Below are 52,910 nucleotides of genomic sequence, written 5' to 3' on the forward strand. Positions count from 1 at the left end.
CTCAAAAAGCTAGCAAACTGGACATGGAAAGGACCATGTCCAGCGTAAGACAACTGATAAATTTTATCAAAATAAGTGAAAACCCCACTTTTACTTGAAGTAAAGGTGGGGTTTGTCTACGGTCTGAGATGTCTTAAAACAGACATCTTTTTGGCTCTTTTTTAAGCGAGATATTTCCTATGAACACCTTTTCCATCGTATGAAAACATCAGTTCTTTTCCTTCAAGAACTGATTCGATATGCACACTTCTTCCCCACAACTGATACAGATACGGGAGCACTTTTTCTAAGTATTTCAGGTCGAGCTCAATGCCTTCATACCAATGCTTAATATAAAGTTCATTGTTTTTTAAGTAGTCGCCATCTATCACTGTCAAATAAGGAAAACCGCCATTGACTCTCATGCTTACAAGCTGATCACGAACTGCCTTCCATTCTTTATCAATGACTTTATAATCTCTCCCCTGCTTTTGAAACAAGTACAAGTCTTCTCTCATCACAAGGTCTTTCGTTAAGTAGTTACGAATAAAGGAAATGTCCGATTCAATTTCCCGTACTTCAAACATTTTGCCGCAGCCTGACCCTTCGGTCACACCTGCTTTTTTTAATTCTTCACATGGATTGTCATAACGCTCTTCAATATCTTCAAAAATCTTTAGCCCTAAATAGTAAGGGTTGATACCCGTCTTAGATGGTTGGACCACTCCAGCATTTAATTTGGCAAACTCAATCGATTCACTTGTATCTAAATCAAGCTCACGCATAATCCGCTGGTGCCAATACGATGCCCAGCCTTCATTCATGATCTTCGTTTCAAGTTGCGGCCAAAAGTACAACATTTCCTCTCTAAGTATGGTCAGTATATCACGCTGCCACGGTTCCAGATCCCGGGAGTGTGCCTCAATAAAGAGCAAAATATCTTTTTCTGGCTTTGGCGGAAATTGCTTAACGGTTTTCTTTTTCTTACTCGTCTTCGATTCATCCATCCCCCACAAATCATCATACGGCGTATGACGTTTTGGCTTATCTTCTTCTGGCTCTTCTTCATCGTCTACATTCCAGCTTAATTTTGAACGAACAAGTGACGGATCAATATGCTCTTGCAGAGCCAATACCGCATCTAAAAAGGATTCGACTTCTTTTGTTCCATGGATATGCTCATACTCTTTAATCCGTTCTGCCGCCGCTGCCATGCTTTCCACCATATCTCGTTTTGTGTTTTGGAAACGACAATTATTTTTGAAGAAATCACAGTGCGCCAGTACATGTGACACAATTAATTTATTTTGAACAAGCGTATTGTTATCAAGTAGAAAGGCGTAGCAAGGATTTGAATTGATCACCAGCTCATAAATTTTGCTTAATCCTAAATCATAATGAAGCTTCATTTTATGAAATTGCTTTCCAAAGCTCCAGTGACTAAAACGTGTTGGCATTCCGTATGCACCGAACGTATAAATAATTTCCGCGGGACAGATTTCATACCTCATCGGATAAAAATCTAGACCAAATCCTTCTGCAATTTCTGTAATTTCATCAATGGCTCTTTGTAAAAGACGTTTTTCAGATACGCTCAAGGAAACCATCCCTCCTCATCGGACTTATCCCTACTATATGAACGCACCTAAAAAAACATGATGTTCAACCTTTCGTTTATATAACTTCGATCTCTTTGATGGATTGCCCGCCGAATGCTTCGAAATGAATATTCTGCTTTGGAATTCCAAGCTCTTTTAGAATTTGAATCATGTCCTGTGTAAACACCGGGGAACCGCATAGATAAAATTGTCCTTTCCCTTCTCCAATCACTGATTGAAGGAATGGACGGTCAATACGGGAAGCTGCTTTCTCAACAAGCTCACCTTTACTAGGTTGTGCAAATTGTTCATTACATAAGATGATGCGTCCATGAGAAGCTGAAGCTAGAACGTTTTCAAATTCATTTCCAAAAGCGGTTACATCCTCTAATCGATCTGCATGAATCATCGTAAAAGGCTGCCTGTTTTGAGCAGCTGTTTTCATTAACCCGATCATGGGTGTGACCCCAGAGCCAGCACTAATGAAATAAACAGGCTCTTTTGTGTCTTGTACCAAACAGAACATCCCCTGAGGCATACTTACTTGAAGGACGTCTACTTCTCCCATTTCATCATGTAAAAATGTAGACACATGCCCATCGCGCTTCACTGTAATACGATAATAAGATGGATGATGCTGATCTGATAAACTGTATTGTCTGCTGCACATATAGGCTTCTCCTGGCATATCTGCCTGTACTGTAATGTACTGGCCTGCTTCATACATTGGCAGTTTTGATTCATCTTCTGGTACTAAGTAAAAGGAGATCAGCGATGGAGATTCCTGTACCTTTTTCTTAATCACAAACGGTTTCATATCTTCCCATCCGCCTGTTTTCTTTACATTCTCTTCCATCATTTCTGCTTCAATGGTGATGAAAATATTTGCAATGATGTCATATGCGGCCTTCCATGCTAATAATGTGTCATCCTCCTCTGTTAATTCAAACACTTCTTTCAGCGCTTCAATGAGGTGATATCCGACGATTGGATATTGTTCTTTTTTGACCATGACACTGACATGTTTATGGGCAATTTGTTTGACAGCAGGAAGCAATTCTTCTAATCGGTCAATGTGCAATGCAGCTTGATAGAGTGTCGCAGCAAGCGCTTCAGGCTGACTTCCGTTCATGAGATTTGTTTTATTAAATTGATTGAGTAGCTCCGGGTGCTGTCTGATCATATTTTGATAAAAAACAGTCACAAGTTTGGTTCCCTCGGCTTTTAATATAGAGGCTGATTGTTTAATAGCGTTCATTTGATCTGTGGATAACATGGTCATTCCTTCTTTCAAAAGATGTATTTTAAATACATCTTTATCGTAATGGATGACAGCTTATCATAGCAATATTTATAATAGATGTTTTAAATGTTGTCACATTTAAAACTTTCTCCAACAGTTCTTGTCTAAAATGTGTTACGATGATACAAAACTCTATTAGGTTTAGAGGTCAAAATGAAACTTACGAATTATACAGATTTCTCTTTAAGAGTACTCATTTATTTAGCGTCAAGAGAAAACAATGAACTGTCAAATATTCAGCAGATTGCCGATATTTATGGCATTTCTAAAAATCATCTGACGAAGGTGATTTATCATCTTGGAAAATGCGGATATGTGGAAACGATCCGCGGGAGAAATGGTGGGATTAGACTGGGGAAAAGCCCAGAAAGTATCAATATTGGAGAGGTTGTCCGCTATACAGAGGATGATTTGGTCATGGTAGAATGCTTTGATCCAAAGAAAAACAGCTGTATCATCTCCCCGATTTGTTCATTAAAACACGTACTTCATGAAGCACTCACTGCTTATTTACACGTTCTTGACCAATACACATTAAAAGATTTAACACAAAACAAAGATGCTCTAAGAGAGCTCCTGCTTTAGACGAAAGAATTCCCTTTCTTTCGTCCTTTTACCTCCTTGTAATAATATTTATTTATAATCATTATAAATAAATATTAAATATCATGTTTGATTAAATATAATTAGGGTAAATAGATTGCTAGAAACCATTTTTTTGTTTACAGGAGGAGAAAAGAATGACAAATTCAAATCATAAAAATTTGACGACGAATCAAGGCGTGCCTGTTGGCGATAACCAAAACTCAAGAACAGCTAGTCATCGCGGACCTTCATTTCTTGATGATTATCATTTGATTGAAAAGCTTGCACACTTTGACCGTGAACGTATCCCAGAGCGTGTCGTTCATGCAAGAGGAGCCGGTGCTTATGGTGTGTTTGAAGTAGAAAATAGCATGGAGAAACATACAAGAGCAGCCTTCTTAAGTGAAGAAGGAAAACAGACAGACGTTTTTGTCCGCTTCTCAACAGTTATTCATCCTAAAGGCTCACCTGAAACTTTGCGTGACCCACGCGGGTTTTCTGTCAAATTTTACACAGAAGAAGGTAACTATGATTTAGTTGGTAACAACTTGCCGATCTTCTTTATTCGTGATGCATTGAAATTCCCAGATATGGTTCACTCTCTCAAGCCAGATCCTGTCACCAATATCCAAGATCCTGACCGTTATTGGGATTTTATGACCTTAACACCTGAGTCTACTCACATGCTCACATGGCTTTTCTCTGACGAAGGAATCCCTGCGAACTTCGCAGAAATGCGCGGTTCTGGTGTTCATACGTTTAGATGGGTAAACAAATTTGGAGAAACCAAATATGTGAAATATCACTGGAGACCTTCAGAGGGTATTCGCAATTTATCCATGGAAGAAGCAGCAAAAATTCAAGCGAACGATTTCCAGCATGCGACAAGAGATCTATATGATCGCATTGAAAAAGGCAACTATCCAGCGTGGGACTTATATGTTCAGCTTATGCCGCTTAGCGATTATGATGAACTTGATTTTGATCCATGTGATCCAACGAAGACGTGGTGCGAGGAAGATTATCCACTTCAAAAAGTGGGCCGCATGACACTTAACCGCAATCCAGAAAATTTCTTTGCTGAAACAGAACAATCTGCTTTCACGCCAAGTGCACTTGTTCCAGGAATTGAAGCATCTGAGGATAAACTGCTTCAAGGTCGTCTGTTCTCATATCCTGACACGCAGCGTCATCGGCTTGGTGCGAACTACATGTGCATTCCAGTCAACTGCCCTTATGCGCCTGTACACAATAACCAGCAAGATGGCTTTATGACAACAAATCGTCCAAGCGGACATATTAACTATGAGCCAAACCGTTATGACGATCAGCCAAAAGAAAACCCTTACTACAAAGAAAGTGAACCTGTTCTTCATGGTGACCGTATGGTGAGACAAAAAATCGAAAAACCGAACGATTTCAAACAAGCTGGGGAAAAATATCGAAGCTACTCTGAGGAAGAGAAACAAGCATTGATTAAAAACCTAACCGCTGACCTCAAAGATGTAAATGAAAAAACGAAATTACTTGCGATCTGTAACTTCTATCGTGCAGATGAAGATTACGGACAGCGATTAGCGGATTCACTCAGTGTGGATATTCGCTCATACCTTCAAGGAAGCATGAAGTAATTGAATTTGTGCTGGCACCTCTTCCAAAAGAGGTGCTTTTTTAAAGCCGAAATACATTGATACTAATCAAATGGCCGGTCACCGGGTGAAAATAAATTTCGGCGTGCGCTGCAAAAAGTGTTGAACCTTCCTTCACGGTAACGCGAAACACATCTTTTGTCTGCTCATCATTCACTTGTGTACGTCCAATGTAATGGTAATCGTTTAAAGCGGCACCTTCATATTCGTCTTGCAAGGCTGTATAAGCAAGTCTTTCCCAATTTTCAAAGGGCTGTACCGCTGCTTTTGATGCAGGGTGAATCAGACTGCCGAGCAAAAGCATTCCTGCTACAATAAGCATCCACAATTTCGGCTGCATGATATCATTGTTCTCTCTTTCATGTATATTTTGATTAGGTTTAGCTATACGACTCTCTTTCATACATGGAGCATTTATTCAGCCTATAATTACCGGTACGCTGTTTATGCGGACACCAACTTTTCCCCTGAAAAAGTTTAAATGGTCCGTGCAAACTAATGAGGACTTCTCAAGGGAAAGGAGAAGGTTTAATGGATGTGGCGGATTATGATAAGGCCCTTTATTATACGCATCGTTCGCAGTGGGATAATTTACTTATTCTTATGGTACGTACGAAAGATGACTTGCTCTCGAAACATATTGAGCATTTCTTACATGCGTATCAATTTAACCGGAACGATGCAGATGTTGAAAAATGTTTATACTGGCTTCTGCAATATATTGACCATGCTTCAGAGGCTGCTTCTAAGGTTTATTCAGAACCGGTGTACTCATAAAGAAAAAGGCTGATTTTCGGCCTTTTTACATAAGTTGGTACGTTCAATGATGATCTTCTGTCATAGCAGCTCTTTCGGCTGATTTTTTTGATATTCCACTGCTTGTGTTCGATCTGCCAGCTCTAACTTTGATAAGTTGACCGTCTTTTCAGAAATAAACAGCGAAGAGGCGATTTCTTTGTTGCTTTTGCCCTGTGCAATTTCAAATAGGACATCTCGTTCTCTATTGGTCAGCTCGTTCATCATTGCCCATTTTTGCTCTTTTGGTTCTGTCAGATGCTGCACAAGAAAGGTCGTGATATGACCATCTAATTGATAGGTGCCATTTTGTACTTCAATCATCGTTTTGAGCAACTTTTCTGGCGCTACATCCTTGAGCTGATAGGCTTTCGCTCCAGCTTGAATAGCTGGAATGACATAATCTTTATCCGCATAGCTTGTCAGAATCACAATGCGGGTCCCCGGCATTTCTATCGTCATTTGTTTCGTTGCATCAATTCCATTCATAACAGGCATTGATAGGTCCATCAGGACAATGTCAGACTTCGTTTGTCTGACAACCTCAAGTGCCTCTTCGCCATTTGACCGCCTCTCCAACGATGTCAATATCAGGCTGTGTTTGCAAAAAAAAACATGAGGCCTTTTCTCACAATATGATGATCATCTGCAATGACTACTCTCATGAAGCCCCCTTCCTTTCTTGAGAAAATGGCACTTGGACATGAATGGTGGTTCCTTTATTTCGCTCAGAATTAATACAAAATGTACCACCTGCTCTTTTGATTCGGTCAGCCATCCCTTTCAGCCCAAGTGAAGGAAGACTCATTTGTTCGTCATACTGAAATCCTTTTCCGTAATCGATGATTTTCATATCAAACGTGTCTGCTGATTGCTCGAGTTTGACTTCTACTTTGTCTACTCCCGCATGTTTTTGACAGTTATTCAGCGCTTCCTGACATACGCGAAACAAAGTCTCATGCCGCGAATGATCCATTTCCCTACAGCCGGATAAGGATAATGTACAGCTTAGCCCTAAAAGCTGTGCATACTCTTCAATCGCTGTTGTCAATCCTTTTTCAAGTCCTCTTGGTCTTAACTGCCAAATGAGTGACCGCATCTCAATGAGTGCATCTTGTGACAAATGCTGAATAAAATCAATCATTTCCCCTAAATTCTGGTCGCTTGTCATTTGACGGGCTGCCTTTGCAGTAAGACTCACAGAAAACAGCATTTGATTGACCGAATCATGTAAGTCCTGTGCGAGACGGTTTCTTTCTTCAAGTAGTGCATGCTGCTGTTCACTTTGCACAAGCTTCATCCGCTGAATGGCCGTACCAATTTGAAGCGCAATACTTTCAAGCAAATTCAGCTCTTCTTGTGTAAATGTAACTTTTCCTTTTGCCGCCACATTTAATAAACCGAACGTGCGCTTACATGCTTTGAGCGGAACTGTTGCATGATGCGTAATTCCTTCCGTATCTCCAAGCTTTTGCTCAATCACCGTTTCAATTCGTTAACAGTTAATGATATTGGTGGCTGATTGTAGTGACCCCTTAGTATATCGATTGATGCAATAACAATCATTTTGGCACATCAATTGCTTTCGATCCTTTGCCAGTGCTTCAGGTAAAGATACCTCTGCCATCAGTTAGTTCATACGAGCCGTCTTCCTCTATAAAATAAATCCATGCTGTCTGAAAGCCTGTAATCTCCATGAGCATATGAAGCACTTCATGAAGCGTATCTTTCATTTCCATGCCTTCTCTTATCATTACGTTGATTATACCATGAGCATCCTCTTGGCTCTTTCTCAAAAAGGATGATTTTATCTCATCCTTTTGGCTGAGAAAAAAGCCATCATGCATAACACGATGGCGTTGTTAATTTGGTTTATTTAGCTGTTTCTTCTAACAATGTCGTAGACGACTTTCATCACTTCTTCTGATAGATCCTTCAGCTTTTCTTCGCTATCTGTCAAAGATGTGCCTTTGACCGCGATATAAAATTTCACTTTTGGCTCAGTACCAGAAGGTCTTAAGCAGAACCATGAACCATCTTCAAGGAAATATTTCAGTACGTTTGAAGCCGGCAGATGAATGGTTTCTTCTTTCTTTTCAGGCACAAGGCGTCTTTGACTTGATTGATAATCTTCAATGACAGTAATGCGCTGACCTGCGATGGCAACTGGCGGATTTGTTCTAAAGGTATGAAGGATCGCTGAAATCTGTTCCGCTCCTTCTTTTCCTTTTAAGGTTAATGACTTTAACCCCTCGCAGTAAAATCCGAATTCCTTAAAAATATCGACGAGTGCATCGTACAATGACTTGTCTTGTTTCTTATAAAAGGCAGCGACTTCAACGGCTAACAGCGCTGCTTGTACCGCATCTTTATCCCGGGCAAAATCACCAATCAAATAGCCATAGCTCTCTTCATAGCCAAATTGAAACGTGTATTCCCCGCTCTCATCAAATTGTTTTATTTTTTCTCCAATAAATTTAAAGCCTGTGAGCGTGTCAATTGTGTCAGCACCAAATGCGGATGCGACAGCACGACCGAGTTCACTTGTGACAATGGTTTTGATCACAACTGGACGAGGCGGTAGCTGACTTAGATTTTGTTTTTCAGACAATAAATAATGAAGCAGCAGAGCACCTGTTTGATTGCCTGTTAAGACCGTAAATTCTCCCTCATGGTTTCTAACGGCAATGCCTAATCTGTCAGCATCTGGATCTGTTGCAATCAAGATATCAGCATTTTGCTTTTCACCAAGCTTGATGGCGTATTCAAATGCTGCATGCTCCTCTGGGTTTGGCGACGTCACAGTTGAGAATTGCGGATCTGGCTTTTCCTGTTCAGGCACAACGGTCACATGCTCATATCCAAGAGCCTGCAGCCCGTTTCGGACAGGTTTATTCGCTGTACCATGAAGCGGGGTAAACACCACTTTGACATCGACTTCACTTGCAAGCTCAGGGTGCACACTGATGGTTTTTAATTTTTCAGTATAAGCATGATCAATTTCTTCTCCGATGATGTGGATCAACCCGTTTTGCTTCAATGTTTCTTCTGATTCTACTGATATCGCTAGTTCATTTTCAATTGCATCTACTTCTTTAATGACTTGATCTGCTTCGAATGGGGGTAGCTGCCCGCCATCTTCTCCATATACTTTATAGCCATTATATTCTGGTGGATTATGGCTTGCTGTGACAACGATACCAGCAAATGCATTCAGCTCTCTAACCGCAAAGGAGAGTTCTGGTGTCGGACGCAGTTCGTCAAATACGTACGTTTGAATGCCATTTGAACCAAGCGTTTTGGCTGCTTCCATCGCAAATTCAGGGGATTTATGACGTGAATCATATGCAATGGCAACGCCTCTTTTTTTTGCATCCTCTCCATGTTTTGCAATATACGCAGCAAGACCGGCTGATGCTTTTCGAACGGTGTAGACGTTCATTCGGTTCGTTCCAGCACCAATCTCTCCGCGCATTCCCCCAGTTCCGAACTCCAGATTTTTGTAGAAGCAGTCTTCAAGCGCTTGATGATCATCCTGATGTGCCTCAAGCCAATCCCTTAGTTCAGTTTCTAGCTGCTCCTCATGGATCCATCGCTCATAATTCGTATTCCAGCTCATGGTCGTCCTCCCAGCTCTTTTCATCAATAAAATAACATCACTGTTATTTTATATGGAATCAGACTTAATGTCATGCTATATCATTGGCATATCAAAAAAACGAAAAACAATTTAAAAAAAAAGCCGATACACGATCGACTTTCTCTTTATTCGGCATCAAGCGGAACAACAGCTTCATGGAATAGTTGATCTAATTCAGTTTGATGTTTTTGTTTTGTCGCTTCATCCCAGCCAAAGTGATCTGCCATATAGTCAACGACAGGCTGTGCATATTTTTTTGCCCAGTTGATATTAAATAATAGGCTTCCTGTTCTTCTTAAGAAAAAATCAACAGGTGTAACGGCCAGTTCTTCTTCTATCGCATAGACAAGCTCAGCGAGTACATACGCCGGAATATTTCGTTTGTCTGCTTCGCCTTGAAGCTGCTCTACACGTTGGAATATACTACTGACATTTGAGCCATATTTTTCGGCTAGTTTTTCAGCAATCGGTTCAGTTAAACCAACAGATGCTCCTTCTGCCGTTTTCGCTTGAACAAAGGATGCCATATTTTTAGAACCGCCTACATGGCCGCCTGAAATTGGCATATGTTTTGTTTTACATGGTCCGTAATCTTTTCCCGTTTCTTTTTTGAGACCATCACGTACAAGATCCACAATATGCTCAGCCATTTTACGGTAGCCTGTTAATTTACCACCAGCAATAGTAATTAAGCCTGAAGATGATGTCCATACCTCATCCTTACGAGAAATTTCTGAAGGATCTTTGCCTTCTTCATGAATGAGCGGACGAAGACCGGCCCAGTTGGATTCAACATCTTTTTCTGTAATGTTTAAATCTGGGAACATGTACTGGATTGCTTGGATGACGTAATCACGATCTGCTTTTGTCATACGCGGATGTTCCAGCTGTTTTTTGTACACCGTATCTGTTGTTCCAACATACGTTTTGCCTTCTCTTGGAATGGCAAAAACCATACGCTTATCAGGTGTGTCAAAGTATATCGCTTGTTTTAATGGGAAAACAGATTGGTCAAATACTAAATGGATTCCTTTTGTATGCTGTAAATGTTTTCCTTCTCTTGATTGGTCCTTATCTCTTAGCTGATCTACCCATGGACCTGTCGCATTGACAATTTTCTTCGCATATACATCGTATGTTTTCTGAGTCATGACGTCTTCAATAATGACGCCGACGACTTTGCCTTTATCATAAATAAATTCTTTTACTTTCGCATAATTAACAGCTTCAGCACCGAATTTTACAGCCTCTTTCATGACTTCGATTGTGAGGCGTGCATCATCTGTACGGTATTCAACATAGTAGCCGCCGCCTTTTAAGCCATCCTTTTGCACAAGCGGTTCTTTCGCAAGTGTTTCTTTTGCACTTAGCATCCTTCTGCGTTCGCTATGCTTTACCCCTGCTAAAAAGTCATACACTCTTAATCCAATTGATGTTGAAAACTTACCAAATGTGCCGCCTTTATGCATCGGAAGAAGCATCCATTCTGGTGTTGTCACATGCGGACCATTTTCATATACAATGGCACGCTCTTTACCGACCTCTGCCACCATCTTCACTTCAAATTGTTTTAAATAACGAAGCCCACCGTGCACGAGTTTCGTTGAGCGGCTAGACGTACCTGCCGCAAAATCCTGCATTTCGGCAAGACCAACACGCATCCCACGTGAAGCTGCATCAAGTGCTGTTCCAGCGCCTGTTATACCCCCACCAATGATAAACACATCATATGGTTTTTTTGTCATTTCCTGCAGCATTTGTTCTCTTTCTAAGCTAGAAAAAGTCATCTCTTGTTCCTCCCATGTTATACGGTAAAGAAAAAGAGACCACAAACACCCAAAGCGTATTTCTACACTTCAGTGTCTGCGGTCTCTCCAGTTCTCCAACCGTTCTATTAACTTACTTGGAGTATACCATACTCTTTGTTTATTTGAAAGCTTGAGCTGCTTTTACAGCTTTTTTCCACCCGCTATATAACGAGTCACGGCTGTCCTCTTCCATCTTAGGGTCAAAGCGCTTGTCAAGGTTCCATTGGTTTGCAATGTCTGAACGGTCGTTCCAGAAGCCAACTGCTATTCCCGCAAGATAGGCCGCACCGAGTGCCGTCGTTTCATTAATTTCTGGACGTTCTACTGGTACATCCAGCAAATCACTTTGGAAGCCCATTAAGAAGTCATTCTTCACAGCTCCGCCATCAACACGCAATGTTTTTAATGAGATGTTTGAATCCTTTTCCATCGCATCTAAAACATCTTTTGTTTGATAAGCAAGTGACTCTAACGTTGCACGGACAAAGTGCTCTTTAGAAGTACCGCGTGTTAATCCGAATACAGCGCCTCTGACATCACTGTCCCAGTATGGTGTGCCTAGACCAACGAATGCCGGAACAACATATACGCCGTCTGTTGACTCTACGCGCTCTGCATAAGCTTCACTGTCTTTCGAGTCTTTAAACATTCTCAGTCCATCACGCAGCCACTGAATTGCTGAACCAGCAACAAAAATACTTCCTTCTAAAGCATATTCAACTTTTCCGTCAATGCCCCATGCAATCGTCGTTAATAATCCATGATCCGACTTAATTGCTTTTTCCCCTGTATTCATCAACATGAAACATCCTGTACCATATGTGTTCTTCGCCATTCCTTCTTCAAAGCAAGCCTGACCGAATAAAGCAGACTGCTGGTCTCCCGCCGCTCCTGCAATCGGGATATTTTTCCCGAAGAAGTGATAGTCCGTCGTTTCACCATAAATGTGTGAAGATGGTTTGACCTCTGGCAGCATAGAAGCAGGTACGCCTAGAATATCAAGTAATTCTTCATCCCATTTTAAATCGTAAATGTTAAACATTAGTGTTCTTGACGCATTAGAGTAATCTGTAACGTGAGATTTACCGCCCGTCATTTTCCAAATGAGCCATGTATCGATTGTGCCAAACAGCAAGTCGCCATTTTCCGCTTTCTCACGTGCTCCTTCTACATTGTCTAAAATCCATTTTACTTTTGTACCTGAGAAATAAGCATCGATGAGAAGTCCTGTTTTATTTCTGAATGTATCATTGTGTCCTTGTGCTTTCAGCTCTTCACAAATGCCAGATGTTTGTCTAGACTGCCACACAATGGCATGATAAACTGGTGCCCCTGTGTGTTTATCCCATACAACAGTCGTCTCACGCTGATTCGTGATCCCGATACCTGCGATTTGATCTGCTTCAATTCCTGATTCAATCAGAGCCGTTGAAATCACAGAGAGAACAGAGCTCCAAATTTCATTTGCATTGTGTTCTACCCAGCCTGGGTTCGGAAAATACTGATTAAATTCCTTCTGTGCTGTATGAGCAATTTTGCCTTCTTGATCAAATAAGATCGCTCTTGAGCTCGTTGTCCCTTGATCTAATGCGAGAATATATTTTTCTTTTGCCATCGTGTTTTCCTCCCCTTACATACTTTCATTTACAGCGTTTGTGTGGCTTTTCGTAGAGAAATGGATTCCTAACAATACCACAACTAAAATAACGCTTACAATCCAAAAGGCTGGCGTGACATTCGCTTTGAAGGCTGCATTGTAGAAAACACCGCCAAATGCGCCGCCTAAAATTGGACCAACAACAGGGATCCAAGCATATTTCCAATTCGATGGACCTTTACCTGGAATCGGCAGAATCGCATGTGCAATTCTCGGCCCTAAATCACGTGCAGGGTTGATCGCATAACCCGTTGTTCCACCTAAAGAAAGACCAATCGCTACAATTAAGAAACCAACAATCAGCGGGTTCACCCCGTCTGCAAATTTATTTGCACCAATCGCTAAGATCCCAACAACCAATACAAACGTGCCGATCACTTCACTGAGTACGTTTGCAAAGGTATGCGGAATCGCAGGACCAGTTGAAAAAACACCTAGTTTTGCACCTGGATCGTCTGTTGCTTTCCAGTGTGGTAAGTAATGTAAAAAGACAATAATAGCTCCGAGTAATGCCCCAAGCATTTGACCGACAATATACATTGGAACATCAGCCCAAGAAAAACTTCCTTCTAGAGCAAGACCAATTGTTAGGGCCGGGTTTAAATGTGCACCGCTAATTCCACCAGTTGCATAAGCTGCAATGGCTACTGCAAATCCCCATCCGAAAGCGATTACAATCCAGCCGGACTGATATGCGAGCGATTTCTTTAAATTTACGGCCGCACACACACCGCCTCCAAAGATAATGAGTAGCATTGTACCTACGACTTCACCCCAAAATGGTGTCATAAAAATTCCTCCTCTGGTTCAATTGCCAAACCTATGAATGTGTTGAAAAGATAAAGAAAGAGACCCACAACAAACATACTTTACATCAGGGTCATTTGTCACCTAGTAAAGCGCTGTTGTGGATCTCCATTTCTCCATCACATGATATTAACTTAGTGCTATAGTATCAGAGTGTGAAAACGTTGTCAATCAATTTTCACATTTATCTTTTTCACTTTTGGAACGCTTTCCAAAGGTCTGTATTCGACGTCGTCACAGCTGTTGCTCCTGCCTCAAGCGCTCTTTCCACATCTTCTTTTGTCCTGATAAATCCTCCTGCAAATATTGGTATTCCCGCTCTTTTGCGCACTTCTGTAATTAAATCGGGCACGACACCTGGCAATACTTCAATAAAATCTGGACGATGTTTCCCAACAAACTCCATGCTTTTTTCCATTGCACTTGTATCAAGTAAAAACATTCGCTGAATGGCATTTACTTTTTTTTGCTTGGCTTTTACTATGACAGAAGACCTAGTAGAAATAATTCCTGCCGGCTTCATTTCCTGACATATAAATTCCGTTCCATACTCATCGTGTTTGATCCCATGAATTAAATCGACATGGACAAACATTTTTTTCCGATGTGCATTTGCCTCATTCATGATGCCCTTAAGCCGGCCTAAGTGAACATCCAGTAAGACTCCATATGTAAATGGATTTTTTAAAAATTCCTCAAATTGCTTCATATTGCGAACAGCAGGTAGAATGGGTTGATCATGAAAACTCATATGCCGTCTCCTTCTAAATTGTATTGGTTCACTTCTCCTACAGTAATAGAATATCTTCTTTTTTTCAATACACCTAGTGTGCCCATTGTCGATTTGACCTAGCAACTTGAGTAAGAGATCTTTTGTCTAATGAATAGGCTTTTCGTTTATAGAAAAAAGCAGAGAAGTCTCTCTGCTATAGCTGTGCCATGCTTTCTTTTAAGGTGTTGATGATGAATGCAGCGTCTTCATCTGTGATACTCAGTGGTGGTGCAAGCTGAGCAACGTTATTATAGCCAGCCACCGTATCTCCATTTTTCCCAATGATCAGCCCGCGTTTTTTACATTCTGCAATCAATTGACCAACAACACTTGGATTAGCTGGCTTTTTAGACTGCTGATTCTGCACAAGCTCAATGCCAAACAGCAATCCTTTTCCTCTGACATCACCGACAAATGGATGCGCTTTTAACGCTTGCAAACGATCAAGCATGTCTCTACCAAGTGTTTCGGAGCGCTCAACCAACTGCTCGTTTTCCATGATGTCAAGGTTGGCAAGCGCAACCGTACAGGAAGCTGGGTGACCACCAAATGTATTCACATGACGCAGCCGATCATACGTATCTTCTCCTGCATAGGCTTCATAGATTTCCCGCTTGACACACGTTGCAGAAAGCGGTAAATAGCCGCTTGTGATCCCTTTCGCCATTGTGATGATATCCGGCTTTACTTCCTCATGCATAAAACCAAATCGCTTTCCTGTCCGGCCAAAGCCGCATATCACTTCATCCACGATGAGGAGCGCTCCATGCGCGTCACAGATGTCTTTTACCTTTTTCAAATACCCTTCTGGCGGCATTAAAATACCGCCTCCCGTAATAATCGGCTCCATGATGACCCCAGCAATAGTCTCACTTAATTCCCACGTCATCACTTGATCAATCGCCGTAGCACTTGCCAAATTCTCTTGATCCTCAGGGTACCGATACAGATCAGGTGAAGCGACATGGATGAAGCCCTGTCCTAATGGTTCATATTTATATTTGCGCTGCGCTTGACCCGTTGCCGCAAGAGCTGCTGCAGTATTGCCGTGATACGACCGATACCGGGAGATGAATTTTGTGCGTGTACTCTCTCCTTTTTGCGCATGATATTGTTTTGTGATCTTAAATGCGGCCTCATTGGCTTCAGAACCGCTGTTGGAAAAGAAGATCACATAGTCACCGCCAAGCCATTCATTGAGCTTCTCAGCCAGCTTGATCGCTGGTACATGGCTTTGTGTAAGCGGATAGTAAGGCATCTTAATTAATTGCTTATACGCCGCTTCTGCAAGCTCTTTTCGGCCATATCCGGCATTCACACACCAAAGTCCTGACATGCCATCTAAATATCGATTTCCATGAATATCTGTCACCCATGCGCCGTCTGCCTCGTGAATAACCATGCTTTCATTTTCCTTGTTTTTCCCTTTCATATGATGCCAGATCAACTGATCGTCTTTTTCCTGAAGATTTTGAGCCTGCTCATGTATTTTCATCTTCCCACGCCCCCACGTACCCGTTTTCATCACTAAAAATGCTTAGACAGGTCAGTACACTGTCTCTCCATTCATTATATGGATGAAAAGTGAGACATATGAAACTGAATCAAGACCACCTGTTAAAGAGATCCAAGGGCTGGGCAGACCACATTAGACAGATCGTTTGTTGCCTTGGCAAATCTAACAAAGCTAGTTAATGACGATTTCCTTGCAGAAATTCATAAGCGAGGATCTCAAATTCAAGCGCCTGGCATTTCGGTGCTTGAAAGCTTGTTCTCCTATGCTGAAACTGCTCACAATATTGACCAATCCCAAAATTGATGACTGTTCCATGAAGCTGTTCCCGATCATATAGTTGTCTAATTTCGTTTGCTGCCTTCTCCGCATGCTCTTTCCAATTCTCTGCCTTTCTTGCTTTTGAGACACTTCGTCTCCTTTTGGCAATGAAGCATGCTGTAAGTAGCTCATGACAAGCTCTTCCGTTTGCTTAGAAGAATCACCCTCAAGTGCTGATATACTTGATCCAAAATATCCATTTGCGGATGAGGGGTCAATAAAAGCTCATTAACACATGTAGCCATTTAACCTGGAAACAGCACATTACCCTAGCTAATATGTTCACATGCATAAAATGCTTCGTTTTCATCACATTACTCACTTGAAAATGACATCTGTATTCATTCATATGTCCCCCTTTGTTTGCCGTCCCCTATCCCAGAGGGTGCATGGATAAAAACCATAATAAAACAGGTAAAGTGACGATACTTAAGATCGTACTAAGAAAAGTCGTGCTTGAGACAAGCTCAGGCTTCGTTCGAAATTGAACAGCCATCAGCGTTGTATTCGCTGCTGTTGGCATAGCTGCAACTAAGATCATAATTTGCTTCACTAAATCATCTACCGGTAAAATGAGCGTAAATCCGAATGCGATCATTGGTGAAATAAATAACTTCAACAGCACGGCATAGGAAATATTGCGATAATCCACTTGTTTAAAAGAAATGACAGCAAGCTGCATGCCTAAAATGAGCATAATCGTCGGTATAGCGGCATCCCCAACGAGCTGAACACCCGTCATGAGCTCTTTAGGTAATGAAAGGTCAATGAACTGAAATAATAGACCGATGAGCGCCCCGTAAGCAACCGGCATGCGTAGCACTTTTTTCAAAACGACCTTTAGATCTCCTGCATCCTCTCCTCCCTTCGCTGCATAATACATGCCAATTGTACTCATCACAAGCTGCTGAAGGACCATCAAAACGATCGCAATATCTAAACCAGCTGCTCCAAAGACAAGCAACACAACGGGTGTACCATAATTTCCATTGTTCATAAATGATGACGACAAAACCATTGCACAATATGTTTCATTCGAATAACCATAAATACGAGATAAAATAAAGACACATAAAACAAGTGAAAGGCAGAGCCCTACGACAAAAATGAATAAGTACACATAGTCCATCGATACTTTATTTTGATAAAAGGTTTCAAACGCAAGAAACGGTGACATTAAATATAAAGACATTGATGAGAGCGTATGTATGTCAAAACCAATTGCCTTCTGCCCGATATACCCTATAAGGAAAATTCCGAACACTGGCATTAAGACTAGTAAAAACTCCATGCTGCACCTACTTTCCTTTTTTAGAAGAGTTCCTTATTCTTTTCATTTTCTCATTATCATACCACTGATTAACAATAAAAAAGAAGCACCCTTATAAAAGGTCGCTTCTCTCCTCATCCATATAGAACACTTCCCACAAATGACCATCAAGATCCTGAAAGCTCCATCCATACATCAAATCAAGATCATGCTTTTCCTTAAACGGTGAACCGCCTGCTGCGATTGCCTGCTCCACCAGCTCATCGACCTCTTCTCTTGAATTCACCTGCAAGGAGATAATCATCTCTGATGCCTGCCTTGCATCCACCAATTGTTTCTCTGAAATGGATTGAAAATGCTTAAGAGATAACAGCATAACAGTGACCGTGTCATCAATGACCAAACAAGCGGCCTGATCATTCGTAAACTGCTGATGAAAATGAAAGTCCAGTTGCTCAAAAAAAGCCCTTGACTCCTTGACATGCTTTACCGGCAAATTGATATACAGATGTTTAGATTGTCGCCCCATGTTCCTCTCCTTTTTGAACATATGATCTCCTTTCAGTATATTCGTCTTTTGCTTCGGCATCCCTTGCACATAAAAAATAAGCGGTTAAAATCGTTACCTTATTTAAAAAAATATATAATAAATCTCGAAACACAATACTAAAAAAACTAGGAGTTTTTTAAATGAAAACAATCACAAAATCTTTGGTCCTCTCCTCTATAGTCATTTTATTCGCTTTACCATTTACACAGACAGCTGATGCTGCTGTACCTGTTCAAAAAAAGCAGGTAACAACACATAGTGACTTTCAGCGTCCTTCAATCAATGACACCATTAAACAAAACGTTGAACTTTTCAAAAACAGGAAAAGAAGTTATTGCAGGCAGGAAAAGCATGAAAAATTTGCAAGTTTTTCTTACAACGAGGCACTTGTTTTGGTTATTTCTTATATTCGATATGGTACACGTCTCTGCGTCGGTCCTTTAATTGACGCACAGTACCATCTTGCCGCTGTCTTCTTAAAATTTCTAAGTCGACATCACCGACGACGACCATTTCAATATTTGGATTACACTCACCGACAATGCCATCTCTTGCATATTCAAAGTCAGATGGTGCAAAAATAGCGGACTGTGCATATTGGACATCCATATTTTCTGTTTGTGGAAGGTTTCCGACAGTTCCAGAAATCACCGTATAAATCTGATTTTCAACCGCTCTAGCCTGCGCACAGTAACGCACCCTTAAATAGCCTTGGCGGTCTTCTGTACAAAAAGGGGTGAAAATAATTTTAGCGCCTTTGTCAGCAGCAATCCGAGCAAGCTCAGGGAATTCAATATCGTAGCAAATTTGGATCGCAATTTTGCCGCAGTCTGTATCAAACACCCTCACTTGATCACCGCTTGAAATTCCCCACCATTTTCTTTCATTCGGGGTGATGTGAAGCTTATATTGCTTTTCAATGGTTCCATCACGTCTAAATAAATAGGCGATATTATAGATTTTCCCTTCCTCTTCAACGAAGTGGGAACCACCGATGATGTTAATGTTGTACTTCACAGAGAGATCTGTAAACAAATTAATGTAGTCCTCGGTATATTCAGTGATCCGTTGCACCGCAAGACTTGGTGATCTCTCTTCTAAATAAGACATCAGCTGCGTTGTAAAAATTTCTGGAAAAACGGCAAAGTCAGCTGACGCATCTGATGCGACATCTACGTAATATTCCACTTGATTCATAAATTCCTCAAATGAATGAATTTGTTTCATCGCATATTGAATCACACATATTCGGACCGGGAAGGCTGATTTATAATATCTTTTTGATTGAGGGCGATAATCAACATTGTTCCATTCCATTAACGTCGCATATGTGCTAGACGCTTTATCGTCAGGCAAGTAATTAGGATTAATCCGCATCAGGCTAAATTCATTTAACAGCTGAAAAGATAAAACGGGGTCGTAAATTTGGTGCAGCATGACCTGCTCCACATATTGGCGAGGCGTCATTTCTTCTTGATATTTATGATAGTTTGGAATGCGTCCGCCAATGATAATGCTTTTTAAATTTAATCTTCTCGCTAAATCTTTTCTTGCTTCATACAAACGATGACCAATTTTCATGCGTCGGTATTCTGGACTAACCATGACTTCAATTCCGTACATATTCATTCCATCAGGGTTATGGTTTGTGATGTACCCATCATCTGTAATGTCCTGCCAAGTATGCCGATCATCGTATTCATCAAAATTAATTAATAAGCTTGAACAAGAGCCGATGATTTCTCCCTCGAATTCTGCACAAAACTGTCCCTCCGGAAAATATTCGAGATGACTTTCAAGATGTTCTCTTTTCCAAGGGTCCATACCCTGAAAGCATACTTCTTGCAAAGCAATGATCCGGTCAATGTCTTCTTCCCTTATATTACGAATGACCATTCTTTTTTCAAACCGCGTTAAATCTAGTTTTTCTGCCATGATGTTTTTGCCCCCTTACTGACCCTTTTTTTCAAGCTGATGGAAAAGCTGGAGCAATTCAATTTCAGCCATTGATTCTAATCTGTAATCATATTCTTCAAATTGTAGGGTGCTCGTCACTTTGTTTGGGACAATGACACATTGCATGCCTGATCGTTTGGCAGCGACTAAACCATTCACAGAATCCTCAAATGCCACACAATCTTCCGGCTCTACACCTAAGCAGCTTGCTGCTTGCAAATAAAGTTCTGGATTTGGTTTAACTTCTTTCACATCATCTGACGTGCGGATACATTCAAAGTAATCGAAAAGACCAATTTGCTTCAGATGATCAGATACCCATTTATAGTCTGAGCTAGAGGCCAGACCAATCTTAATTCCAAGCTCCTTTGCTGCTTCTAAATAAGCCTCTACCCCTGGTCTTGCTGTTTCGTTCATTATTCTCTTTTGAAAACGTGAACGTCGGTCCGCTGTGAGTGCCTCATGATTCAACGTTTTCCCTAACTGCTCTTCCAAATATTGAAATGGCTTAAATCCTGCCTGCGTCCCAATGACATTGCCCCAGACAGAAAGAGGCAGTTCTGATTCATGCTCCTTAAACATTTCTTTCAGAACTTCATATTCATGTGTTTCTGTATCTAAAATTAAACCGTCAAAATCAAATATAATCGCCTTTACCAACGACGCCACTCCTTTTTACAAAAGTCTTAAAATGATACTCACTGCTATCATATCGTGAATAAAATTGACTTTCAAAGATGAATGTCTGCTAAAATGATTATGTATAAAAGGAGCCTGCAACGTTTTGTCAGGCTCCTATCATGTTCGATTCATTCTGCAAGAGATCCAAGCGCTCCGATTCGTGGAGAATATATAATGGTGAAAAAGAGCGGGTTTGGTATTACAGGATCATGAAGGTTTCTCCGTTTCCTTAAAAATAGTATGTGCGGCCGCCCTGTAAGTTAACAAGGAAGTTCACACCAACTTTTACGCATTTTGAAGGAGACGGCTCTCAAAATCGTCTAAGTCAAATGGAAAAAAGAAGCCGCACGCATTGACTTGTTCCCGGTTCCGCGCGAATAACTCACGATCTTGTTTTGTTATATGACGTTTAGGCTTTAAAATAATGATATGTACAAGCTGAAGGCCTGATAAAATACGAAAAGCATCATCCATTGTACCATTATATACTCCATCAATGAATGTAAGCGGTCGCTCCTTTTGACGGGCTTCCTTTTGTTCTCCCTTTACAAAATGGGATAAAAGATCTTCAAACTCCTTTGATATTTCTTCAATTGCCTGCTCCTGAAGGTCTGTAGCAGCTTTCATTAATCTCACGTGACATCTACCTCTCTGTCGTTATTTCTCCATTCAGAATAGCACAGAAAAAAAGGCATTCGCCAAGGTAAGTGTTTCCTATATAAACCCAAAGAGAGGAACGGAAATCATGACCATAAAAGGACATACACTCTCACTAAAAGTAGATGATCGTTATCATAACACTTCATTAAGTCATTTTTTAAAAGCCGAAGTGTCTGCCTCTAAACCGATCACCCATTTTTGGATGGAGCACCAAAAAATACGTTTAAATCAAAAGCCTGCCCATCACGCGGTAAAAGTCAGTACAGGTGACCAGATCATCATCGATTTATTTGAAACGGAAGAAAGTGATGTTACGCCAGAGTACGGTGAATTAGAGATTTTGTTTGAGGACGAGCATTTATTAATTGTTCAAAAACCAGTTGGACGACCGACGCACCCGAATAAAAAAGGGCAAATTGGCACACTTGCCAATCTTGTCGCATTTCATTTTCAAGCTAATGGGGAAGAAAAGCGGGTGAGACATATCCACAGGCTAGATCAAGACACAACCGGCACAGTTATTTTTGCAAAACACAGGTTAGCGCATGCTATACTTGATCAAATGCTTTCTAAAAAAACGATTACCAGAACTTACATCGCCATCACAGAAGGATTGTTTAAGAAAAAGAAAGGAACCATCGATGCGGCAATTGGCCGCAATAAACACCATGCAGTCAGACGAAGAGTCTCCCCTAATGGCCAAAACGCCGTTACTCATTTTCAAGTCATTGGCTTAAATACACACGTTCAGATGACAGCCGTTCAGCTTCAATTAGAGACGGGAAGAACGCATCAAATTCGTGTCCATCTTAGCAGCCTCGGGCATCCTTTAGCTGGAGATACATTATACGGCGGTCTGCGTGATCGTATCAATCGATGTGCCCTTCACGCCAAACAAGTAGAGATGAAACACCCATTGACAGGTGAGCAGTTGACCATAGATGCGCCGCTTCCACCTGATATGGCCGAACTAATGGACAACATGATCCAATAAAATAAGAGCTTGCTGATCATATACAATCTCTTTTTTTATTATACAGATGCTCTTTTTGCATAAATAATGTACCGCTCTGGTGCATTACCGACAAAATGAAATGGATAGCATGTGGTCAGCACCAGCTCTTCTTTTTCATGCTGCAAGGTGATAATGGATGTATCATGCTGATCCACAATTTTCGTATAAGTGATTTCATAAACAAATTCCCCATACGGCACAGTAATTTTCAATTGGTCGCCAATGTCCAGCTCACCTGTCCGTCGAAATACCGTGTCACGGTGACCTGACAGAACGATTTGTCCATGCTCATCAGGATAATAACTGCCTTTGTAATGCCCCACTCCTTTGGCAAGGTCGTCCGCATCCGTTCCTTCGACAATAGGAAGGTCTGCTTTTAATTTCGGAATCGTGAGAATGCCAGAGGCTTTGCCTACTTTAGGAGCAAACTGCTTCTTTGTTATCCCTTGATCGACCGCTATGACCTTCTTCGCTTCCTCTAATGATTGTGCTGTTTGAAGATGAGTAGAGGCGATTTGCCACATTCCCCAGCCTAGCAGCGCAATACCTGCTGTCATTACAGTAAGTGCAAGCCACTTTTTCATGCTTAAACTCCTTCGTTTTATAAATAATTACACTTTTCTTAGATGATGCGCCTTCAGCTTGCTGCTGCCTTTCTTCTTGTTTTGCTTGTTGCATTAGACCTTCGTTTTGATACACAATAGAAGCGTCCTCAAAACTTTTAACAAAGGCGACGGTTGCTTCTATACCTTCAGGGCCGGTTTCAGGATTTTCCCTAGTCGGCTTATTCAGTTGCAGTGGCTATGAAGTTATTCACCGTGAGTGTATACGATTGATCGAAAGCAACTGGAGAACCATCTGACAGCTTCAAGTCGACTACTTTATATGTTAACGGATCAGAAATACTATAATCTGGACCAAATTGAGGAGATATTTAGGCTTCAATGATATCACCAAGTCCTTCCCCTTAATCTCAAGCTTTAAAACATTGCCGAATGGCTGAATATTAATGTAAACTGAATGTTTTTAATCCCTTCTGGCATCACCATTCCTGCGGCAGATTAGGTCACTACACCGATAAATGCCTCAGGGATTCCTTTGACATCCTTGATTTCATAGGTAGGTAAAAGGGGTTTGCCAGAATCCTTGTATTCACAGTTCGCACAAACAAGCGAATTAATTGTTCTGGCTGTCATACCCTTTTGTGTCTTTAGGATGCTCTCCGTCTTTTAAAATACGTAATAACTCGTCTACTCCTTCATCAAATTCACGGTTTCCGACTGTGCCGACATCAAATCCAATGTTCTCCATGAATTCCACAGTTGGTTCATCTTGAAGAAGAGAAGATAGGGCTTCACCAATCATATTCCCTACATGGACAGTAATCGTATATGTTTTTTCATATAAGCCACATAATCCATTCGTCCGTTCATTCGTTTACTGCCATCCCTTTCAGATCTAGCTTGTATTGTTGATCAATTTTTCCATGTAAATCATTTATGCTTAAAATGATGAATGGTAATTCGCCCGACTCTTCTGCCGGCTGATACCCTGCCTGCTCTGCTTCTTCTTTAGAAGCAAAAAAGACACGTTTATCTACCTCTATCTCTTTCCATCTATCAGGGGCTACGTAGGTTTTTGCAGATGAATCACCAACATAACGTGTAAGTCCTTTTTTCTGCTCGCGTGCTCTAAATTCAAACGGCTGTTCTAGCAGGGGGTCCGCTTCATTCCAAATACCCAGCCCTTTTTTCTTCGCTTCTTTTACTGCTTGTTGGAACATGTTGTAGTCTTTTTTATCTCCAACAGGCCAGATGAAATAAGTAGTGGCATATCCTTCTATCACAAGCTTTAAATTCGTGTTGATCCCTTTTTTTGTTTTCACTTGAGCTAGAAGACGCCCATAGCCATCTTTTGCTTTAGGGCCAATGCTTAATGTGACGTTATCACCGCTTGAGAGTAGTGTTTTTAAATAATCTGTCGCTTGCTTTCCAAAACGCAGTTGGTTTTGATCTAATTCATTTTTTGGATTGTGGTAGGTTTCAGGCGTGTCCATATTGACAAAGCGCACCTTTGTTGTACCTAGTACAGGGTTTTTTAAATGAATGGTATCTCCATCCACAACACGGTCAACAGTTGCTTGATATTCTTTCTTCATTTTTGGCGGCTTTGGCTGACGTTTCAGCAGTTTGATATCAGCCTCATGTCTTGGAAGCACCTGCAGCGTGTCGTACCTGCTTAAAACTCCTGTAAACTCATACCATTTCCCCATCTTGACTTGATCAATTGCAACTGTATCAACCATGACTCTAAGGACAGTACTGCGATACTTTTTATCTATCAAGACCACATTGTATCCACCGGCAGCAGGCTGCTTCGGTTTTGATTCCACGTAGCCTTTTACCTTCACAAGTCTTCCTTCATATTTACCTGCATGATCGGTTTCCAATTGTTTAATGGAGACGCGCTTCGGTGCTGGCAATGGTTGATGGATAGCATCTATCTTCAGCCGATCTTGAGATGGCACAATTTCAATCAACCCTTTATAAGACGTTACCTTGCCAGTCACCGTCACCCTCATACCGGCTTTCAATTCTGGGAAATGTTTGGGCTGCGAGGAATAAATATTGATGCCTGCTGTTTTGTCTTGAATATACGTGGATAGTTTTCCATTTCCAATAGCGGACTGATCTGCTGTCACAATTCCGCTCACCGTTACCGTCTCTCCTATCAGCTCACGGGCTTTTTGGATTTTCATTGGCTTCTTTTGTTTCCACACAGTTTCCTTCTTCTCAGATGCACTGACCTGCTTTACTGTCATCATGCTAGGCAGTAAGGATTGCAGACTAAATATCACCAAAACCAAACAACAGATCGTTCGAATTGATTGATTACGTTTCATTGGCTCTCTCCCCTTTAACTTTATCTCTCATAGTGTACAAAGTAAATATTGATGCTGAATGGATTTCTTGTAAAAGTTATCTCTTTTTACTCATTGGAAACGTAATAATCACCCGTGTTCCCTCAAAGCTTTTACTTTCAAAACGAATGGTTCCACCATGACTTTCAATGACTTTAATTGTCAGCATCAATCCAAGGCCTGTTCTTTTTTCTTTCGTTTTATAAAAAGGCTCGCCCAGTTTTCCCATTTCGTCTTCTGATATGCCCTTTCCTTGGTCTTCAAATATCAGCATCATTTGATTATTTTTCAGTACTGAGATCACTTGGATGACACCTGTCACGCCATCCATTGCTTTTATACCGTTTTTAAGGATGTTAAGGAAAACTTGTTTTAATTCATTTGGTATGCCTTGAATGCTTGGCAGCGCTGGAGAAAGATCCTTTTGAATGGACACTCCTTTTAATACCGCCTGGGATCCAACGACCATAATGACTTCCTCGATCAGAACGTTGACATGTACTGGCTCAAATTTCACAGATTTGCTTCTAGTGAGCATGATGAATTCGTTAATAATTGCCTCGAGTCGATTAAACTCTGACATCATTACACCTGCATAATCCTTTTGGTACTTTTTACTTTGAATCATCAGCTGTAAAAAGCCTTTTAATGACGTAAGCGGATTGCGGATCTCATGAGCAATGCCCGCTGCAAGCTGTCCAACTGCCAAAAGCATTTCGGACTTTATGTGCATTTTCTCTGACTGCTTTTGATTTGTAATATCCTCCGAAAGACGCATCACGATTGACTGCATTTTGTCCTTGTCATCAATTCGGTGTAAAGAAACTCTCTCCCATCGTTCGCACCCTGATAAATCCTGAAAGTAAAGCTCACCTATCCAGCTTCCTTCTCTTAAACAAACGTCCCATTGCTTCACTAAATCATCACATTGACACAACGAATGATAGACAGAAAAAATATCTTTGCCGATGAGATCATACTGATGCTGCTGTACAAACTGACAAAAGCGCTGATTTACGTATTGGATGGTGCCTTCCTCTGTTGCGACAACAATATGAATATGGCTGTTATCAAGTGCTGTCACTGCAAGAGGAAGCGCCTGCTTGATTTTCGTCATTTCCGTCATCTTAATCCATGTCATCGCTACTTCCTCATGATCCTGATCATAAATAGGTGTCATATGAACGGTAAATTGCTCCCCTTCGTTCGTTTTAATTTCACGTTCGATGACATGCCTGTCCGATATGACGGATTGAATATCATCATACAGCCTTTCCTGTGTGAGCTTTTTAGCCATCGACTGAAAGGATTGCTGGGGCCGGCTTTGAGCTGAAGTGAATAAAGAGGCAGATGTAGGAATTTTAAAGCGAATATTCATGTCCCTGTCCACAAACAACGTAGCAAACTCCGGCTTCACAGAGGGTCGATACAGTTCTTCCCATAATTGAGCCCTTGCTTCTTGCTCCTTTTGTTTCACTTCGTTGAGTTCATTTTCTAAATCGACAATACGCTGTTGATAGACTGAATTCTGCTCTGACAATCCTTTACCCCTGCCGTTCTGTTGATTCTTTCCTCTTCCATTTAACCGAATGAGCATGATATATACTCCTTTAAAACGGCGATCAAAACTTTTCACTTTAAAATCGGCATACTGCTTTCTGCCTTTTTCCGAAATGAGGACATGCTGAAATACAACCTCAGTCTCTTCTGTCCACACTTTTTGAAAGGTTTGGCTCAACATCTCTTTCATATAATCAGGTGTCACATGTTCACATGATTGACCTGACACTTCTATATGCTCTAAGTAAGAATAGGCGCCATTTGATATTGCCAAAATTTTGTCACAATCGTTGATCACCAAGTATTCGTCATAATCCTCGCTTACTTCTTTCATATATTGTGCAGCTCGTTCTTTTAACTCTACAGGACACGCGTCATGCCTCGAATACACATTGTATTTAGGAACGTTTGAGTGGGTGTAAATGTTCCATTTTTCATTTAACAAATGAAACAAACGAGGGATATTGGGTACAGTTTCATTTGGCCCTAATATCAACATTCCTTGATCCTTTAAAGCATATTGGAATGCGGACAATACTCGTTTTTGTACTTCTGGCTGGAAGTACATGAGAACATTTCGGCAACTGATAAAATTGAGGTGGATAAAAGGTGAATCGATCAATAAATTGTGAGGAGCAAAGACAATATGTTTTCTAAGCGATTGCTTCACAATAAAAGCGTCACCTTTTTTTTCGAAATATTGCGCCCGCCATTTTTCAGGCATCTTTGCCATAGACTCTACCGAGTAAAGACCTTTACTTGCAGTTTGAATGGCTTTCCGGTTAATGTCAGTTGCAAACACTTGAAGTTCAATTGACACTTGTCTTCGCTTCATTTCTTCTAAAAATAAAATTGTAAAGGAATAGGCTTCTTCCCCTGTAGAACATCCAGCGATCCAAACGCGGCATCGAGCTTTCCCATTTTTTATCGTATTTTCAATAATCGACGGAATGATTTTCTGTTCACATATACGAAAAGCTTCCATATCTCTAAAAAAAGAAGTCATGCCGCTTAAAAGCTGTACATGTAAGTGATCTAGCTCATCTGGTTCTATTTCTAATAAACGATCGTACTCTGACAATAATGAAATTGGCTGTTTTGCACTTCGCATTCTCTTTTGAATGACAGAGAGCATTTTTTGCTTTTCATAAGGTGAAAAGGCAATACCTTTATGCATTTCAAGACGTTCAACGATTCTTCCCAACACGGGATCTGCCACATTGACATGTGAGAGGTTTATGATATTGCTAATATATACTGCAAGGGTAGAAGGGTCTTTAAAATGTTGATGATATATACTGTCTAGTCTACTATCTGTCTCACTACATGATAAGGCTGTACCACCTTGATCAACCAATTGAAGCAAACCATTCCCCACACAAAAGCCTTTTTGAAAAAAGATGGCAAAGGCCTCTTCCTTTTGCACATTGGCAAGCGACTGAAACAACGTGTTGACAGAGCATGCCTGAGCAGTTGAAAGCTGCTGTGATATGTGCAGCCGCTTGTCTTCTGTCAATGTCACAACCGCACCCTGCGGACAAAAATAAATCGTGTTTTTCATGACTTTCTCACCATGTTTAATCGTTTTTGCCCGGTAGCCAATCGTTAAAACAAGTGCTTCCACATTTGTTATACAACCGCCCGTCACACGATTTTGGACAACAATAAAAGAGGCACTTACCTCGTGTAAAAACGATTGAAAAAAAGCCTCAAGATGATGCTGATCAAACGGCGAAACACCAATGCCAATCACTGGTGCTTGCACATGTTCGTCTTCTATCAAACGATTAATGATTTTGTCCTGCATCTGGTACCCCCATGTTCATTCGTATGATACTTTTTTTCGACAAAAAGGAAGAAAACCCTCTAATTGTAAATAATGTTTTTTGCATGAAAGAAGGAAAACATCCTCATATTAATACAGAATATATAAACAGAAGGAGGAATCTCTATGCAAAACGATCAGCAACCATCCGTTCAGGGAAATGCCCCCCAGCCTGAATTCAACCATGGCGGGCATGAGTTATTCGATTTACATGAAATTTTAGCGGGTACGATCAATATTTTGGATCAATATATGATCTTACGTGAATTTATCCAAGATCCAGCATTATCCGACATCTTAGATCGACAATATGAATTTGTTTTGTCCCAGTACAATGTCACTGTAGATTGTTTTTCTACTGGACAAAAGCCTAGTGAAGAAACTGCCACTTATATGATGAAAGAAGAAACGCAGGTGACGTATGGGATCAAACCTTCTCAGCCGAAAAAGCCCAATCAGTCATTACAAGATATAAAAGACTCAGGCATCACAGGGCATATGCTCGGCCTAGTCAAATCACACGCAGGGTTACTTTCAATGACAGCATTAGAAGTAACCAATCCTGTTGTCAGACGTGTGCTTGCAGCACAAATTCCGAACTTTATCGAAATGGCGTATGAAATTTTCTTGTACCAAAACAAACATGGCTACTATCAAGTTCCTCAGCTTTCAAGCCAAGATATGCAAGCCATGACATCTACTTTCGTTCCGTTGCAGGGGCAAGTACAAATGCCGCCAAGCAAAGCCAATCAGCAAAAAACACTTCATTAAACAAAAAACGGCTGACCCATTTCTCCGGTCAGCTGTTTTTCCTTTGATAAATTACCTTAAACTGTTCTTCAAAGTCTGTGAGACGCTGTCCTGTCGCATGTTCAAAACCTCTATCAAAACGGCCGGTTTTTGCCGTTTCCTCCATGATCTCATGTATGATGTTTCGTCCGAAAAGTTGCACTAGCTCATAGATCATATAGTAGCTTTGTAAATAAACATCCGTCTCATAGCTCATACGAGATTCTTGCCAATCTTGATCAGAATAAAGAGATTGAAAAGGGATGACGTCAAACCGTTCAGACGTGGCGTTTAACACGTCATAAGCCGTCCATTCTGCTGTTCCTTCATGGAACCAAAGAGGAAAGATCACTGGAGACACCTTGTATGCATGCACCTTTTCATAGAAAACAAAATGAGCATACTCATGAATGAATAGCGTATTGAAAAAGTACAAAGGTAGTGTCTCTTTCTTTAACAATTCCTCTCTTTTATTTGGGTATAACCCAATCATTTGATTATCATCAGAGTAAAAACCCGTAATATGCTTGATACCAGCAAATTGTTCAATCGTATCTTTATCATCAAAATAAATAATGTCTAAAGGTTTGTCAGTATCAAACTGAAGCACCGACGCGGTTCTCTTCTTTGCCTGATCCAGTGCCTCTATTGTCAGGTCGACAAATTCATCCTCTTCCTCTGTATAGTAGATTCTGATATGTTCATAGACTTGCTTATTGAGTCCCTCCGTTAATACCGTTTTAGGAGAAAACTCCTGCTTTAAATATTGTTCTGTCAGCTGAAACGTAACATAAATCAAGTAAGCGGTGAAAGCATAAAAAATAAGACCTGCTGCAATCATTCCGCCTACAAGCTTTTTATGAATCAATGACGGCTTTTCTTTCATTTACTCCCCACCTGAATTCATCCTGCAACATCTTTCTCTTGATATGAAGAAACAAAGATCAACAAGAGGTGATATATTTTTTACTTTATGCAGTCAGTTATACAAGGTGCGGTTCTAAACAAAAAAGCCGCATATGACATACGGCTTTTGTCTTAGCTATTTTGATTCAGGAAAGACGCGTCTAACGGTTTCAGTAAATTCATCGAAGAATCCTGAAATAGGCTCTCCGCTTCTAATACGTTTTCCGTACCCTTCCATACGATCAACAAAGTCTGGATTAGTGGATACATATACGTTATCAATTTCTTGATCCGTTGATTTTACTTTGTCTGAAATTTTGCTTTTCAAATCTTCTGTCACATCGCCGCTTTTATTACCTTCAAGCATGACTGCAACAAATGCATTTTTCCCTGTGACAAGCACGTTAGCTGTTTTCACTTCAGGCATGTTGGCTACAAGCTCTGACGCCTTATCTGCTACTTTGACCTTCTGAGGTGTTTGGACATTTTGCTGATCCTGTCTCATGTTGTCGTTCTTATATGTGACATTTTCATACTGTCGCTCCATTGTTCCTCTTCGCTCATTGCCTTGGTTGTTCATTCCACACCCAGTGGTGATTAATGTTGGAACGAGTAGTAAAGAAAGCATCCATTTCTTCTTCATCAATTATTCCCTCCTTTTGCTCATAGGTTTTTCATACAATCAACTTTTTATGCACACATTCTCTATTTCAGCAAAATGAATTCATAATTCAGCCTCGTTTGGTCATCCTAAACATGATGAAGGATCATCACGACCAAATGGAGGGATTCGTTTTGTTTAAAAAAAGAAAAGGTATGAGCACTGGTGCTATGATCGCTGCTTCAACAGCCATCATTGCATTATTCTCCCCAGTATTACGGAGAAAGTTGAGAAACATGACTCAAATGAAAATGTCTTCAATGATGAAAGACAATAATCATCCACATCAAGAGCCGTATCGTCATGAAACTCACTCGCACAAAGAATCAAAAGGGACTGCTGAAGTTGGGCAAATGATCAAGCAAGCGTTCACAGCTGTCCAACCAAAAAATCAGACGAATCAGCATCAGTCAGCATCAAGAACACATCAGCCAAAAGAGTCTTATGCACAGTCTCTTCACATTGATGAAAGTGTCATGAATGTGATGGATGATGAATCTATCCAGCAAGTCATTAACGACATCGAGCACAAATAAATCAAATAGGAGCCTTTCTGAAAAAGGCTCCTTACTTTATTCTCTTGAAAAATGTTCTTTTACGAAAACGGTTAAACCTCCTAAAATTTAACATGTAATTTACGAACGATCTAGGATACTTTTCAAAAAAATAGAGCCATCACGCCTAATCTAGAAAGCGTTTTCTACACATTCTCATCATTCATTAATATTTTTTCCATGATGATAATCGCAACACTTTTTTGATTGCTGAACGCCATATCAATCATGTAGTGAAAATGCTGTTATCCATTACGATAAGCAACGTGATAACAACCAGCCTGTTTATCACCATTGTACATGAAACATCATTTGAACTGCATTTCACTTATTGGGCTGTTGAGCATCAGACAAAATCATATCAACTATTAAATTTGTATAGATTCCAAGCTCATTATGACTTTTAACAGGTGCTTTAAATCACGAAAGTTTGAGAGACCTTTGGCATAGGCTTTTTCCTCAATTTGTTAGCCTTCATTATTTTTAAAAAAGTTTTCGTATAACAGTTGTTTTTTTCCACAAACACTGGTAAAGTAGAGGTAATTATTTTTGTTCGTATCATCTTTAAGAAGAAAGTTTTGAAAGAGTTTTCGTCTTTGAAGTTTGTGTAAGAGCAAGAATAGTGAATTTAAGCGTTAAGATCGCTTTAGGAGGAAATTTCATGTTAGAAGGTAAAGTAAAATGGTTCAACTCTGAAAAAGGTTTCGGATTCATCGAAGTAGAAGGTCAAGACGATGTATTCGTTCACTTCTCTGCTATCCAAGGCGAAGGCTTCAAAACTTTAGAAGAAGGTCAATCAGTTTCTTTCGAAATCGTTGAAGGTAACCGTGGACCACAAGCTGCTAACGTTAACAAAGCGTAATTTAAGAGCATCTGCTCTTTTAGCACTTTATAGAGTGAAGGAAAACCGCACGGCTTCAGCCGGCGGTTTTTTTGTGCAAATAAAAAGAGAAATGAGAGGTTCTCTTTTTATTTGTCGTTCCAGAACGATACATATCATCATTCATTTATTTCTCTTGTTCATCTTCTTTGACAAGTGGTTTTGGCTGCTTAAACTTTTGAAGAGCTCGCAGGAACAAGCTAAGAATGACACCTGCAGCACAGAATAACGTAACCCACATATAAGCATCGTTAATGCCCATATGATGTACCACATTCGATACAGCCGCCTGTAATGAATTCATAAAGAACGGGTCAGTCCGATTCGTATAAATCGTCGTGATCAAACTCGTCCCGATCGAGCCGCTAATTTGTCTTAGTGTATTCGACATTGCCGTACCATGACTGTTTAAATGCTGTGGTTTCATCTGAAAGAATATGAATCAATCTCATAGCGATTCTATTTTCTCTGAATCTACTCTGCTAAAAAATGGTGTATAGCTCATTTATACTTATTGTTCATTAATGAGCAAAGAGCAGAAAAAGAAGAAAAGACGATAGGCATCTTTTTGAAAATATTTCACAAGATTAAATATTCATAAATGAAAATTGAAATCTCAAAGAGAAAGTGTTACTTTTTTTCTGGTTTTCCCTTCCTTCTTCACACCAAAAACCTTTCAGCCATTATGCTGAAAGGTTTTTTCAAATGTTCATTTAAGAAAGAACTTCTTCCTGATGAAAAAAATTTTTTAATGCGAGAAAAACATCTGATTTTTTCTTCAAAATATAATGCTTAAATTTCTCATCCTGAATATGTTTATATGCGGACATTAACGTGGAATGTCGGTTATACTGATTCACTTCACCATAACAGAATAGGTTGGCTTTTTTCATAATCTCAGAAACAAGCTTGACGCACCGTGCATTGTCGGAGGTCAGATTATCACCATCAGAAAAATGGAAAGGATAAATATTATATCGTGATGGTGGATAACGTTCATCTATGAGCTCTAGTGCCTTACGATAGACAGACGAGCAAATGGTGCCCCCGCTCTCACCCCGCGAGAAGAAATGTTCCTCATCTACTACCTTCGCCTCCGTATGGTGGGCAATAAATTGAATATCGACCGTCTCATACTTTGTCCGTAAGAAACGTGTCATCCAAAAGAAAAAACTCCTGGCTATATATTTTTCCCAAAGTCCCATACTTCCACTCGTATCCATCATCGCCAAAACGACGGCTTTCGACTCTGGTTTGGTCACTTCGTTCCACGTTTTATATTTGATATCCTCTGGGTAGATTGGATAAAAAGAAGGGCTTCCGGTCATCGCATTTCGTTTAAATGCAGACAGCATCGTTCGTTTTTTATGGATATTTCCTGTTAAACCCGTTTTGCGAATATCGTTGAACTCAATTTGCTCGACAATGATGTCGTCAAGCTTTTTTTGTTTAAGGTTGGGCAGTTCTAGTTCACGAAACAGTGCTTCCTCTAGATCCATTAATGAGACTTCCGCTTCGTAATAATCCTCACCTGCTTGATCTCCCGCGCCTTGCCCTTTTCCCTTCCCTTGCTTACTGTCTGATCCATCACGCGCGACAACATCTCCAACCTGGCTGTCTCCATCCCCTTGACCCACATGCTTATTCTTGTCGTAGTTGTACCGAATTTTATATTCATCTAATGACCGGATCGGAATTTTGACAACATCCTTGCCATTAGACATAATGATACTTTCCTCAGTAACAAGATCCGGCAAATTGTTTTTAATCGCCTCTTTGACTTTTTTCTGATGACGCTGCTGGTCGTCATAGCCTTTTCGATGGAGGGACCAGTCTTCCTGAGAAACAATAAACTGACTTTTTTCTTGCCGGGACATTCATTCCCCTCCTCACCTATTTGCACAATTCTTCTAACCATCGATTCCTTTATCCTATGCTGCCTGCTGTTGAAATGACGATTATTTCTAAAAAAGACATTACCGGTGCGGATGTGCGCCAATAATGCCTCCTTCATTTATTAACGATTCAGAAGACTACCTACATATCTTAAGAGTTCATTTGCACTTGTTGAATTATAGCCATATTCATCAATCAATCTAGCCACTACTTCATTTACCTTTTTCAGTTGCTGTTCATCTGGTGTTTTCGTCGAGGTCGTGATTTTCACCACATCTTTTAGATCAGCAAACAGCTTTTTCTGAATTGCCTCTCGTAATCTCTCATGGGAATTATAATCAAAGCGTTTGCCCTTTCTCGCATAAGCCGAAATTCGAATAAGAATCTCTTCACGGAATGCCTTTTTGGCGTTTTCAGAAATACCGATCTGTTCCTCAATTGAACGCATGAGCTTTTCATCAGGATTCATTTCTTCACCAGTTAATGGATCACGCATCTTGTTTTTGTTGCAGTAAGCTTCGACATTGTCTAAGTAATTATCCATAAGCGTTTTCGCAGACTCTTCATAGGAATAAACAAATGCCTTTTGAACTTCCTTCTTCGCGATATTGTCATACTCTTTACGCGCGACAGAAATGAAATTCAAATAACGCTCACGATCTTCGCTCGAGATAGACGGATGCTGATCGAGCCCTTCTTTTAAGGAACGAAGGACATCCAGTGCATTGATCGATTCCATATTTTTTCGAATAATAGTGGATGAAATTCTATTAATTACATACCGTGGGTCAATTCCACTCATTCCCTCGTCATGACATTCCTTTTTCATCTCCTCAATATCAACAGATTGGAAGCCTTCGACACTTTCCCCATCATACAGACGCATTTTTTTGACCAAATCAATATCAGACCGCTTCGGCTCTTTTAGCCTTGTCAAAATGGAGAACATAGCCGCCACCTTCAGGGTATGCGGTGCAATATGAACATCTGAGACATCACTTTCTGAAATCATTTTATGGTAAATACGTTCTTCCTCTGTCACCTTTAGATTATAAGGAATCGGCATCACAATCATTCGTGAATGCAGCGCCTCATTCTTCTTATTTGAAATAAACGACCGATACTCGGTTTCATTCGTATGTGCAACGATCAGTTCATCCGCACTAATCAAGGCAAAACGGCCTGCCTTAAAATTTCCTTCCTGGGTTAATGAAAGAAGATGCCATAGAAATTTCTCATCGCACTTTAACATCTCCTGAAACTCCATCATTCCGCGGTTTGCCTTATTGAGTTCCCCATCAAACCGGTACGCACGAGGATCCGATTCTGAGCCAAATTCAGCAATAGTTGAAAAATCAATACTTCCTGTTAAATCGGCAATATCCTGAGATTTCGGATCAGACGGACTGAAGGTACCGATGCCGGTTCGTTTATCCTCTGAGAAGAAAATCCGCTCCACTCTTACATCCTCAATTCGGCCGCCATATTCCTCTTCCAGTCTCATCATATTCAGAGGCGACAAATTCCCCTGAACACGAATGCCATATTCACTATAGAAATCCTCCCGCAGATTTTGCGGAATCAGATGAAGCGGGTCTTCATGCATTGGGCAGCCTTTGATGGCATAGACTGCGCCATCATCTGTCAGTGAATATTCTTCAAGCCCTCTTTTCAGCCTTGTCACAAGCGTAGATTTTCCGCCACTTACTGGTCCCATCAACAATAAAATACGCTTCCTCACATCTAATCGCTTAGCAGCAGGATGAAAATATTCTTCTACTAGCCTTTCCAGTGATTCCTCTAATCCAAAAAGCTCTTGATCAAAAAATTTGTAGGTTCTGACCCCATTCTTCTCTTCAATCCCGCTGGCTTTAATCATATGATAAATGCGAGAATGAGCAGATTGAGCGACAAGTGGATTATCTTTAATAATATCTAAATAATCGCTGAATGTGCCTTCCCATTGAAGACGCTGCTCTTCTTCTCTATGCTGTTCAATTTTCTTTAAAATATCCATGTGAACCTCCTCTTTCAAGATTGAAGCTAGAAATCAGATACTGTTTTACAATCTATGCGGAGGTGTCCTATTACATGCTTTCGTTCTTCAAAATGACGAATTGCTGAACTGAATTGACAACCATCCGCAAGACCCTTCATAATAAAGGAAAAACAGGAGAAAAAAGATCTTCTTCTTCTGCTTTTCAAGACGAACTTCACAACATATGAAACCGGCAGCGAAGGAACAAAGGGATAAGGGGGAGCTTATATGAGAACGGTCATTATGATGGGCGTCATCATTACGTTTTTAGTATCCATTTTCACAGCTGGCTACGAAGGCAAGCCTGGTAAATGAAAAAAAGGATGTTCCATCAGCGGAACATCCTTTTTTCATTTAGTTCGTTGTTTTCAGCACTTGCATATCAACTTTATTACCTGACACCTATTTGACACACATTATCGTGGAAGGGAGTTGAATTTTTGTGACAAATATAAATCCATTACTTTTGATATAAGTACGCCCGCCATCCTTTAAATAATTTTGCTGCTACTATTTCCTGGGTCTGAGAGAGACCTAGAATACTGACTGGAATGGTCTCTATTAAAGTAGCTGAGCTAATGGCACTAATGAAAAGTAGCTTTTTCAGCTCATTATTCCTTTTTTGAAAACGTGATCACAATCTATTCCAATACCCATTTTTCAACATATTCTTATCTCTCATAAATAAAGCCACGATACCTAACTCGGCTTTGATCATGATCTTATATGAGATCTCGATATTGCTGCTGGCGAAGCCCCTCATAAACAAGGATAGCCGCCGTATTCGAGAGATTAAGTGAGCGAACATGTTCTGTCATCGGCAAACGAAGACAACGGTCCATATTTCGTTCAATTAAATCTTTCGGCAATCCACTCGTCTCCCTGCCAAAGACAAAGAAATAGTCTTCATCTAGCTGAGAGTAATCAAACATTGTATGAGGCTTTTGGCCAAATTTCGTGATATAGAAAAATTGTCCCTTCGGATGAGCCTCAAACAATTCATCCAATGAATCATGATAGACGACATTGGCATATTTCCAATAATCAAGTCCTGCACGCTTTAGCATTTTGTCATCTGTCGAAAAGCCAAGCGGACGAATCAGATGGAGTGTTGTATTTGTTGCTGCACATGTACGCGCAATATTTCCAGTATTAGCTGGAATCTCTGGTTGATATAAAACGACATGAAATCCCAAAAAAGTTCACCTCTAAATTTTCTTTTCCGCTCAACATTATACCATTAACTACCCTTCCCGGCATCGTCCAAAATGTGAAAAAACGTATAACGAATAGCTGGTGTATAGGCTGTCGAATCCTCATATGACCAATAACGCATACGGCTGTCATACGTCTGTGCATTGACAAGTGGCATTCCGCCTTTATCATGATCAACGACAATGGTTGTATGATTATACCTTCCATCACCTTCAAAATCGTAGCAAATGACATCACCGATTTGAAGCTCCTGTGCCTCTTTAACCTTCTTCGCTCTTAAACCTGCCTTAGAATTCATTAAATAGTTTTTCATCGAATGAGCGACCGTCCAGCTATAGCTCCACGTATGTGGACGCACCCACCAGCCAGAACCCCGATTCGGATATCCTCTCGTCGGCGCATTCCCTGCTTTCAAGCATTGTGAAATAAAATTTGTACAGTTATCCTCAAAATTTTTGTAGGCTGGATTCCTTTTATTCCAGTACGTCTCCGCGTATTGCACGGCTGCTCGTCGATCATAGTGAAAGGCTCTCCCGAATTGTTCCTCGTTTTGGAAGCGTTTATCTACCTCATCTTCCTTCTGCAATTTTCCCTGCACCATTTGATCTTTCACAAGCATGTTGTTATAAAGAAACGCTTCTCTTTTTTCAACATGTTCCTCTAAATAAAAAGAATCGTCTACATCCTTACAGACATAAGTGAGATGAGCAAGATATTGCACATGCTGAGCTCCATCATCCTGAATCGTTGAATGCAGAAGCTTTGCTTTTGCTTTCACTTTTACAATCTCAACCTGTCTTCTAGCGAAAAGCTCTTTTTTTCGTTCTACTGCTTCCACATCAGAAATAAGCTGTGGCTGTTTGATCGCACTGCCATTTAATAAATACTCCAGCCTATCTTCTAACGTTTGCTCTAATAATTGTTTCACACAGACACCACCAAACTTTTTTTAAAATCTCTGTTTGGTTCATTCTATGTTCATAGGGATGTTATTTAGTATTTAAAGGTGTCTGTAAGAACTCAACCCCTTTTACAATCTCTTGTCTCGCTTCTTCATCACTTTCCCGCTCAAGGGCTTTTTCCAGTTCTGAAAGCTGCTGCTGATCGCCAATTTTGCCAATAGCCCAAGCGGCCGTTCCTCGAATGACCGGCCTTGGATCTTTATGCATCAGTTTAACTAAATCTGGCAACGCAGAGGTTTCTTTAAAGTGAGCAAGTGCCAAAATCGCATTCCTTTGAATAGGCTTTTTCCCACGCCAAGATCCCGAAACATGACCGTACTTCTCCTTAAACTCACGATTGCTGATCGTAAGCAGCGGCTTTAAGAGCGGCTTTGCAATTTCAGGGTCCGGCTCCATTTCAGGATGCAAATGAAAGTCTTTTCCTTTATTGATTGGACAGACCGTTTGGCACGTATCACATCCATACAATCGATTCCCTATTTTCGACCGAAACTCGTCAGGTAAAAACCCTTTTGTCTGCGTTAAAAACGAAATGCACCTTTGAGAATTAAGCTGTCCTGGATTCACTAAGGCACCTGTTGGACACGAATCCACACATTTATTGCACGTTCCGCACTGGTCTTCCATTTTCTCATCCGGTTCAAATGGGACATTTGTGATCATTTCAGCCAAGTACACATAAGATCCGAACTCAGGTGTAATAATCATGCAGTTCTTTGCACTAAAGCCAATGCCAGCACGTTCTGCTACAGCACGATCAGACAGTTCACCTGTATCCACCATTGATTTCGTTCGTATATCTTCATGTTTGCTTCTCAAAAATTCCTCGAGCATATCGAGCTTTTTTTTCAGTACAACATGATAATCCGTACCCCATGACGCCCTGGAAAAGATACCTCTTCTCGCATCCTTTGTGCTTCGAGGAGCATCTTTCATTTTGGAAGGATAAGCGAGCGCTATTGCAACAATTGATTTGGCCTTTGGAAGCAACAAAGCAGGGTTTGTTCTTTTTTCAATATCAGGCTCTTCAAAGCCCGACAAATACCCTAATGATTCATGTAAGATAAGGCGGTCTTTTAATGAATCAAATGTATTAGCACTTGCAAATCGAATTTTATCGACACCAATTTCATTCGCATATTGAATCAATTCTTCTTTTAATTTTCCAACATGAATCACCTTGCACCCCTCCTTTCTTTGTTTCTTCTGTTGTTTAAAGTATAATACGAGTGTATCATGACCGATTGGAGTGAGTCACTGTGAAGATACATATGGAAATATCTCATCCCCAAAGCCCGTCTATTCATGTTGGACAAATTGAATATTCACAGATTGAAGTCGGTAAATCGCCTCAAATGTTAAAAGGTCGATTACGCCTGTTTCAAGAATCTTTGTTTTTTGATTACGAGGATAAAACCTTAGAAGAAGTATCAGCGATCAAAGAATGGACTGATCTTTTAGAAGACGTCCCTTTTCTTCCACTTCTTTCTAATATTCAAAAGGAACAATTTATGGACTCGACCAATTCCGTACAGGATTTGTCGATATTTTTCTCATTAAAATATTTCTTACCCATCCTTACACTAGATGCTGATCGTCTCAAAGATCCTGTTTTACTGTCAAAAAATAGTTCTGATCACATCGAATGGCAGGACAGTGAAGGGCTTAAAGGGTTATTTTCTCAAACAAGTAAAGCACAAATTTCTCAAGATACAAAGAATATCCTTCAAATCATTCTTTTCCGGCCATCTATTTCCTGGGAAAAGAGTGAAGCTCTTATACAATCCTTGACGAAAATGTTTGTACAAATACAAGGTGGAGAAAGCAACTATGAACTCATTGAAAAAGCACTGTAGTCTGACAGCGCTTTTTCACATTATACTGACATAATAAAAAACGCAACACTTCGTTTATCTATGAAACGAAACACTGCGTTATAAACAAAATTATGTATTGGAGCGGGTGATGAGAATCGAACTCACGACATCAGCTTGGAAGGCTGAGGTTTTACCACTAAACTACACCCGCATCCATCTTTGAAAGCCAATGTCATTGTGTTGACTTTTATTATATTACAACTTTCTTAAGAATTCGTCAACAGAATATGAAGATTTTCGTCAAAAAACTTCATTTTCCGTATATATATTACGATAGTTATTTATCTAGCTGTACAAAACATAAATACGCATGCAAAATATTCTTCAACGCTTGCTCCAGGTTCTTCTACATTTCTTCAAGAGCCATCTTTGCCAATTGCAGCTCTATACACAATCAATGCTTTTTCTCCTGAAGCACTTTGACAGATTCAGATTGTGCAGAAAAAACATAATCATCTACTTAAAACGGAAAACTTGAAGTTGCTTTCGTCATTTTTGTCTAACCAAATACTAAATTGTGATTCGTATATATCTTTCTGATGATATAATTGAAAGGGCACATTCATCGTTTCGACCATTTTTGTAATGACTTCCGATAAAAGTAATACTCTGATTCTTTTCGTTAATCCTTTCATCCTGCTAGTAGATAAACTGCGAATTAAAGAATGCTCCATTTCTACATTGATATCCCCTTTGATTTTGGTTCTACATTATACTAAAATTTGGTTGAGTATACAAAAAAAAGATTAGGAGGGTTCTCCTAATCTTTCGCTTTTTTCTGTTTCATTACTGACAGCAGTGCCACAATCAGAAAACTCACAGCAAAAATTACAATCATATAAATAAAAAAGTTTGGTTTGATCTGAAAAGTAAAAGCTGACGAGCCTTCCATCTCAAAGGCAAGACTATTAAATAATAATTCATGATTCGTTTTTGATTGAAATAAATGATAGAACAGTACACCAATAGTCAGCATTGGAAAGCCTAAGAAACCTAGAAAACCACCAACAATTGCGCCTTGTTTCATTGCCTGAACGTTCATAATCGTTGACCTCCCATTCCACGAACCAATAACTGCTTCATAATGGACTTACCATCTCCCATAAACGGAAGAAGGTAGAGTAATTGAATCAAATACGTAATTGAAAAAATGAAAAAACCTGTTGAGATTGGATTCTCTTTCAGAAATAAAACGGTCACAATGACTCCTAATGCTCCGATCACACCTGGCAGAAGTGGCCCAAGTAGTGTAATCCATACCTGCTTTTTCTGAAATGGATCTAATACGGGTCTCACAAACTTCACGGACATCATATCGCTCGCAAAAAAGCCTTGTGGGCCATCCCGTCCTGCAAACTTCCGATGTGCATATCCATGTGCCGCCTCATGCAAGGCTGTCCCAGTAATTAATCCGAAATAAATAATGGAAAAATAAATCGCGATGACTACAATCGATGGATCAGGAATGAATAAAAAGGCGATTCCTGCCATCACCATAAAGAGCACCCAGAAAAAGATGATTTTACGCATCACCATGAGCAAGGCCGTCCCCAATATTTGAAGGAATGAGTGACCACTGCAATCAAACCGCTCTTTCATCTTTACTTGATACTGCTTAAAAAATTGATAGCAGGCTGTGACCACCCGATATGGCGATTGATAATGGATAGACAGCAAATGATGCTGATTTAGACTCATCATTAGTTGATAGAAATCACGGGCAATTACAGACTCATCGACCTGAAACAAATCGGCGAGCTCTGCCGTTATATTCGCTTCTGTCCTCTTGCCGTCAACTTTCGTTAACATATGATATGCACTCTCATTAATCGGGAGTGTGCTTCCATACTGGGTATCAGTCAGATGCCTTTTTTGTAAGGTGACATACGGAGCAATAGCCGGTACCCGCTCGATCTTTAGCTTACTGTTAAGAAGTTGAATCATGTGAATACCTCCATGAAAAACCTTTGTATATGGCAAAGATGAGCAGACCTTCAAATCCTGCCACTAGCAACCACTGAAGCATTTGGCTTGACTCCCCTATGACGTAGTTTCCAATAAATAAAATTGGAATCATGATTAAAATAAGCACTCCAAACGAAAAAATGCCCGTGTATGGATTATTTCGATCAAGGGGAAGTAAAATACCCACGACATAAAAGAGAGCAATTGCATTACACAAGACTGCAGCAGCAATCAATACGTTCAAAATCTGATCAGGGAGCGTCAGTGTTGTGAGCATGAATAAAGCAATTTGCATCACTCCAACGAGCAGAAGGCCGATAAACTTATACAGAGCCACTTCCCACGACCTTAGACCAAATGTTTTATACATTCCAAGCATTCGTTTATCATTGCCAAATGAATTAAAGGCTGTTAATCCAGCTAGAGCACATAGTACAAAAAAGGCTTCTCCTTCAAAGCGGAAAGCAAACTGATAGCGGATAAATAAGATCACGATAAGGAGAACGAGAAAGTTTAAAATGTTTTCTTCATTTCTCACCTGTGATTTGATTTCCTTTACAATGAGTGACCACTTTTTTGAAGACGAGAATGGTAGTTTGTTTAAAAAAGTTAATGCTTTTTTCTCTACCATAATCGGCATAAGAGCAAGAGAAAAAAACGCACCGCCTGCGGATAATAGGATGAACAGAATCAAAATCGCATAATTTACTCCTTGAGGAGACATCCCTTGTCCCGCAAGGAAAAATGGGGCTGTAAAATACATCAAATGATAATCAAACTGTATATATGATTGCTGAATTTTACTGATGTCAAAATGCGTCATTCCATACGCAACAACTAGCACCAATAAAACAAATATCGCTGCAAATTTTTGCAATGGTAATTTAAATTTTAGAACGAGCAAATAGGTCATGTTGTAAATGAACTGCAAAAGTGTTAGGACAAACAGCGATTGCAAAAGCACCATCAAGAAGAAAGTGAGAATAAAGAAAATACCGATCCCTTTGGCAATAAAATTAGGTAAAAGCAAGACACCGATAAAGAATAAAACAAGCCCTGCCACCACTGTCACCATCGGAATGAAGTATCCAAGGCTTTTCTGAAATGTCGAAAGCGGAAACCAGCTAAGCTGCATAGAAAACCGGTCCTGTTCGGGCGTTCTGACCTTGATCAGAACAAACAACAGGCTTGTAAAAATGGATGCATTGATCGCCATTGACACAACCAACAGTCCAAGTGAACGTTCATCTCCATTTAAGAAAGACTTTATAAAGACACCTGTAAAACTGTATCCGATGATGGCTCCCATTGTGACTGCAAACAAAAAGAATAAGACCACAATGATTCGCTTCGTTTGAGTATCAAAGAGCTTATACATCTCCTGCTGCCACATTTTAAGCATCATTTTAGAAATGATTAATGATTTCATCAAAATGTGCACCCCTATCACTTAACATTGAAGCTTTCAGAAACACTTGTTCCAGTGTGCTAGATTGATACTTCTCTTTTAATGCTGAAACTGTTCCTTCATCCATTTTATTTCCCTTTGAAATAATGGCGATTTTGTGGCACAGCTCTTCTGCTGAAAGCATATCATGCGTTGAAAGCAAGATCGCACCATGGTGCTTGGCATAACGCTTCATGAGTTTCTTTGTGTTTATAACCGCTTCAATATCAAGTCCTCTAAAGGGCTCATCCATGATCACCAATTGACTATCAAGCATAAAGCCGGCAATCAGCTGTGTCTTTTTTTTCATACCATGTGAATATGTTTCGATAGGTCTTGATAAAGCTGAATCCATGTCAAACAATTCAATTAGTTGATTTCTTCTATGATTTGTTTTACATTCATACATAGAGGAAACAAAATCTAAATATTCAGCACCAGTCAATGCTTCAGGGAGCAGCAGATCATCTGGAACATAGGCTACTTGTTTTTTAAAGGATGGATTATCATTTGTCACATCCTTTATGTGAATCGTTCCTTCTGTTTGCTTAATGATCCCGAGTGTACAGTTAATCATCGTTGTTTTACCGGATCCATTCGGACCAGCAACAGCAACAATTTGATGAGGAGCGATCTTTAAATGAAAATCATTGATAGCAGTTACATTATTTTTATACGTCTTAGTTAAATTCTCGATCGTAAACATATAACCTCCAAGTGGCTGTATATTCATTAAAACAGATCAGGCTAAACCGCCCGCCACAGACGGTTTAGCCCTGGTGTCATACCTTAGAAGTAAGAAGATGAATCCTAAGTAGAGCTACTTACATTCAATATTAACGTGTAAGCCACTTTCCCATCGAACGCCTCCTGTAAAGCTACCGTTGCCGTTTGCTAAACACCAAATTGCTGCTCCTAGAACAACTGTTGCTCCCAATGCCAGAAGGACTGCAACAAATACTAAGAACCAAGCTTGGTCCATAATAGCAGGTTCCATAGTGGAATAATCTACTTGCGGTGCTGCATAAGTCATAATTTTCACCTCCCATCTTATGATGAACTGATCGTATCATAGGTGTCACACTCCAAACATCAACAGAAGATCCCATTTTTGACAAGAACACACCTTTGGGTAAAATGGGATCTTTTATTCAATTATTTCCTTTTTAATGCACAAACCCTCTCTTTTTCACTAGATTTCATCACTCCATTAGAACCAACGAACCCAAACAATGTCAAACGAACCATCTTTTTCCTCTATTTTAAAATAGTCTTTTATCTTCATCTCTTCTATATATTCTTTCTTTTTTGTGAGATAGAAAGAATTCCTCCGATATATCAGATATAAAAGTCCTAATTACATGTCGTTATTACACCAATTATGAAATATCTACCGATAATTTTAACAAAAGAGTGAGCATATTTTCCTTCTTCTCTTGTCACTTAAAATATGTATATACAAGAAAGTTCATTGAAAAAAACCTTTCCTTCTTCATCACTCGTTCCTCCTTCTCTTCCTATGAAAAATCTAATTGATTAGCGCCAAGCCCTTCAAATTGGGGAAGGGCGCTTTGAAACTCACCCCACTTTACTCTCATGCCTTCTTCCTTTGCTAAAAGCAATGGGCTTAGACTATGCTGCATTCATTAATCTCTTTTACATTGTTTTCTGAACCAACCGCTGCTTGATCACACCTTGCTAATACAAGAAGGAGAACCAAAAAGAGAGTGGTCCTTTGCTTCTTTTGATTCAATCTTATCCTTCTGTCAACAACAACTCATCTGTTATCTCAAATTCTGACCTGGTTTTGTGATGCGTCTTTCTCCTATCACGAGATTCCCATCATAATCTGTATCAAGCACTCGAATGATGCAGGCGATGCTTACTTTCGCTGCCATGAATCTCAAAAAGCTAGCAAACTGGACATGGAGACGACCATGTCCAGGGTAAGACAACTGATAAATTTTATCAAAATAAGTGAAAACCCCACTTTTACTTGAAGTAAAGGTAGGGTTTGTCTACGGTCTGAACCACACGACAGTGTGCTTTTTTCTTATTGATTAAGTAACCGAATATCTTGGAAAGGATAAAACACAAATGATGTTGTCCCTTGAATATCACTCTTTGTAAAAAGACCTAGACCGTTGCGGCTGTCCATTGAATTCTGGCGATTGTCACCCATGACAAAGTACTTTCCTTTCGGGACTGTAAGAGGACCGAAATCAGGCGTCAACAAGGTGCCATCTGCGGCTGCTTTCTTTTTGTTTGACGCTAAATAAGGCTCCGCCACTTTTTGACCATTGACGTACAGCTGGTCATTTTTCATTTCAATTTTATCACCTGGTAAACCAATCAATCGTTTCACGTAATGAGTGCTGCGGTCTTCCCCATCAAGTACAATGATCTGTCCTCGTTTATAATCACCGAAATAATCGACGGTTTTATTCACAAAGACCCGCTCTGTATTATGCAATGTCGGATCCATAGAAGACCCTTTGACAATATACGGCGCAAATATAAAATTACGAATGATAAAAACAGCAATGAATGCAATTAAGATGGCCTTGATCCAGCCCCATAATTCTGATTTCTTTTTTTGTGTTTTTGTATTTGTTATCATAAGCTCCTCCTGAAATCCACTAGGACAAAATGAGTTTCGTCAGCTACTTAAAATATAAACATATTTTGCCAATAAATCAAGCTATGAGAGAGAAAAAGGCAAGCACCTTTCCTGTGCTTGCCCAAAACTTAGTTACTTAGCAGAAGAATCCGCTTCTTGCGTTTTGTTTGTTTTACCATAGAAATAATCAGATGGATTCACTGGTTTAAAATCAGATAGCTTATGGAATCGAAGAAGATCCCTGTAAAGCACTTTATCTGAAAGACTTAACTGATTATCTACACGGGCTTTGATCGCCTCTGTCTTTTTATTTTGCTTCATCACTTTACCCGTTTTCGTGTCGTAGACAGTATTATCTACAAGTGTGTATTTTGGTGTCACATAGTTTCCACTACGGAATGCAACTGTTTGATCATGTTCTTTTGAAAATAGATCTGTCCCAAAATTCACGAACTCGTTTGAATCGATACCTTGTAAGTGGAGAAGCGTTGGCATCACGTCTATTTCACCGCCATACGTATGATTCACGCCGCCCTGTTTACCAGGAATACGAATCATCAGCGGTACACGCTGATTTTGTGCATTTTGATACGGTGTAATTTCTTTTCCTTGAATTTCACTCATTGCACGGTTATGGTTCTCAGAAATACCGTTATGGTCACCATATAATAAAATAACTGAGTCTTTATACAGACCTGATTTTTTCAAATCCTTAAAGAATTGCTCTAATGATTCATCTAAATATCTTGCTGTTTGAAAATAATTATCTACTGTCTTATCGCCAGTTGTTGCTTTTGGAATAGTGGCATCTTTCTCATCTAAATTAAATGGATAGTGATGAGTCAGTGTCATTAAGTGTGCATAAAATGGTTTTTTCAATGATTCTAACATTGGGATTGACTCTTTAAAGAACGGCTTATCCTTCAGTCCCATATTCACAAGATTTTCTTCATCCATATTGTAATAAGAGGCATCGAAGAATTGATCAATTCCCATATGCTTATAAATGGTGTCACGGTTCCAGAAAGATTTATAATCCCCGTGAAGAACTGCACTTGTATAATCTTCCTTTTGATTTAAAATTGCAGGAAGTGATTGGTAGGTATTTTCCCCTTTTGTCACAAACGCTGCACCCTCTGGCAAGCCAAACATACTATTATCCATCATCAGTTCAGCATCCGCTGTCTTTCCTTGACCTGTCTGATGGAAGAAGTTATCGAAATACGTAAAATCATCTTCCCCATGAGCCAGTTTGTTTAAAAACGGCGTAACTTCTTCCCCATTTAGCTTGTAATCAATTAAAAACGACTGAAAACTCTCTAAATGGATTTTAATGATATTTTTACCTTTCGCTTTGCCAAAATACTCTGCATTTGGCTTTGCATAGTGAGAAGCCGTATAGTTCACAACATCCGTTAAATCATCACTGCTCGCATTTGCAACCTGTGTTGCATTTTGCGCCGATTGAATCCCATCATAAATCGCATAATTATAGACGCCTAAATACTTAACAATATACTTATGATCAAAAGTTCTTGTTAATAATTCTGGACGATCCTTTTCAGCTAAATGAAGGTTGACAAAGAACAGGCCGACACCTGCTGCAACAATAAGCAATGCAAATGTCTTTTTCATTTGGAATTTCTTGATTTCCGGTCTCCAAATCACAATGGCAATCAAGATCAAGATATCAAGGAAGTACAAAATGTCATGCGGCTTAATACTTGATAACACACCGTCTGTCATGCCTCCTCCAAGATTTCCTGCTTGCTTCATTGTTGGGAAAGTTAAAAAGTCATCAAAGAAACGGTAGTACGCTACATTTGCATATAAAAGTCCGGTCATAATAAAATCAATCACAATTAAAACAATAGCCGATTTACGCCCCTTTAAAAAGAGAGCAAGTCCCAAAAACACAATGGCTGAACTAAATGGATTTAATAAGAGAAGTCCCTCTTGAAAAGAACCTTTTACTCCTAAATTAAAGTCCATCTTGTAGGCTGTATACGATTTTGCCCAGAATAAAAGGACAGCCAATACAAAAAAGCTATATTTGTTCAAAAATATTTTTTTCATAATACCTCTTCTTTCTATTAACAAATTGATATAAATGAATTCATAAAAAATTTACATTCATTTTGCAAATGTAAATCTTCTTCGCCAAGCATTCCAATGCTTTGTCTCCGGCAGACCAAGGAGTTCCTTTAATATAACGTATGAGAAGCATCATAAGTTTCAAAAAAAATAAAATTTACACACACTTCATGTTTCAGTGAATGAAGAGTGTTTTGTAAATTACTTAGTACTACTTTACTTTTTTCATCTAATCGTGTCAAAGTAATTATAAAGAAAAGGATGAATAACCTAGGCTTTTTGACTCGTTTACCCAAATTTATACAAAACTCTACCCTTACTTCTTAATTTTCTTCTTTATTGTGACACGATTTCTCCTATCAATGTACGGTGTGATAAAGATATAGATTAAGATTATTGAGGTCACAGGACCTTCTGGAGTAGGCGCAGGTAAAGAATCTCTTTGTACCGATTCGATTCCACTGATTGCATGGAAGGAAAATGGCCATCACAACCGAAGGTGAGACTCTACTGGTAACAGAAGAAGATGGGTTACGGAAAAAACAGGCACAATTACATAAGGAATCCATTGTTCCACTTCAGGTACCAGAGTACAAAAGGTGCAGATGAATTCTTGCTGGTATCACATATCCATCCATATACAGAGGATAGAGAGCTTCAAGACATATGAGAAGAAGCACAAAAACCTGTCTTTTAGACGGAGCAGTGATTTCGATTTTGTAAATTTATTTACAAAATGTTCCAGCGGATGATCAATGTCTTAAATGAAGTCAAGCTGATTCAAATTTCCCTTCAATTGAAGTGACACCACCATAGGGAATCAAATGAATAGACCTATTTGAAAAAGGATTGACGCTTGTACAACTTCCTCGTATTATTAGCATAAATCCATCTTTTTCTTAGAAAAGGGTAGCTTACATGAGCTTGTTTAAGAACTGGAGAAAAAAGCAAAACAATCAGTCGATCACTTCAGAAAAGCAAGAAGGCAGCATCCCAATCAACTTTTCCACATTTCCCTTTGGTACAGACCACGTAGATGACTTTTTGTTCAACTTAGACCTTACATCCAAGCTCATCGATCCATATAAAGATACAGATACGAACAAATTAACCTAGACCTTCGTGAATGCTCATCCAATACTCAATGAAAGGTGTAATCCCATGAAAGTCAGACACTGCCAAGCAGATGGACAATTGAAAGATGCGGCTTTAACGCAGCAAGGCATCACTCAATCACTCGCGCTGGCTCAGTTCTTTTCCGGCATTCACCTCAATAAGATCATCTCAAGTCCCTATAAACGAGCCATCCAAACCATTGAGCCGCTCGCCCATGCAAAACAACTTAAGATAAAAATAGATGAGCGTCTCTCTGAACGTGTGTTAAGTAGAAAGCCGATGGATGATTGGTATGAGAAGCTAAAGCTCAGTTTTTCGGATTTACACATCACATATGAAGGCGGAGAATCAAGTCAAGAAGCAATGAACCGAATAGTAGAGGCTCTCTACGAACAAATAGAAGTAGAAGAAAATCATACCCTCTTCGTTACACACGGCAATATCATGAGCCTGCTCCTCAAACACGCCGATTCGAACATTGGATTCAATGAGTGGGAGAAGCTCAGCAATCCAGATGTCTATGTATTGAAACACTTTAGCCAAGATCATTTAGAAATAAAACGAATATGGCATAACATATAATAAACGCTAGAATCCACTGTAATGATCCTAAACATAAGGACATGTTCCTTATCATACTGATTTTTCATTAAAGTTTTATAAATCCAACTAATTTGATCTGGTTCGGATTCCAATTCTAGTTTAATAAGAGGCTCTAAAGGTATAACAATTCAACATAAAGCACATCATCACATAGATTATGATAATCAAATATGGCTTTCACTTTTTCTTTTTCATATTGAGCTAGTAACACCCTGCCCCTCCTTTCCTCTAAAGGCTCAGATTTTATTTCACAGTCCTCAATAAATAGCTTTAATGCTCCTTTAAATTCAATCTTCTCTTCTCATTTGCCACATTGTCCATAATTAAGTCAATGTCTTTTGTTGATAGCTGATTGTTCCTTCTCATCTTTTCATCATTCCCTCAAAAATAAATTGTTTTAATGAAAGGGTGCATATGACCATAGGAATTTGACTTTGCCTTCAATAATCATGTACATAAAAGCAAAAAAGACCGCTAATTTTCATTAGCAGTCAGTCAATTTATCAGTATGTAAGTTGGAGCGGGTGAAGGGAATCGAACCCTCATCATCAGCTTGGAAGGCTGAGGTTTTACCACTAAACTACACCCGCGATGTGGTACCGGTGGCCGGGGTCGAACCGGCACTCCGTGAGGAACACGATTTTGAGTCGTGCGCGTCTGCCAATTCCGCCACACCGGCATGATCTTTAAAGAGCGCAACTTATAATAAAAAACAATGGTGCCGAGGGCCGGACTTGAACCGGCACGGTAGTCACCTACCGCAGGATTTTAAGTCCTGTGTGTCTGCCAATTCCACCACCCCGGCAGTCTTTTCAAAAAAAAAGGCGACACCCGGATTTGAACCGGGGATAAAGGTTTTGCAGACCTCTGCCTTACCACTTGGCTATGCCGCCATTATTGGAGCGGAAGACGGGATTCGAACCCGCGACCCCCACCTTGGCAAGGTGGTGTTCTACCACTGAACTACTTCCGCATATCAACTGGGCTAGCTGGATTCGAACCAACGCATGACGGAGTCAAAGTCCGTTGCCTTACCGCTTGGCTATAGCCCAATAATAAAATGGGGCGATTGATGGGAATCGAACCCACGAGTGCCAGAGCCACAATCTGGTGCGTTAACCACTTCGCCACAACCGCCATAGATGTTATAAATCATATAATTGGCAGGGGCAGTAGGAATCGAACCCACACCGGAGGTTTTGGAGACCTCTGTTCTACCGTTAAACTATGCCCCTAAAAATGGTGGAGGGGGGCGGATTCGAACCGCCGAACCCGGAGGGAGCGGATTTACAGTCCGCCGCGTTTAGCCACTTCGCTACCCCTCCACATTTGAAAAACAGTGCCGGCAAGAGGACTTGAACCCCCAACCTACTGATTACAAGTCAGTTGCTCTACCAATTGAGCTACACCGGCAAATAGTGGTGGCTCGGGACGGAATCGAACCGCCGACACACGGATTTTCAGTCCGTTGCTCTACCAACTGAGCTACCGAGCCAACATCAATATGATGAATATGTATAAATGGCGGTCCGGACGGGACTCGAACCCGCGACCTCCTGCGTGACAGGCAGGCATTCTAACCAACTGAACTACCGGACCAATATAAAAATAAAAAGTTTGGTTGCGGGGGCAGGATTTGAACCTGCGACCTTCGGGTTATGAGCCCGACGAGCTACCGAACTGCTCCACCCCGCGACAATATAAAAGATATGGTGGAGGATGACGGGCTCGAACCGCCGACCCTCTGCTTGTAAGGCAGATGCTCTCCCAGCTGAGCTAATCCTCCGGAAAAAAATGCTGGTATATATTCTATAAAATGGTGACCCGTACGGGATTCGAACCCGTGTTACCGCCGTGAAAGGGCGGTGTCTTAACCGCTTGACCAACGGGCCATCTATTATATGTATCTTGTGGCGGAGAGCAAGGGATTCGAACCCTTGAGACGGGTTTACCGCCTACACGATTTCCAATCGTGCTCCTTCGGCCACTCGGACAGCTCTCCAAATTGGCTCCGCAGGTAGGATTCGAACCTACGACCGATCGGTTAACAGCCGATAGCTCTACCACTGAGCTACTGCGGAATGAAGAAAGCCTGGCGATGTCCTACTCTCACAGGGGGAAACCCCCAACTACCATTGGCGCTGAAGAGCTTAACTTCCGTGTTCGGTATGGGAACGGGTGTGACCTCTTCGCCATCATCACCAGACAATTTAGTGACAAAAGATATTATACTATGTATTGAAAATAAATCAAGAGATATTTTAAAAATGTTCTCTCAAAACTAGATAACAACGTCCATGCTTCACATTAGAATATAGGTTAAGTCCTCGATCTATTAGTATCTGTCAGCTCCACGTGTCACCACGCTTCCACCTCAGACCTATCAACCTGATCATCTTTCAGGGATCTTACTTCCTTGCGGA

General features: G+C 40.2%; 40 protein-coding genes, 18 tRNA genes, 2 rRNA genes and 6 pseudogenes. 10 read left to right on the forward strand and 56 right to left on the reverse strand.

Going from position 1 to position 52,910, the window contains the following annotated elements:
• Nucleotides 1-161: 161 nt before the first annotated feature.
• Nucleotides 162-1,586: a SpoVR family protein gene (locus tag WAX46_RS08790; RefSeq protein WP_376776404.1), complete on the reverse strand. Its 1,425-nt coding sequence runs from the start codon at nucleotides 1,584-1,586 to the stop codon at nucleotides 162-164.
• A gap of 67 nt (nucleotides 1,587-1,653) precedes the next feature.
• Nucleotides 1,654-2,853, reverse strand: coding sequence for a globin domain-containing protein (locus tag WAX46_RS08795; protein ID WP_336493678.1), 1,200 nt, complete (start codon nucleotides 2,851-2,853; stop codon nucleotides 1,654-1,656).
• 180 nt (nucleotides 2,854-3,033) lie between these two features.
• Between WAX46_RS08795 and WAX46_RS08800 the strand changes: the two genes are divergently transcribed.
• Together WAX46_RS08800 and WAX46_RS08805 are read left to right on the forward strand one after the other, a co-directional pair.
• Entirely contained in the window at nucleotides 3,034-3,465 is a 432-nt protein-coding gene (locus WAX46_RS08800; RefSeq protein ID WP_336493679.1) for an Rrf2 family transcriptional regulator, read from the forward strand.
• A 155-nt stretch (nucleotides 3,466-3,620) separates the two neighbouring features.
• Entirely contained in the window at nucleotides 3,621-5,096 is a 1,476-nt protein-coding gene (locus tag WAX46_RS08805) for a catalase (protein WP_336493680.1), read from the forward strand.
• 40 nt (nucleotides 5,097-5,136) lie between these two features.
• Here WAX46_RS08805 and WAX46_RS08810 read toward each other — a convergent pair whose 3' ends face one another.
• The gene (locus WAX46_RS08810; RefSeq protein WP_376776403.1) at nucleotides 5,137-5,454 is read right to left on the reverse strand and encodes a YqzG/YhdC family protein; all 318 of its coding nucleotides are present in this window, start codon (nucleotides 5,452-5,454) and stop codon (nucleotides 5,137-5,139) included.
• 191 nt (nucleotides 5,455-5,645) lie between these two features.
• On the opposite strand from WAX46_RS08810, the gene WAX46_RS08815 reads away from it, so the two are divergent.
• On the forward strand, nucleotides 5,646-5,891 hold the full coding sequence (locus tag WAX46_RS08815; protein WP_226567088.1) for a YhdB family protein: 246 nt from the start codon (nucleotides 5,646-5,648) through the stop codon (nucleotides 5,889-5,891).
• Between the two features lie 60 nt (nucleotides 5,892-5,951).
• Here WAX46_RS08815 and WAX46_RS08820 read toward each other — a convergent pair.
• The 14 genes and pseudogenes from WAX46_RS08820 to WAX46_RS08885 all read right to left on the reverse strand — a co-directional run bounded on the left by WAX46_RS08820 (nucleotide 5,952) and on the right by WAX46_RS08885 (nucleotide 21,520).
• Nucleotides 5,952-6,574: pseudogene (locus WAX46_RS08820) on the reverse strand (response regulator transcription factor).
• Nucleotides 6,571-7,663 (reverse strand): annotated as a pseudogene (locus WAX46_RS08825) (GAF domain-containing sensor histidine kinase). Before WAX46_RS08825 ends, WAX46_RS08820 begins: the two co-directional pseudogenes overlap by 4 nt.
• Before the next feature lie 118 nt (nucleotides 7,664-7,781).
• Nucleotides 7,782-9,528 (reverse strand): annotated as a pseudogene (locus WAX46_RS08830) (phospho-sugar mutase).
• 146 nt (nucleotides 9,529-9,674) lie between these two features.
• Nucleotides 9,675-11,336, reverse strand: a complete 1,662-nt coding sequence (locus WAX46_RS08835; protein WP_226567085.1) for a glycerol-3-phosphate dehydrogenase/oxidase — start codon at nucleotides 11,334-11,336, stop codon at nucleotides 9,675-9,677.
• Between the two features lie 139 nt (nucleotides 11,337-11,475).
• Nucleotides 11,476-12,972: a glycerol kinase GlpK gene (gene glpK, locus WAX46_RS08840; RefSeq protein ID WP_226567084.1), complete on the reverse strand. Its 1,497-nt coding sequence runs from the start codon at nucleotides 12,970-12,972 to the stop codon at nucleotides 11,476-11,478.
• Between the two features lie 15 nt (nucleotides 12,973-12,987).
• Nucleotides 12,988-13,803 carry an MIP/aquaporin family protein gene (locus tag WAX46_RS08845; protein WP_226567083.1) on the reverse strand — a complete coding sequence of 272 codons (816 nt, stop codon included), beginning with the start codon at nucleotides 13,801-13,803 and terminating at the stop codon, nucleotides 12,988-12,990.
• A gap of 211 nt (nucleotides 13,804-14,014) precedes the next feature.
• Nucleotides 14,015-14,572, reverse strand: coding sequence for a glycerol-3-phosphate responsive antiterminator (locus WAX46_RS08850; RefSeq protein ID WP_226567082.1), 558 nt, complete (start codon nucleotides 14,570-14,572; stop codon nucleotides 14,015-14,017).
• 175 nt (nucleotides 14,573-14,747) lie between these two features.
• Entirely contained in the window at nucleotides 14,748-16,088 is a 1,341-nt protein-coding gene (locus WAX46_RS08855) for an aspartate aminotransferase family protein (protein ID WP_226567081.1), read from the reverse strand.
• A 192-nt stretch (nucleotides 16,089-16,280) separates the two neighbouring features.
• Nucleotides 16,281-16,559, reverse strand: a complete 279-nt coding sequence (locus WAX46_RS08860) for a hypothetical protein (protein WP_226567080.1) — start codon at nucleotides 16,557-16,559, stop codon at nucleotides 16,281-16,283.
• Between the two features lie 241 nt (nucleotides 16,560-16,800).
• Complete coding sequence (locus WAX46_RS08865; RefSeq protein WP_336493682.1) at nucleotides 16,801-17,718, reverse strand: AEC family transporter; 918 nt, start codon at nucleotides 17,716-17,718, stop codon at nucleotides 16,801-16,803.
• Nucleotides 17,719-17,809: 91 nt separating this feature from the next.
• Nucleotides 17,810-18,226, reverse strand: a complete 417-nt coding sequence (locus WAX46_RS08870) for a VOC family protein (protein WP_226567078.1) — start codon at nucleotides 18,224-18,226, stop codon at nucleotides 17,810-17,812.
• Between the two features lie 417 nt (nucleotides 18,227-18,643).
• Nucleotides 18,644-20,182 (reverse strand): bifunctional GNAT family N-acetyltransferase/carbon-nitrogen hydrolase family protein, encoded by a 1,539-nt coding sequence (locus WAX46_RS08875; RefSeq protein WP_226567077.1) that lies wholly within the window; start codon nucleotides 20,180-20,182, stop codon nucleotides 18,644-18,646.
• 15 nt (nucleotides 20,183-20,197) lie between these two features.
• Nucleotides 20,198-20,863 (reverse strand): HAD family hydrolase, encoded by a 666-nt coding sequence (locus WAX46_RS08880; RefSeq protein WP_226567076.1) that lies wholly within the window; start codon nucleotides 20,861-20,863, stop codon nucleotides 20,198-20,200.
• Nucleotides 20,864-21,169: 306 nt separating this feature from the next.
• Nucleotides 21,170-21,520, reverse strand: coding sequence for a DUF5365 family protein (locus tag WAX46_RS08885; RefSeq protein WP_312887856.1), 351 nt, complete (start codon nucleotides 21,518-21,520; stop codon nucleotides 21,170-21,172).
• A gap of 109 nt (nucleotides 21,521-21,629) precedes the next feature.
• On the opposite strand from WAX46_RS08885, the gene WAX46_RS08890 reads away from it, so the two are divergent.
• Nucleotides 21,630-22,538, forward strand: a complete 909-nt coding sequence (locus WAX46_RS08890; RefSeq protein ID WP_336493685.1) for an RluA family pseudouridine synthase — start codon at nucleotides 21,630-21,632, stop codon at nucleotides 22,536-22,538.
• A 38-nt stretch (nucleotides 22,539-22,576) separates the two neighbouring features.
• Here WAX46_RS08890 and WAX46_RS08895 read toward each other — a convergent pair whose 3' ends face one another.
• From WAX46_RS08895 to WAX46_RS08905, 3 genes and pseudogenes are all read right to left on the reverse strand, one after another.
• On the reverse strand, nucleotides 22,577-23,143 hold the full coding sequence (locus WAX46_RS08895) for a class D sortase (protein ID WP_226567075.1): 567 nt from the start codon (nucleotides 23,141-23,143) through the stop codon (nucleotides 22,577-22,579).
• A gap of 480 nt (nucleotides 23,144-23,623) precedes the next feature.
• Nucleotides 23,624-25,317 (reverse strand): annotated as a pseudogene (locus tag WAX46_RS08900) (thermonuclease family protein); the annotation flags it as partial.
• A 220-nt stretch (nucleotides 25,318-25,537) separates the two neighbouring features.
• The gene (locus tag WAX46_RS08905) at nucleotides 25,538-28,846 is read right to left on the reverse strand and encodes a CheR family methyltransferase (protein ID WP_336493686.1); all 3,309 of its coding nucleotides are present in this window, start codon (nucleotides 28,844-28,846) and stop codon (nucleotides 25,538-25,540) included.
• 144 nt (nucleotides 28,847-28,990) lie between these two features.
• On the opposite strand from WAX46_RS08905, the gene WAX46_RS08910 reads away from it, so the two are divergent.
• Complete coding sequence (locus tag WAX46_RS08910) at nucleotides 28,991-29,635, forward strand: spore coat protein (RefSeq protein WP_226567073.1); 645 nt, start codon at nucleotides 28,991-28,993, stop codon at nucleotides 29,633-29,635.
• 28 nt (nucleotides 29,636-29,663) lie between these two features.
• Here WAX46_RS08910 and WAX46_RS08915 read toward each other — a convergent pair whose 3' ends face one another.
• Nucleotides 29,664-30,539, reverse strand: a complete 876-nt coding sequence (locus tag WAX46_RS08915) for a hypothetical protein (protein WP_336493687.1) — start codon at nucleotides 30,537-30,539, stop codon at nucleotides 29,664-29,666.
• Between the two features lie 156 nt (nucleotides 30,540-30,695).
• On the reverse strand, nucleotides 30,696-31,202 hold the full coding sequence (locus WAX46_RS08920; RefSeq protein WP_226567071.1) for a YhcN/YlaJ family sporulation lipoprotein: 507 nt from the start codon (nucleotides 31,200-31,202) through the stop codon (nucleotides 30,696-30,698).
• A 152-nt stretch (nucleotides 31,203-31,354) separates the two neighbouring features.
• On the opposite strand from WAX46_RS08920, the gene WAX46_RS08925 reads away from it, so the two are divergent.
• Both WAX46_RS08925 and cspB read left to right on the forward strand, forming a co-directional pair.
• A complete protein-coding gene (locus WAX46_RS08925; RefSeq protein WP_226567070.1) occupies nucleotides 31,355-31,756 on the forward strand; it encodes a spore coat protein in 402 nt (133 codons plus the stop codon).
• A 679-nt stretch (nucleotides 31,757-32,435) separates the two neighbouring features.
• The gene (gene cspB, locus WAX46_RS08930) at nucleotides 32,436-32,636 is read left to right on the forward strand and encodes a cold shock-like protein CspB (RefSeq protein ID WP_008349061.1); all 201 of its coding nucleotides are present in this window, start codon (nucleotides 32,436-32,438) and stop codon (nucleotides 32,634-32,636) included.
• A gap of 145 nt (nucleotides 32,637-32,781) precedes the next feature.
• On the opposite strand, the pseudogene WAX46_RS08935 reads toward cspB, so the two are convergent.
• The 6 genes and pseudogenes from WAX46_RS08935 to queG all read right to left on the reverse strand — a co-directional run.
• A pseudogene (locus WAX46_RS08935) lies at nucleotides 32,782-33,075 on the reverse strand (MFS transporter); the annotation flags it as partial.
• A gap of 292 nt (nucleotides 33,076-33,367) precedes the next feature.
• Nucleotides 33,368-34,531: a sporulation protein YhbH gene (yhbH, locus tag WAX46_RS08940; protein WP_336493693.1), complete on the reverse strand. Its 1,164-nt coding sequence runs from the start codon at nucleotides 34,529-34,531 to the stop codon at nucleotides 33,368-33,370.
• Nucleotides 34,532-34,671: 140 nt separating this feature from the next.
• Nucleotides 34,672-36,567, reverse strand: coding sequence for a PrkA family serine protein kinase (locus WAX46_RS08945; RefSeq protein WP_226569558.1), 1,896 nt, complete (start codon nucleotides 36,565-36,567; stop codon nucleotides 34,672-34,674).
• Between the two features lie 743 nt (nucleotides 36,568-37,310).
• Complete coding sequence (gene trmL, locus WAX46_RS08950) at nucleotides 37,311-37,784, reverse strand: tRNA (uridine(34)/cytosine(34)/5-carboxymethylaminomethyluridine(34)-2'-O)-methyltransferase TrmL (RefSeq protein WP_226569556.1); 474 nt, start codon at nucleotides 37,782-37,784, stop codon at nucleotides 37,311-37,313.
• 44 nt (nucleotides 37,785-37,828) lie between these two features.
• Entirely contained in the window at nucleotides 37,829-38,731 is a 903-nt protein-coding gene (locus WAX46_RS08955; protein ID WP_226569554.1) for an amidase domain-containing protein, read from the reverse strand.
• A gap of 61 nt (nucleotides 38,732-38,792) precedes the next feature.
• Nucleotides 38,793-39,941 carry a tRNA epoxyqueuosine(34) reductase QueG gene (gene queG / locus WAX46_RS08960; protein ID WP_226569562.1) on the reverse strand — a complete coding sequence of 383 codons (1,149 nt, stop codon included), beginning with the start codon at nucleotides 39,939-39,941 and terminating at the stop codon, nucleotides 38,793-38,795.
• Between the two features lie 83 nt (nucleotides 39,942-40,024).
• On the opposite strand from queG, the gene WAX46_RS08965 reads away from it, so the two are divergent.
• Complete coding sequence (locus tag WAX46_RS08965) at nucleotides 40,025-40,621, forward strand: hypothetical protein (protein WP_336493696.1); 597 nt, start codon at nucleotides 40,025-40,027, stop codon at nucleotides 40,619-40,621.
• Between the two features lie 98 nt (nucleotides 40,622-40,719).
• Here WAX46_RS08965 and WAX46_RS08970 read toward each other — a convergent pair.
• The 9 genes and pseudogenes from WAX46_RS08970 to WAX46_RS09010 all read right to left on the reverse strand — a co-directional run bounded on the left by WAX46_RS08970 (nucleotide 40,720) and on the right by WAX46_RS09010 (nucleotide 48,750).
• Nucleotides 40,720-40,793, reverse strand: a tRNA-Gly gene (locus WAX46_RS08970).
• A 609-nt stretch (nucleotides 40,794-41,402) separates the two neighbouring features.
• On the reverse strand, nucleotides 41,403-41,684 hold the full coding sequence (locus tag WAX46_RS08975) for a hypothetical protein (RefSeq protein WP_226569549.1): 282 nt from the start codon (nucleotides 41,682-41,684) through the stop codon (nucleotides 41,403-41,405).
• Complete coding sequence (locus tag WAX46_RS08980; RefSeq protein ID WP_226569547.1) at nucleotides 41,681-42,586, reverse strand: PqqD family protein; 906 nt, start codon at nucleotides 42,584-42,586, stop codon at nucleotides 41,681-41,683. The genes WAX46_RS08975 and WAX46_RS08980 overlap by 4 nt, the downstream gene beginning before the upstream one ends.
• Complete coding sequence (locus WAX46_RS08985; protein WP_336493699.1) at nucleotides 42,570-44,036, reverse strand: hypothetical protein; 1,467 nt, start codon at nucleotides 44,034-44,036, stop codon at nucleotides 42,570-42,572. The genes WAX46_RS08980 and WAX46_RS08985 overlap by 17 nt, the downstream gene beginning before the upstream one ends.
• On the reverse strand, nucleotides 44,014-44,760 hold the full coding sequence (locus WAX46_RS08990; protein WP_226569543.1) for an ABC transporter ATP-binding protein: 747 nt from the start codon (nucleotides 44,758-44,760) through the stop codon (nucleotides 44,014-44,016). The genes WAX46_RS08985 and WAX46_RS08990 overlap by 23 nt, the downstream gene beginning before the upstream one ends.
• Before the next feature lie 114 nt (nucleotides 44,761-44,874).
• Nucleotides 44,875-45,087, reverse strand: coding sequence for a hypothetical protein (locus tag WAX46_RS08995; protein WP_226569541.1), 213 nt, complete (start codon nucleotides 45,085-45,087; stop codon nucleotides 44,875-44,877).
• 487 nt (nucleotides 45,088-45,574) lie between these two features.
• Nucleotides 45,575-45,807, reverse strand: a pseudogene (locus WAX46_RS09000) (aliphatic sulfonate ABC transporter substrate-binding protein); the annotation flags it as partial.
• Nucleotides 45,808-46,107: 300 nt separating this feature from the next.
• Nucleotides 46,108-46,674 carry a signal peptidase I gene (gene lepB / locus WAX46_RS09005; RefSeq protein WP_226569539.1) on the reverse strand — a complete coding sequence of 189 codons (567 nt, stop codon included), beginning with the start codon at nucleotides 46,672-46,674 and terminating at the stop codon, nucleotides 46,108-46,110.
• Nucleotides 46,675-46,806: 132 nt separating this feature from the next.
• A complete protein-coding gene (locus WAX46_RS09010; RefSeq protein WP_226569537.1) occupies nucleotides 46,807-48,750 on the reverse strand; it encodes an LTA synthase family protein in 1,944 nt (647 codons plus the stop codon).
• Nucleotides 48,751-49,686: 936 nt separating this feature from the next.
• Here WAX46_RS09010 and WAX46_RS09015 point away from each other — a divergent pair.
• Both WAX46_RS09015 and WAX46_RS09020 read left to right on the forward strand, forming a co-directional pair.
• A complete protein-coding gene (locus tag WAX46_RS09015) occupies nucleotides 49,687-49,884 on the forward strand; it encodes a hypothetical protein (protein ID WP_226569535.1) in 198 nt (65 codons plus the stop codon).
• 45 nt (nucleotides 49,885-49,929) lie between these two features.
• Complete coding sequence (locus WAX46_RS09020) at nucleotides 49,930-50,466, forward strand: histidine phosphatase family protein (protein WP_226569533.1); 537 nt, start codon at nucleotides 49,930-49,932, stop codon at nucleotides 50,464-50,466.
• A gap of 537 nt (nucleotides 50,467-51,003) precedes the next feature.
• On the opposite strand, the gene WAX46_RS09025 is transcribed toward WAX46_RS09020, so the two are convergent.
• The 19 genes from WAX46_RS09025 to WAX46_RS09115 form a co-directional block, all read right to left on the reverse strand.
• A tRNA-Gly gene (locus WAX46_RS09025) sits at nucleotides 51,004-51,077 on the reverse strand.
• Nucleotides 51,078-51,081: 4 nt separating this feature from the next.
• Nucleotides 51,082-51,166: transfer RNA gene (locus WAX46_RS09030), tRNA-Leu, on the reverse strand.
• Nucleotides 51,167-51,203: 37 nt separating this feature from the next.
• Nucleotides 51,204-51,292, reverse strand: a tRNA-Leu gene (locus tag WAX46_RS09035).
• Nucleotides 51,293-51,309: 17 nt separating this feature from the next.
• Nucleotides 51,310-51,380 (reverse strand) — tRNA-Cys (locus WAX46_RS09040).
• Nucleotides 51,381-51,385: 5 nt separating this feature from the next.
• A tRNA-Gly gene (locus WAX46_RS09045) sits at nucleotides 51,386-51,460 on the reverse strand.
• Nucleotides 51,461-51,467: 7 nt separating this feature from the next.
• Nucleotides 51,468-51,539, reverse strand: a tRNA-Gln gene (locus WAX46_RS09050).
• 9 nt (nucleotides 51,540-51,548) lie between these two features.
• Nucleotides 51,549-51,624, reverse strand: a tRNA-His gene (locus tag WAX46_RS09055).
• Nucleotides 51,625-51,648: 24 nt separating this feature from the next.
• A tRNA-Trp gene (locus WAX46_RS09060) sits at nucleotides 51,649-51,722 on the reverse strand.
• Between the two features lie 5 nt (nucleotides 51,723-51,727).
• A tRNA-Tyr gene (locus WAX46_RS09065) sits at nucleotides 51,728-51,812 on the reverse strand.
• A 15-nt stretch (nucleotides 51,813-51,827) separates the two neighbouring features.
• Nucleotides 51,828-51,900: transfer RNA gene (locus WAX46_RS09070), tRNA-Thr, on the reverse strand.
• A gap of 6 nt (nucleotides 51,901-51,906) precedes the next feature.
• Nucleotides 51,907-51,982: transfer RNA gene (locus WAX46_RS09075), tRNA-Phe, on the reverse strand.
• 27 nt (nucleotides 51,983-52,009) lie between these two features.
• Nucleotides 52,010-52,086: transfer RNA gene (locus tag WAX46_RS09080), tRNA-Asp, on the reverse strand.
• Nucleotides 52,087-52,105: 19 nt separating this feature from the next.
• Nucleotides 52,106-52,182: transfer RNA gene (locus tag WAX46_RS09085), tRNA-Met, on the reverse strand.
• Nucleotides 52,183-52,197: 15 nt separating this feature from the next.
• Nucleotides 52,198-52,273: transfer RNA gene (locus WAX46_RS09090), tRNA-Val, on the reverse strand.
• Nucleotides 52,274-52,304: 31 nt separating this feature from the next.
• A tRNA-Glu gene (locus WAX46_RS09095) sits at nucleotides 52,305-52,379 on the reverse strand.
• 19 nt (nucleotides 52,380-52,398) lie between these two features.
• Nucleotides 52,399-52,489 (reverse strand) — tRNA-Ser (locus WAX46_RS09100).
• Nucleotides 52,490-52,493: 4 nt separating this feature from the next.
• Nucleotides 52,494-52,568 (reverse strand) — tRNA-Asn (locus WAX46_RS09105).
• Between the two features lie 9 nt (nucleotides 52,569-52,577).
• A 5S ribosomal RNA gene (gene rrf, locus WAX46_RS09110) occupies nucleotides 52,578-52,693 on the reverse strand.
• A 109-nt stretch (nucleotides 52,694-52,802) separates the two neighbouring features.
• Nucleotides 52,803-52,910 (reverse strand): 23S ribosomal RNA (locus WAX46_RS09115); the annotation flags it as partial.

Origin of the sequence: Bacillus sp. FJAT-53060, from assembly GCF_037104745.1 — a bacterium.
GTDB classification, from domain to species: Bacteria; Bacillota; Bacilli; order Bacillales; family Bacillaceae; genus Bacillus; species Bacillus stratosphericus_B.

Coding starts and splice junctions, on each gene's coding strand:
- WAX46_RS08790 (WP_376776404.1), bottom strand. CDS start 1,586: ATGGTTTCCTTGAGCGTATCTGAAAAACGTCTTTTACAAAGAGCCATT.
- WAX46_RS08795 (WP_336493678.1), bottom strand. CDS start 2,853: ATGTTATCCACAGATCAAATGAACGCTATTAAACAATCAGCCTCTATA.
- WAX46_RS08800 (WP_336493679.1), top strand. CDS start 3,034: ATGAAACTTACGAATTATACAGATTTCTCTTTAAGAGTACTCATTTAT.
- WAX46_RS08805 (WP_336493680.1), top strand. CDS start 3,621: ATGACAAATTCAAATCATAAAAATTTGACGACGAATCAAGGCGTGCCT.
- WAX46_RS08810 (WP_376776403.1), bottom strand. CDS start 5,454: ATGCAGCCGAAATTGTGGATGCTTATTGTAGCAGGAATGCTTTTGCTC.
- WAX46_RS08815 (WP_226567088.1), top strand. CDS start 5,646: ATGGATGTGGCGGATTATGATAAGGCCCTTTATTATACGCATCGTTCG.
- WAX46_RS08835 (WP_226567085.1), bottom strand. CDS start 11,336: ATGACTTTTTCTAGCTTAGAAAGAGAACAAATGCTGCAGGAAATGACA.
- glpK (WP_226567084.1), bottom strand. CDS start 12,972: ATGGCAAAAGAAAAATATATTCTCGCATTAGATCAAGGGACAACGAGC.
- WAX46_RS08845 (WP_226567083.1), bottom strand. CDS start 13,803: ATGACACCATTTTGGGGTGAAGTCGTAGGTACAATGCTACTCATTATC.
- WAX46_RS08850 (WP_226567082.1), bottom strand. CDS start 14,572: ATGAGTTTTCATGATCAACCCATTCTACCTGCTGTTCGCAATATGAAG.
- WAX46_RS08855 (WP_226567081.1), bottom strand. CDS start 16,088: ATGAAAATACATGAGCAGGCTCAAAATCTTCAGGAAAAAGACGATCAG.
- WAX46_RS08860 (WP_226567080.1), bottom strand. CDS start 16,559: ATGAGCTACTTACAGCATGCTTCATTGCCAAAAGGAGACGAAGTGTCT.
- WAX46_RS08865 (WP_336493682.1), bottom strand. CDS start 17,718: ATGGAGTTTTTACTAGTCTTAATGCCAGTGTTCGGAATTTTCCTTATA.
- WAX46_RS08870 (WP_226567078.1), bottom strand. CDS start 18,226: ATGGGGCGACAATCTAAACATCTGTATATCAATTTGCCGGTAAAGCAT.
- WAX46_RS08875 (WP_226567077.1), bottom strand. CDS start 20,182: ATGGCAGAAAAACTAGATTTAACGCGGTTTGAAAAAAGAATGGTCATT.
- WAX46_RS08890 (WP_336493685.1), top strand. CDS start 21,630: ATGACCATAAAAGGACATACACTCTCACTAAAAGTAGATGATCGTTAT.
- WAX46_RS08895 (WP_226567075.1), bottom strand. CDS start 23,143: ATGAAAAAGTGGCTTGCACTTACTGTAATGACAGCAGGTATTGCGCTG.
- WAX46_RS08905 (WP_336493686.1), bottom strand. CDS start 28,846: ATGCAGGACAAAATCATTAATCGTTTGATAGAAGACGAACATGTGCAA.
- WAX46_RS08910 (WP_226567073.1), top strand. CDS start 28,991: ATGCAAAACGATCAGCAACCATCCGTTCAGGGAAATGCCCCCCAGCCT.
- WAX46_RS08915 (WP_336493687.1), bottom strand. CDS start 30,539: ATGAAAGAAAAGCCGTCATTGATTCATAAAAAGCTTGTAGGCGGAATG.
- WAX46_RS08920 (WP_226567071.1), bottom strand. CDS start 31,202: ATGAAGAAGAAATGGATGCTTTCTTTACTACTCGTTCCAACATTAATC.
- cspB (WP_008349061.1), top strand. CDS start 32,436: ATGTTAGAAGGTAAAGTAAAATGGTTCAACTCTGAAAAAGGTTTCGGA.
- yhbH (WP_336493693.1), bottom strand. CDS start 34,531: ATGTCCCGGCAAGAAAAAAGTCAGTTTATTGTTTCTCAGGAAGACTGG.
- WAX46_RS08945 (WP_226569558.1), bottom strand. CDS start 36,567: ATGGATATTTTAAAGAAAATTGAACAGCATAGAGAAGAAGAGCAGCGT.
- WAX46_RS08975 (WP_226569549.1), bottom strand. CDS start 41,684: ATGAACGTTCAGGCAATGAAACAAGGCGCAATTGTTGGTGGTTTTCTA.
- WAX46_RS08980 (WP_226569547.1), bottom strand. CDS start 42,586: ATGATTCAACTTCTTAACAGTAAGCTAAAGATCGAGCGGGTACCGGCT.
- WAX46_RS08985 (WP_336493699.1), bottom strand. CDS start 44,036: ATGAAATCATTAATCATTTCTAAAATGATGCTTAAAATGTGGCAGCAG.
- WAX46_RS08990 (WP_226569543.1), bottom strand. CDS start 44,760: ATGTTTACGATCGAGAATTTAACTAAGACGTATAAAAATAATGTAACT.
- WAX46_RS08995 (WP_226569541.1), bottom strand. CDS start 45,087: ATGACTTATGCAGCACCGCAAGTAGATTATTCCACTATGGAACCTGCT.
- lepB (WP_226569539.1), bottom strand. CDS start 46,674: ATGATAACAAATACAAAAACACAAAAAAAGAAATCAGAATTATGGGGC.
- WAX46_RS09010 (WP_226569537.1), bottom strand. CDS start 48,750: ATGAAAAAAATATTTTTGAACAAATATAGCTTTTTTGTATTGGCTGTC.
- WAX46_RS09015 (WP_226569535.1), top strand. CDS start 49,687: ATGAGCTTGTTTAAGAACTGGAGAAAAAAGCAAAACAATCAGTCGATC.
- WAX46_RS09020 (WP_226569533.1), top strand. CDS start 49,930: ATGAAAGTCAGACACTGCCAAGCAGATGGACAATTGAAAGATGCGGCT.